The organism is Pseudomonas ogarae, from assembly GCF_014268695.2.
In the GTDB taxonomy this organism is placed as follows: Bacteria; Pseudomonadota; Gammaproteobacteria; order Pseudomonadales; family Pseudomonadaceae; genus Aquipseudomonas; species Aquipseudomonas kilonensis.
Genome location: NZ_CP077086.1, coordinates 6447998 through 6504595 on the forward strand (window position 1 = coordinate 6447998; position 56598 = coordinate 6504595).

The following is a 56598-nucleotide window of genomic DNA, read 5'->3' on the forward strand; positions in this document are numbered from 1 at the left end:
CCCGATTGACCGGCCCAAACTGCGATAGCAACCCGCGCAACACCTGCATTGAGGCATGGGCGGTGCGATCCACTAGCCACATGACCGAACGCTTGATTGGATAGCCGTCCATGGTGCCGCTGCCCAAGAGTGGCAACACTCCTAGGTGCGCATTGCTAGTGGAGGTGAATACCGTCACGCTGGCACCGGCATAGATGTCGCACAGCAGCCCCTCAAGTTGCCGTAGGTAAACCGGACTCATTGCACTCCGGCTAGCTGAAAGGTGGATGCCAAACCGCTCCAATGCCGTACGCGCAGCCTGAATCAACAGTGGATGACTTTCCAAACCTAAGTAGGAGCATGAAATAAATTCTGTGCACTTTGTGCCATCAGCCAATACGAGTGTCTTCCCCTTACGGGAAACCACTTCGAAACTGGTCAAGCCGCCATCCGATGCGCTGCTCAGAGCGTCACTAGTGCGCTGCTGACGAATAGTCATCCAGTTTGGGCCCGCGTCCATAGTGCTGTTCATACTTTTGTCCCTACGGTGATGACGGAAGGGCCCGTCGCATCGGAAAAGTGTTCATTAACAAAGGTGCAAATCGAGCGGAAACCATGGACCTCCAAGATCGATCCAACCTGTTGCTCCTGGGATTCACCGTGCTCGATTAATAAGGTCCCGCAAGGCTTGAGCAACGAGTTGGCCAGTCGTGCCGAAGCCTCGATCAGCGCGGTACCTTCGTCCGGCGCGAAGATGGCAGTAGCAGGATGATGAACGCCCCACTCAGGCAGCAACACCGTGTCTTGAGGGACATAAGGGGGGTTGGATACGATGACATCTGCACTGCCGCGCACCGACTCGAAGGCCTCGATTTGGGTAATATCCGCCTCGCACAGGGTTACCCCCTGACCATCGTTGTTCAGCCGTTGGATATTGCGTTTGAGGTAGATTTGAGCAATAGCATCGATTTCAACGCACACCACTTTGGCGCTAGTCCGGGACCAGATTGCCAAGCCGATTGCACCTACCCCCGCGCAGAGGTCGTACACAGTTGAACGGTCGTCAAGTGACAGGTTCTGCTCGATCCACTGCACGATGGCCATGCTCTGCACCCGCGGCACGAAGACTCCACTGCCGACAACGAAACGAAGGTCGGCAAAGTCGACGTAGCCCAGGATGTGCCCCAAGGGTGTGCGTGCACAACGGTCGGCCACATCCTGGCGAAAAGACGCCAACCGTTTTGAATCGGGCAACACTCCGCTGGAAAAATGCTTGCTCATGATGGCTTGTAGATCCTCTATAGGATCCCAGACACCCGCATCTATCAAAGCCGCTAATGCCTTCGCATAGTCATGCTCAAGTTGTGAATTAATCATGACCAAGCCTCGTAATAGCGCGCCAGGCGGTCATACATAGAACGATATAGGTACGAGAAAGCGACCAATTCGGGCGGAGGGGTGAATTGCGGGTGCAGCGACTCAATCAGTGCGGTGTAGTTTTCAGTCATACCTTTGTCGAGCAAAGGCATCCAATAAGGCTTGATATTCCAGCGGTACTCATAGCCCGTTGCGAACATCTGCTTCACGGTTTCGGCCACTGTGTTGCTGCGCGGCAACCCTTGCAGAGGTTTGCGCACCGGTGCAAAACAAGACAAATCCAAGCTGTTGGGTACACCTTGAATTTGATCCGCCATCCAGGCGGCCAACAACGGTGATTGATGTAAGCCATCACGATACGTGCCGGTGGCCAACCAGAGCCCGTCGTAGCCACATTGCCCAACCAGAGGAAAACCATCGGCGGGGATAGGCCGGTTGCCTACCTGAATACTCACAACCTCGGCATCGTGCAGGTCTAAGTTAAGCTGGTCGACTGCGCAATCAAGGAGAAACTGCACGTCAGAAATCAACGCATGCGAGCGGGGCTTTTCAGCGAGGATATTGGTGGCGCCTAGATACAGCAGTTCCGGCGAGCGCGGTACGCAATGCAGGCCGCAGGCAAAGGCCCGATTGGGAGTACGGATCACCGTTGATGGGGTTATCTGACCCGGCTTCAACTGGACGAGAATGGAAACCCCGTATCCGGCGAACATTGGCGGAATTCGATCCTTGATATCATCTAGGGTATCGAACATCGCCAACGACTGAACACCGGCGGCTACCACGACGTGACTCCCCGCGATCTCCTCGCCATTTTCCAGCATCACACCAGTCGCCACACGCCCTTCTGTCAACACGACATGGGCGTTTTTGTTAATGATTTCGCCTCCGCTCCCCAGCAATGCTGCATCCAGCTTTTCCAACAACAGGTGTGAGTCCACCGCATTCTCATCGGGAATCAGCAACGCCTGCAGTGGCCGCACGAGATCGTTGGCCTTGACCCACTCCACCCCGCCCGGGGAGACATTTGAGAAAGGCTCCTGATAATCGCGCAGAGTTTGTTCGATAGCCTCGTAGTTGATACTGTCAATTTCAGCCATGCCGGCAGAGTTTAGAATCACGTGGGTGCCACGCGCCGTCAGTAGCTCTTGTTGGTTGCCCGAGGCCTGTGCAAGCCGCTGCGCCCATTGCGGCCACATACCTTTGGCCTGGATATCCATAGCCAGTTTCAAACGTCCATGTCCACTAGCAAGCAGTCCGCTGGTGACTTCGCCGAAACAGCCATTCATCGCACCCGCTGCTTTGGATGCGGCATTAATCCTATCCGTCTCACCAACCCTACAAACTCTTAGTCCTCTAGTCGCTAATTCAAAAGCAATCGAACCGCCAATAGCACCGCTACCGACCACAATAACGTCATAGATCATTTTCAACTCCAAATTTCATACTAGAATATAAACATTCAAATTTACGAAACCGACAGAAGAAAAACCTAAGCTCAAGCGCAACTTCATTGAATACACAAGGTGCAATAGGTATATTTTTTTGCTACACACCTCCATAGGTTTTATAACTCGGATAACTCACCTAGGTTCCGCTCAGGCTACCGGTGTACTCGGCATCAGAGGAAACACTTGTTTTGCTCACTTCGCATGTCACAGCACGGAAGCCTTTTCGGAACCTCCTTAGAAAGCAATCCTTCTCAAGCCACTAATTTACCTAATAGAACCTCATCGTCGACCACCAAAGCTCCACTCTTCCAACGATAAAGAAACATCCTACGCTTGCAGAACAACAGTCCGCAGGAGCTTTCCCACGACCGATTACAGGCTCACTGAATAATTATTGCCTTGTACTGCCCACAATCAAAAAACCAAATCAAACCCCAGATAAGCAAAACAGAAACACCACTATCAGCAGGCCTGCTGCACGAGAACTTCTGATCGTAGCTAAAGATTCCTAAAGAGTAGATTTGTACAGGCCCGATTAACGGATAACGATGTTTTCAGTATTGAAAGCAAGCTCGACTCTGACAGAGGCAGTCATTCATATAAATCCAATCTTTATAGACCCCTTTTTATCGGGTTTGCTTGCATCCTCAGCTGTAAATTATTGATCCGATATCCGGACGAACGGATAGGATAGGCAGCATGAACACTCAAGCCTTGTTGGCCCATCTGCAAAACCATCTCCCTGGACTGCTGGCGGTTTACCTGTTCGGCAGCCATGCACAAGGCACCGCCGGGCCTGACAGTGATGTCGATCTGGCTGTGCTCTTGTCCGGCGAGGTCGATCCTGTGTCGTTATGGCAGCTTTCAGGTGATTTGGCGGATATCGCGGGCAGTCCGGTGGATCTGATCGATCTACGCGAGGCAACGACCGTGATGCAGTACCAGATCCTTACCCGAGGTCAGAGGCTCTGGGCCAGAGACGTACAGGCGGGGTTGTTCGAGTGTTTTATTCTCAGCGAAAAAACCGCTCTCGATGAGGCTCGGGCGGAATTGCTCAAGGATATTCAGGAAGAAGGCAGCGTGTATGGCCGATGACGTACTGATCAATAAAGCAGCGAGTATCGAGCGTTGCGTCGCCAGGGTGCGAGAAGAATACGAGAAAGATCCCGCTACGTTTGCTACCGATTTCACTCGCCAGGATTCGGCCGTCCTGAACATCCAGCGTGCGTGCGAAGCGGCACTGGATATGGGACAGCATTTGATTCGACGTGAGCGATTGGGGGGCCCGCAAAGTGCCCGCGATACATTCGAGTTGCTTTTTCAAGGGGCCTGGGTGGAAGAAGGCCTGGTGAAGAACCTGAAAAACATGGTGGGCTTCAGGAATATCGCCTTGCATAACTACCAAGCCCTGCAGTTGCCGATCATGGTCGCGATCATTACCGGACAACTGGATGATTTTCTTGCATTCAGCACATTCATCCTGCGTAAGGACGCGGCGGAGTCCGTACCATAGCGGCGGGAACGCTAAAAGAACCCTCTCGCGTCCCCAAAAACGCAAAAGCCCCGCCCGGCGTGCTGCCGGGCGGGGCTTTTTTACTTCGCTACGTCTTACAGGAAGTTGTAAGTGTAGTTGAAGATCAGGCGGGTCTGATCCCGGTCAGCACCGGAAAGACTACCGGTACCACGATAGGAACCGTGACGCAGCGTGGTGCCGAAACCTTTCAGAGCACCTTGCTGGACGACGTAATCCAAGCGCATGTCGCGTTCCCACTCGGACGAATCGCTTCCACCTGCGGTCGTGGACTTGATGTTTTCACCATGCAAGTAGGCGACAGCGGCTTTCAGGCCAGGAACGCCCAGACCGGTGAAGTCATAGGAGTATTGACCGAAGGTGGTGTTTTCACCGGCACGGACGAATCCGTTGATCATGCTATCGGTGAACAGGTAGAAGCTCGAACCACCGGCACCTTCATTTCGGCCGTTGCCGTCAAGCACGCTACCCTGGTTCAGGTAAACGAAACCACCGTCATCACCGACTTGCTGGTGACCCAACATGAAGGCACTGCCACCCAGGGAGTAGGTGAACATGGCGCTCCAGGTTTTGTTATCGACCACACCCTGTTCTTTGGCATAGCCACCGTTGTTATCGAAATCATAACCCGCATCGCCGTTGCGGCCATCCGAGCTGCTGTCGAAGTAACGCAGGTCTGTCTTGAACGACTGGCCTTCGCTGATCGGGAAAACATGTACAGCACCCAGGAAGTGCTGCTTGTAGTAATCCTGCAGGTTGGCGTAGTAGTACTGCAGGGTCAGGTCTTTGGTGACCTTCCAATCAGCACCGGCGTAGCGGAATTGATTGCTTTCCTCGGTACCACCAGAGACTGCCAAGCCGGTACGGTTGCTCGATGCACGACCAACAGCATGTTCCAGTTGGCCGGCGTTGAACGTTACGTTGTCCAGGTCCTTGGAGGTGATGGTGCCACCTTCGAAGGTTTGCGGCAGCAGACGACCGTCGCTGGCGACCAGGATCGGCAGGTTAGGCGCCAGGGCACCACCCAGGTGGGCTTCGGTCTTGGAGAACAGCGCCTTGACGTTGCCCGACAGACGGCTCCAGTTGTGCACGGCGGAGCCATCGGTGTCGCTTGGGACGAAGGTGTTGCTGTTGGGGTGTTGGCCTTTACCACCATCGAGATGGATCCCCACCAATGCCTGGGCATCAATACCAAAACCCACGACGCCTTGAGTGAAGCCGGACTTGTAGTCGAACTTCAGGCCAGTAGCGGTTTCACGCTGGTCGGCACCGCCTTCGCGGTTATCGTTATCAAAGTATAACGTACGAGAACTGACAGATGCCTTGCTGTCCTCGATAAAACCAGCGGCGCCTGCCTGCTGCGCCAGAACCCCAACGGCCACAGCCAGGGCCAAGGTGGACTTGTTCATGCTTCGCTCCTCTCGTTTTCTAATTCTTGTGTGTCTTTGGTTCCGGATCGAACGCCCGGAATCCGCGGATGCGCGATTAGCGCCAGACCGTGACTGACAAGTCAATCGTAAGCATTTATGACTACGACTATGGTCTAACCCCTCTACACCGGCCCGCAGGATAATGGATTCTTTATAATTCCAAAAAGAATTGTTTCAACAGTTTTCAGCTCGTTTCGGCATATGGCCACCATCACAGCACCATCAGGCCGTGACATGACTTATCGGCGACGCAGAGAATTACTGAACGATGATTTATCGGGGATTTACGAGGCCCGCGAATTCTTGGCGGCGAGATCTGTTTGCGCGCCTCCTGCGCCTTCGATTCCTGTTCAAGACCGCTCGCGCATGCCGCGATCTTGACGTGTTCCAGACTAGCTGCTCATTGTCTGAAATCAAGAAGATCGCGACAGCGCGAGTTTGTCGCAGGCCGTCTACAAGGATTTTTCGAAGATCTTCGAATTGCGCTGGTAGTTGTAGAGCGAAGCCCGCGCCGCCGGCAGGCGCTCGACGCTGCTGGGCTCGAAACCACGTTCGCGGAACCAGTGGGCAGTCCGGGTCGTCAGCACGAACAGTGTCTTGAGCCCTTGGGCCCGGGCCCGGGTTTCGATCCGTTCCAGCAGTTCATCGCCGCGGCCACCGTGGCGGTATTCCGGGTTCACCGCCAGGCAGGCCAGTTCCCCGGCATCCGAATCGGCGATCTGGTACAACGCCGCGCAGGCGATGATCATGCCTTCGCGCTCGACCACGCTGAACTGTTCGATTTCGCGCTCCAGCACTTCACGGGAGCGACGCACCAGGATCCCCTGTTCTTCCAGGGGGCTGATCAGGTCCAGCAGGCCGCCGACGTCTTCGATGGCCGCTTCGCGCACCACCTCGAATTGCTCCTGGGCCACCAGCGTACCGCTACCATCGCGGGTGAACAGTTCAGCCAGCAGCGCACCGTTCTCGGCATAGCTGACGATATGGCTGCGTGCGACGCCACCCCGACAGGCCTGGGCCGCCGCATCCAGCAATTCGGCCTGATAGTCGCTGCCCAGGCGTTGCATGTGGGCCGGGACCTGTTGCGGGCGCAACTCGCGCACCAACCGCCCGTCTTCACCAATAAGCCCCTGCTCGGCACCGAACAGCAGCAGTTTGTCGGCCGCCAGGTCGATGGCTGCGCGGGTGGCAACGTCTTCACAGGCCAGGTTGAAGATCTCGCCGGTGGGCGAATAACCCAACGGCGACAGCAGCACGATGGAGCGCTCGTCCAGCAGGCGATTGATGCCCTTGCGATCGACCCGGCGCACTTCACCGGTGTGGTGATAATCCACGCCTTCGAGCACGCCGATGGGACGCGCGGTGACCAGGTTGCCGCTGGCGACCCGCAGCCGCGAGCCCTGCATGGGCGAGGACGCCATGTCCATGGAAAGGCGTGCCTCAATGGCGATGCGCAACTGGCCGACCGCGTCGATCACGCACTCCAGCGTTGCCGCATCGGTGATGCGCATGCCGTGGTGATAATGCGGCGTGAGGCCCCGTGCAGCGAGGCGGGTCTCGATCTGCGGGCGCGAACCATGGACCAGCACCAGGCGCACGCCGAGGCTGTGCAGCAGCACCAGGTCATGGACGATGTTGCCGAAATTAGGGTGTTCCACTCCGTCGCCGGGCAGCATGACGATGAAGGTGCAATCGCGGTGGGCGTTGATGTAGGGCGAAGCGTGACGAAGCCAATTGACGTATTCGGGCATGAACCTGGACCTGTAATAAATAACAGCCAAAACAAAGACGAAACAGAACGCACAACGGGGCTGGTGGTTATCGTCGGAACAGGCTTGGCGACACGCGCGCTCTCCTCATGTGGTGAATACGGGCCCGCAAGGGCGCAATTTAACCGGCCGTAGCCGGCGTCAGGCAGTAATGGCCGATCAACTGCCGCAACAATTGTACGGTAGGTTGCAAACGTGACATTTCAAGGTACTCGCCCGGCTGGTGGGCGCAGGCGATATCGCCAGGGCCGAGCACCAGGGTTTCACAGCCAAGGCGCTGAAGATAAGGCGCTTCGGTGCCAAACGCCACTGCTTCGGCACGATGGCCGGTGAGTCGCTCGGCCACCCGTACCAGCTCGCAGTCTTCGGCCTGCTCGAAGGGTGGCACTTCGGGGAACAGCGGTGCGTAGTCGATCTTGACTTTATGGCGTTCGGCGATGGGGTCCAACTTCTGTTGGATCGCCGCCCGCAGCACCTGCGGGTCCATGCCCGGCAACGGGCGCAGGTCGAATTCCATGGAGCACTGGCCGCAGATGCGGTTGGGATTGTCGCCACCATGGATGCAACCGAAGTTCAGGGTCGGTTGTGGCACGCTGAACTGCGGATTACGGAACTCACGCTGCCATTGCAGGCGCAGGCCGCGCAATTCGCCCATGGCATCGTGCATGGCTTCCAGCGCGCTGTGGCCCAGGCTCGGATCGGAGGAGTGACCGCTGCGCCCGAGAATGTCGATGCGCTCCATCATCACGCCTTTGTGCAGGCGAATCGGCCGCAGGCCGGTCGGCTCGCCGATCACCGCCGCGCGCCCCAGTGGTCGGCCGGCATCGGCCAGGGCACGGGCGCCGGCCATGGAGCTTTCTTCGTCACAGGTCGCGAGGATCAGCAACGGTTGCTTGAACGATTGGTCCAGCAGCGGCTTGACCGCTTCGATGGCCAAGGCGAAAAAACCTTTCATGTCACAACTGCCCAGCCCCACCCAACGGCCATCGACCTCGGTGAGCCTCAGCGGATCGGTCTGCCACAACGCGCCGTCGAACGGCACCGTGTCACTGTGGCCAGCCAGCACCAGGCCGCCGGGACCGCTGCCAAAACTGGCCAGCAGGTTGAATTTGCCAGGGCTGACCTGCTGGATATCACAGCAGAACCCCAGCTCAGTGAGCCAGCCTGCCAGCAGCTCGATCACGGCACTGTTGGACTGGTCCAGCCCAGGCTGGGTGCAACTGACCGAAGGTGCGGCGATCAGGGCAGCGAACTGATCTTTCATGGACGGCAAAGGCATCGCTGACTCCGGGCTTACAGATTGACGTTCATCATAGAACCATCTGGACCCAGGAATAAACCTAGGGCGAGTGAGTCCTGTACACTGCACGGCCTTGGCAGCCACACCTTCCCCCGGCTGCACACCCGATCCCTGGATTTTCCGGCCATGCAGAAAGAAACCGAAATCAAACTCCGCGTCAGCCGCGAGACCCTGGCAGCCTTGCGCGAGCATCCGCTGCTGAAAAAACGCAACAAGAGTGGCTGGGAACGCCACGAACTGATGAACCAGTATTTCGACACGCCGGAGCGTGACCTGGCCCAGGCCAAGGTCGCCCTGCGTCTGCGTCGCGACGGCGAAGAGGTGATCCAGACCCTCAAGACCCGCGGCCAGAGCGTCGCCGGCCTGTCCGAGCGCAACGAGTACGACTGGCACCTGCCCAAGGCCAAGCTCGACCTGAAGAAGCTCGACGGCGAGTGCTGGCCCGAGGCCTTGGCCGAACTGGACAAGAAAACCCTCAAGGCCATCTTCACCACCGATTTCGTTCGCGAGCGCGCTGAAATCGCCTGGGGCCGTGGCAAAAGCAAGGTGGTCATCGAGGCCGCCCTGGACCTGGGCCACGTGGTGGTCGGCAAGCAGAAGGAAGAAATCTGCGAGCTGGAGCTGGAGCTGCGCGAAGGCGAGCCCGCCGCCCTGCTGGAACTGGCCGCCGAGCTGGCCGCGACCCTGCCCTTGATGCCCTGCGACATCAGCAAGGCCGAGCGTGGCTATCGCCTGTATGACGCGGGCAGCTACGCCCTGAGCCTGCCGGCCCCGCAACTGACCGCCGAAACGCCGCTGGATGACGCCTTCGCCGCGCTGAGCTGGCATCTGCTCGGCAGCAGCCAACGCTTGGCCGAGCAATACCGTTTCAACGGCCACTGGCGCCTGCTGCAGGACTGGGTGGAAAACCTCGCCGAACTGCGTGCCCTGCTCAGCAGCCTCGGCCAGGCCGCGCCGCGCCAATCGACCCACGACTTGCGCCTGGCCCTGGACGCGCTGCTGGAAGACTGGCGCCCACTGGTCCAGGCCGGCCTTGATGACGAAGACGTGCGCAAGGCCGCGCCGGAACAGTTCCTTGAAGAGCTGCAAGACCCGCGCTGGGGCTTGTTTTCCCTCAACACTTCACGCTGGCTGCTGGCTCGCAGCTGGGCCGCCGAACGCAACACCCGTGGCAATCGCCAGGGCGCGGCGCAATTGGGCAGTTGGCTGCCGCGCCTGCTGGGCGAAGAATCCTCGTCCCTGCAACTGCAACGCTATCAGCAGCAGCCGGAAGACCTGGCCGAACAACTGCCGCGCATCGAACGTATCCAGGCCTGGCTGCATCACGCCCGCCATGTTCTGGATATCCCGGAAATGGATCGCCTCTATGGTGAACTGAACAAACTGGCGCAACTGGCCAACCAACCGATCACCGACGAAACGCTGGATGCGCGTAAGCAACAGGCGATTGCGGTTTACCAGAATCGGGCCTGGAAGACGTTGCTGCGCCTGTAACCGAAATATCTTCGGCGTCGGGAATACTGCTTTCGCGAGCAAGCCCGCTCCCACACTGGATCTTCAGCGAACACAAAATGTGTGTACGGTAGAGGCCCATTGTGGGAGCGGGCTTGCTCGCGAAGGGGCCGGCCATTCACCTCAGATTCAACTACCGCACCACCGGCAAGCTCGTCGTCGACTTGATCTCCGACAGCGCCACGATCGAGTTCACTTCCTGGATCCCCGGCACCATCGACAGCTTTTCGAAAAAGAATCGCTCATACGCCTCGATATCCGCCGTGACGATGCGCAACAGAAAATCCACTGACCCCATCAGCACGTAACACTCCAGCACTTCGGGGAAGCCGCGGATCGCCTCGGTGAATTCGGTGAAGTTGGAACGGCCGTGGGCATTGAGCTTGATTTCGGCGAAGATCTGCGTGTTGAGGCCGATTTTCTTGCGATCCAGCAACGTCACCTGGCCGCGAATGATGCCCTCCTCCTTCATCCGCTGGATCCGTCGCCAGCATGGCGATTGAGACAAGCCGACCTGTTCGGCGATCTGCGCACTGGACAGCGAGGCATCCTCCTGCAGCAGCGCCAGTATCCTGCGGTCGTAGCTATCCAGTTCGCTGTGCATGATCAAACCCGAAATGATTGATTTAGAGAATCAAGCGATTCAAAACATCGCCAGAATCACTCATCTTAGATAAGAAATACCCCGGCTCGCATGTAAATATTTCTCCCGCCACCAAGGAGACCGAACATGCCCCCACTCGAAGCCGTTGCCATAGCCCCGACCCGCGCCGATGTCTGGCATGTCGCCAATACTCATTGCCGGGTGCGATACCAGATGTTGGCCGAAGCCGAGCCGGATTTACTGTGCCGGGCGTTGAACCTGTTCGCCTTGCAGGGCCTGACGCCGCAGCAGGTTCATGTCGAGCGCCTCGACGATGCGCTGTCGCTGGACATCGTCATGGATGGGCTGAGCTGGCACCGTGCCCAGGTCATCGCTGAAAAATTACGTAACCTGATCAGCGTCTGTTCGGTGGACCTGCAAGACGCTGATATTGCGCACGTTGGGCCGGCCCACGCAGCGGGATGAGCTTCCACGGGCAAGATTTCGCAACGCATTGGTCGGGTAGTGGCCCAACGGTCTACAGCGTCGGGACTATTCTTTTGCAGACCGAGCGAGGACGCCGAGGCGTCTGTATCGCGGCTTTGCTGCAATTGTCCAATAGGAACCCGCATGTCCACCAAACACGCCACTCAGGACCGCTGGCTGGACCTCAACGATCTGCTGCGCCAACTGGTCACCCAGGGCCTCATCAGCCAGGATTCAGCCGAAACCGCGCTGAACGCCCGCCGACGCCACAGCGCCAATAGCCAGTTGCATCCGCTGGAGTTCATCGCCAACCAGCACCTGGACGACCTCAGCCGCCCCGGCAAGCGCCTGGACCTGGAGAACCTGACCCTGTGGTTGTCCCAGCAGGCCGGCCAGCCCTACATGCGCATCGACCCGTTGAAAATCAACGTCGCGGCCGTGACGCCCTTGATGTCCTATGCCTTTGCCCAGCGCCACAAGATCCTTGCGGTGGCGGTCGATCGTGACGCCGTCACCGTCGCCAGCGCACAGCCCTACGTCAACAGCTGGGAAGCCGACCTGACCCACGTGCTCAAGCTGCCGATCAAGCGGGTGGTCGCCAACCCGGTGGATATCCAGCGCCTGAGCGTGGAGTTCTATCGCCTGGCCAAATCGGTCAGCGGCGCCACCACAGTCGATCAGCAGCCGAGCAACCTGAGCAATTTCGAACAGTTGCTCAACCTCGGCGCCAGCGACCAGGAGCCGGACGCCAACGACGCCCACATCGTCAATATTGTCGACTGGCTGTTCCAGTACGCCTTCCAGCAGCGCGCCAGTGACATCCACATCGAACCGCGCCGCGAACAGGGCACCGTGCGGTTTCGCATCGACGGCGTGCTGCACACCGTCTATCAGTTCCCGCCGCAGGTCACGATGGCAATCGTCAGCCGTCTCAAGAGCCTGGGGCGGATGAACGTCGCGGAAAAACGCAAACCCCAGGACGGCCGGGTCAAGACCAAGACCCCGGACGGCGGCGAAGTGGAATTGCGCCTGTCGACCTTGCCCACGGCGTTCGGCGAAAAAATGGTCATGCGGATCTTCGACCCGGAAGTGCTGCTCAAGGACTTCGACCAACTCGGCTTCTCCGCCGACGACCTGCGCCGCTGGCAGGACATGACCCGCCAGCCCAACGGCATCATCCTGGTGACCGGGCCCACCGGTTCCGGCAAGACCACCACGCTCTACACCACTCTCAAGAAACTGGCGACGCCGGAAGTGAACCTCTGCACCATCGAGGACCCGATTGAAATGGTCGAGGCGTCCTTCAACCAGATGCAAGTCCAGCACAACATCGACCTGTCCTTCGCCGCCGGGGTGCGGGCGCTGATGCGACAAGACCCGGACATCATCATGATCGGTGAGATCCGCGACCTGGAGACCGCCGAGATGGCGATCCAGGCGGCGCTCACCGGGCACCTTGTCCTGTCGACGCTGCACACCAACGACGCGCCGAGCGCCATCAGCCGCCTGCTGGAGCTGGGTGTGCCCCATTACCTGATCAAGGCCACCGTGCTCGGAGTCATGGCCCAGCGATTGGTGCGCACCTTGTGCCCGCAATGCAAGGCCCCCCTGGCCCTGGATGAAGATGACTGGCAAACCCTGACGCGGCCCTGGCAGGCGCCGCTGCCGAGTAACGCCCAACAGGCCGTCGGTTGCCTGGAATGCCGTGACACCGGTTACCGCGGCCGCGCCGGCGTCTACGAAATCATGCAACTGACCGACAGCGTCAAGGCCTTGATCCACCCCGACACCGACCTGCTGGCCGTGCGCCGCCAGGCATTCAAGGAAGGCATGCGCAGCCTGCGCCTGTCGGGGGCGCAAAAGGTGGCGGCGGGCTTGACCACGGTCGAGGAAGTACTGCGGGTTACGCCACAGAGCGAGCAGAAGTAGTTGTGACAGCACCTGTGGCGAGAGGCTGTGGGAGCAAGGCTTGCCCGCGATGAAAATGACGCGGTCTCCCAGGAAAGCAAGGCGCCTGCATCGCGAGCAAGCTTTGCTCCCACAGAGTGATGATAATGGCAGCGTGCCCTACACTGGGCTCGCAGGTCCATATCAATTCGCACAGGGAACCGTCATGCAGATCGGCAGTGTACTTTTACTTTTCATCGGCCTCGTGGTCGCCATCCTCTTCATGGGTTTCAAGGTCGTGCCCCAGGGCTACCAATGGACCGTCGAGCGGTTCGGCCGCTACACCAACACGCTCAAGCCCGGCCTGAACATCATCATCCCGGTGATGGATCGCATCGGGCGCAAGATCAATGTCATGGAAAGCGTGCTGGACATCCCGCCCCAGGAAGTCATCACTGCCGACAACGCCACGGTACAGATCGACGCCGTGTGTTTCTTCCAGGTGGTCAATACAGCCCAGGCGGCCTACGAGGTCAACAACCTCGAACACGCCATCCGCAACCTGCTGCAAACCAATATCCGCACCGTGCTGGGGTCCATGGAGCTGGACGCGATGTTGAGCCAGCGCGACGGTATCAACGAAAAACTGCTGCGCACCGTCGATGAAGCCACAGCGCCGTGGGGGATCAAGATCACCCGGATCGAGATCAAGGACATCAGCCCGCCGGCCGACCTGATGGCCGCCATGTCGGGGCAAATGAAAGCCGAACGTATCAAGCGCGCCCAGATCCTCGAAGCCGAGGGCCTGCGCGCGTCGGCGATTCTCACCGCCGAAGGCAAGAAGCAGGCGCAAATCCTCGAGGCCGAAGGCAGCCGCCAGGCCGCGTTCCTGGAATCCGAGGCCCGCGAGCGCCAGGCACAAGCCGAAGCGCTGGCCACCCAGGTGGTGTCCCAGGCGATTGCCGACGGCAACGTCCAGGCCGTGAACTACTTTGTCGCGCAGAAATACATCGATGCGCTGGGCAAATTGGCTTCGGCCAACAACAGCAAGGTGATCCTGATGCCGCTGGAAGCCAGCCAGGTCATCGGTGCGGTCGGCGGCATCGGCGAGATCGTCAGGGCCACCTTCGACAGCAAGAAAGCCTGAGGCGCGCATATGTGGGTGTTCCTGCAAAACATGTCGTACTGGGACTGGCTGGCGCTGGGCGTCATCCTGCTGATCCTTGAAGTGTTCGGCGCCGGCGGCTACTTGCTGTGGATCGGCATGGCCGCCGCAGCGGTCGGCGTGCTCACCTTCATCCTGCCGCAGATGCCGTGGGAGCTGCAGTTCCTGTTGTTCGGCCTGTTCGCCATCGCAACAGCGCTGTACTGGTGGCGACGCCAGCGCAGCGCGGTGCGCGAAAGCGATCAGCCGCACCTGAACCTGCGCGGGCAGGAGCTGATCGGCAAGGTCTTCCAGGTTCATGAAGCGATTGTCGATGGCCGCGGCAAGATCAAGGTGGCCGACAGCGTCTGGCTGGCCAAGGGGCCCGAGTCGTCCGTGGGCACGCGGGTCAGGGTGGTGGCGCAGGATGGCGCGGTGCTGCAGGTGGAACGGGCTGACTGAGAAGTCATGGAACTGAACAGAGGCGCAGGTAATCCAACGTCATAGTTAACCCAGTGGAGTCACCTATCATGCGTCTCAAACTTGCTGTCGCTACCCTAGCCTTGTTGTCTCTTCCTGTTGGCTCGGCAATGGCCGACACGTTTTGGCGTAACGTCATCTCATCCGGTGCGACCACCGGTTCCACCTACCTGACCTTCAAGGATAACAAGCTGATCGTCGCGGCCCAGGACGACGCCGGCAGCTTCGTCGCCAGTGACGGCGGTATTCGTGGCCCCTACCTGGAAGCGGCAATGCAGAAAGTGCGTGCCGACAACCCAGGCCTGCAAGCCACCGACATGGAACTGGCCAACGCGATCCTGGCGAAAAACGCCGTCGCCCAGGACTGATTCCCGGCCAATAAAAAATGCCGCTCGATGGGAGCGGCATTTTTTTGCCCGAAAATATTATCAGGCTGTACGCAGTACCCTGTGTGGGAGCGGGCTTGCTCGCGAAAGCGGTGTATCAGTCAACAACACTGAAACTGACACACCGCTTTCGCGAGCAAGCCCGCTCCCACATTGGATCCGGGTTATTCGCCGATAGCGGACTTGTAGCCTGCTGCATCAAGCAACTTGCCCACCTCAGCCTTGTCACTTGGCTTGAGCTTGAAGATCCAGGCGCCGTATGGATCAGAGTTCAGCAGTTCCGGCGAACCGCCCAACTCTTCGTTGACCGCAATCACTTCACCGGCAATCGGCGAGTAGATGTCGGAAGCGGCCTTGACCGACTCGACCACACCGGCCTGGTCACCTGCGGCAAAAGTCTTACCGACTTCAGTCAGCTCGACGAATACCACATCGCCCAAGGCTTCCTGCGCATGATCGCTGATGCCCACGGTGACGGTACCGTCAGCTTCCAGGCGTGCCCACTCATGGCTTTCGGCAAAACGCAGTTCGGCAGGGATATCACTCATATTCTGTGTCCTCAAGAGAAGTGTCAGCGGCCAGCGGCCCGCCGCAAAAGGTTAGATCAGGGTTTTGCCATGGCGGACGAAGGTCGGTTTGACCACCCGTACCGGGTACCACTTGCCGCGAATTTCTACCTCGGCACGATCGGCGGTAGCCATCGGAACCCGTGCCAAGGCGATCGACTTGCTAAGCGTAGGAGAAAAACTACCACTGGTGATCTCCCCTTCGCCAACATTGGCGATGCGAACCACCTGATGGGCGCGCAAAACACCCCGCTCTTCCAGCACAAGCCCGACCAGTTTGTGCTGCACACCGCTGGCAAGCTCGGCTTCCAGCGCACTGCGCCCGATGAACTGACGGCTGGCCGGTTCCCAGGCGATACTCCAGGTCATGTTCGAAGCCAGCGGCGAAACGTCTTGGTGAATGTCCTGGCCGTAGAGGTTCATGCCGGCCTCCAGGCGCAGGGTATCGCGGGCGCCGAGGCCGATGGGCGAAATGCCGGCGCCTACCAGGTCGTTGAAGAAACTTGGGGCTTCCTGGGCGGGCAGGACGATTTCCAGGCCATCTTCGCCGGTGTAGCCGGTCCGGGCGATGAACCATTCGCCGTCGGCGCGACCCTCGAAAGGCTTGAGTTGCTGGATAATTTGCCCGCGCGGTTGCGTCACCAGTTCGGCAATCTTCTGCCGGGCCTGGGGCCCCTGGATCGCCAGCATCGCCAGTTCGGGGCGCTCGTGCAGTTGCACGTCATAGCCACCGAGCTGTGCCTGCATCCAGGCCAGGTCCTGATCGCGGGTCGAGGCGTTGAAGACCAGCCGATAGCCGTCCTCGACCCGGTAGATGATCATGTCGTCGACGATGCCGCCGCGCTCATTGAGCATCGCGCTGTACAAGGCACTGCCTGTGTCTTGCAAACGATCGACGTCATTGGCCAGCAAACGCTGAAGCCAGACCTTGGCCTGGATGCCTGCGACATCGATCACGGTCATGTGGGAGACATCGAACACACCGCAGTCGCGACGCACCTGATGGTGTTCCTCGACTTGCGAGCCGTAGTGCAAAGGCATATCCCAACCGCCAAAATCGACCATCTTCGCGCCGAGGGCGAGATGAAGGTCATACAGAGGCGTACGCTGTCCCATGGGTTTCTCCTTCCGGGCTTGGCGAAGGTGCGGACGGGCACTGCGTAGCGCGAACGCCTGAAAAAGGAGTTTTCTGACGTTCTCAGTTGCCCGGTCCGACAGACGGACCGCACCGAATGCCGCGCATTGTAGCCGCATGAGGTAGGACTGACACCTAGCTGTTTCGATGGGCCGAACGTCGTATCAATCCGATGACCGGCAACAACCCCACCAATACCAACGTCAGCGCCGGCAACGCGGCCCGGGCCCACTCCCCTTCGCTGGTCATCTCGAAGATCCGCACCGCCAGCGTGTCCCAGCCGAACGGGCGCATCAGCAGGGTCGCGGGCATTTCCTTGAGCACGTCGACGAACACCAGCAACCCCGCGCTCAAGGTACCGGGCAACAGCAACGGCAGATACACTTTGAAAAACAGTCGTGGCCCACTGACCCCAAGGCTGCGTGCTGCCTCGGGCAACGATGGACGAATTCGCGCCAGGCTGCTCTCCAGCGGACCGTAGGCCACGGCCAGGAAGCGCACCAGGTACGCCAGCAGCAGCGCCGACAGGCTGCCCAGCAACAAAGGCTTGCCTGCCCCACCGAGCCAGGTCGACAGCGGGATGACCAGCTCACGGTCCAGGTAGCTGAATGCAAGCATGATCGACACCGCCAGCACCGAACCGGGCAAGGCATAGCCCAGGTTCGCCAGGCCGACGCCGGCACGAATCGGGCGGGTTGGCGCCAGCCGCCGGGCGAACGCCAGCAGCAAGGCCACGCAAACGGTGATCAACGCGGCCAGGCCGCCCAGGTAGAGGGTGTGGACGATCAGCCCGGCATAACGCTCGTCCAGGTCGAAACGACCGCGCTGCCAGAACCACACCAGCAACTGCAGCACCGGAATGACAAACGCGCAGACAAACACCAGGAAGCACCAACTGCTGGCTGCCACGGCCTTGAGGCCGCGCAACGTGTACAAGGCCTTGACCCGGGGTCGCTCGTTACTGGCTCGGTGGGCACCACGGGCCCGACGTTCGCCGTAGAGCACCAGCATCACCGCCAGTAACAGCAGGCTGGCCAGTTGGGCAGCGCTGGAGAGGCTGAAGAAGCCATACCAGGTCTTGTAGATCGCGGTGGTAAAGGTGTCGAAGTTGAACACCGACACCGCGCCGAAATCCGCCAGGGTCTCCATCAGCGCCAGCGCCACGCCTGCACCGATGGCCGGCCGGGCCATCGGCAGCGCCACACGCCAGAACGCCTGCCACGGCGACTGCCCCAGTACCCGGGCGGCTTCCATCAAGCCCTTGCCCTGGGCCAGGAAGGCACTGCGCGCCAGCAGATAGACGTAAGGGTAGAAGACCAGCACCAGCACCAGGATCACCCCGCCGGTGGAGCGGACCCGGGGCAGGCGCAAGCCGCTGCCGAACCATTCACGCATCAGCGTCTGCACGGGGCCGGCAAAATCCAGCAGGCCAACGAAGACAAACGCCAACACATAGGCCGGAATCGCAAACGGCAGCATCAACGCCCAGTCGAGCCAACGTCGTCCGGGGAACTCACACAGACTGGTGAGCCAGGCAAGACTGACGCCCAGCAACGTCACCCCGATACCCACACCAAGGATCAACGTGAGGGTGTTGCCCAACAAGCGTGGCATTTGCGTATCCCACAAGTGGGACCATATCTGCTGATCAACGCTCTGCCAGGACAGCAGCAAGACGCTCAAGGGCAACAGGACCAGCGCGGCAATGGCAAAGACCAGGGGGTACCAACGGCGTTGGGCGGGGTGGGCCAAGGGGTGCTCTCGTTTAAAAATAATGATGCCCGCGCATTCGCGCGGGCACCTATCTTACAACCGCCACAGGGAGCCGTGTCTGACTTGGATTAATTCCAGCCAGCGCGATCCATCATGCGAATGGCTTCGGCCTGGCGTTTACCCGCGACTTCCACCGGCAGGGTGTCGGCCTTGAACTTGCCCCAGGCTGCCACTTCCTTGGACGGCTCGACTTTCGGGTTGGCCGGGAATTCCTGGTTCACGTCAGCGAAGATGTTTTGCGCTTCCGGCGTGGTCATCCACTCCACCAGTTTCTTCGCGGCTTCCGGATGCGGTGCATGCTTGGTCAGGCCAATGCCCGAGAGGTTGATGTGCACGCCGCGGTCGGCCTGGTTCGGCCAGAACAGCTTCACCTTCAGGTCCGGCTTCTGCTGGTGCAGGCGGCCATAGTAGTAGGTGTTGACGATGCCGACATCGCACTGGCCAGCGTTGATTGCTTCAAGCAACGCGGTGTCGTCGGAGAAGACGTCGGTGGACAGGTTCTTGACCCAGCCCTTGAGGATTTCCTCGGTTTTTTCCGCGCCGTGGGTTTCGATCAGCGTGGCGGTCAGGGACTGGTTGTAGACCTTCTTCGAGGTCCGCAGGCACAGGCGGCCTTCCCACTCTTTGCCAGCCAGCGCTTCATAGGTGGTCAATTCGCTGGGTTTAACCCGCTCGGTGGAGTAGACAATGGTCCGCGCCCGCAGGCTCAAGCCGGTCCAGGCGTGGGAAGAGGCGCGATATTGGGACGGGATGTTGGCGTCGATCACCGGCGACGTGAACGGCTGGAGAATGCCCATCTGCTCGGCTTGCCAAAGGTTGCCGGCATCGACGGTAAGCAGCAGGTCGGCAGTGGCGTTCTCGCCTTCAGCCTTGATCCGCTGCATCAGCGGCGCTTCCTTGTCGGTGATGAACTTCACCGACACGCCGGTTTTCTTGGTGTAGGCATCGAAGACCGGCTTGATCAGTTCGTCGATACGCGAGGAGTAGACCACCACCTCATCGGCGGCCTGGGCGGCAGTGGTGCCGATCAGGGTCAAGGCGAGGGCGGACAGCAGGCGCTTGGTTGCCAACATGGTAGCGGTCTCTGGATTATGAACGAAGCGCAAATGATAAGGACTCACATTTAGCACCACAATCGAACAATGGCTGGACACATTTCCAAATGTTGCAGCTTTGAGATGTGCCGTGTTTTTGCGTCCGCCATCGCGGGCAAGCCTTGCTCCCACAGGTGTGCAATGTGGGACAAGCTTTTGTGGGAGCAAGGCTTGCCCGCGATAGGGCCATAAGCCCCAACCCACCTCTCAGGCCTTGGCCAGATCCGGCAAATCCCCAATCAACCCCAGCGCCTCGCGCACGAACAGCGCCTTGGCCTCAGGCATGCGGTCCACCAGCTTCAGCCCGGTATTACGCAACCAGCGCACTGGCAGTGGATCGGCCTGGAACAAGCGCTCGAACCCCTCCATCGCCGCCATCAGCGCCAGGTTATGAGGCATGCGTCGCCGCTCGTAGCGGCTCAGCACCTTCACGTCTGCCAGTCGTTCGCCACGCCCGGCCGCCTGCAACAGCACTTCGGCCAGCACGGCGGCGTCGAGGAAGCCCAGGTTCACGCCCTGCCCGGCCAACGGATGAATGGTATGGGCCGCGTCGCCGATCAACGCCAGCCCTTCGGCCACATAGCGCTTGGCATGTCGCTGGCGCAGCGGCACGCACAGGCGCGGGTCGGCACTCAGTACCGTACCGAGCTGCCCTTCGAAGGCCCGTTCCAGTTCGCTGCAGAATTCAGTTTCATCGAGCGCCATCAAGCGCTGCGCTTCGCCGGGGGTGGTGGACCAGACGATCGAGCACCAATCGTGCTGACCGTCACGCTCAAGTGGCAGGAACGCCAGCGGACCGTTGTCGGTAAACCGTTGCCAGGCCGTCATTCGATGCGGCCGGGCGCTGCGCACGCTGGTGACGATGGCGTGGTGCAGGTAATCCCATTCGCGCGTGGCGACGCCGGTCAGGCGGCGCACAGCGGAATTCGCGCCATCGGCAGCGATGACCAGGGGCGCGCGCAACGTGCGGCCATCGGCCAGGGTCAGCAGCCAGTCGTCACCGGAACGACGCATCTGTTCCAGCCGGGCATTGGCCAGCAGGCCCAGGTCGCAGTCATGCAGTCGATCCAGCAAGGCGTCCTGCACAACACGGTTTTCAACGATGTGCCCAAGCGCCTCGGCATGCAGGCTGGCGGCCGAGAAATGGATCTGCCCGGTGCCGCTGCCGTCCCAGACGTGCATGTCGGTATAGGGGCTGGCGCGTCGGGCGGTGATGCCGTCCCAGACGCCCAGGCGATCGAGGATCCGCTGGCTGGCCGTCGACAAGGCACTGACCCGGGGCTCGAACGCGGCCTGGGAATCGAAGGGTTTGACGCTCATCGGGCTGCCGTCGAGCAACAGCACTTGCAGGCCACTGCCCTGCAACGCCAGCGCCAGGGCGCTGCCGACCATACCGGCGCCGACAATCAGCAGATCTGCACGCAATTCCATGCTCTAAGCCTGTTTTGCTGGCGACATCAGCCGCCCATGAAAAGAAATGACAGCCCCGGCCTCAAGCATCGGGACGCGTCCCCAGGCCCATGGCCTGACGGGCGAACCAGCGCTTGGCCGGCGGCAGCAAGTCGAGGCCCAACAGGCCGAGGTTACGGCCCAGGGACACCAACGGCAGGTTGCTGGCGAACAGCCGCGTGACCTGGTCGGAGAAGCCCACGGTCAGGGCCTGATCCATTCGCTGACGCTCGCGATAGGCTTGCAACACGGCAAAATCCCCAGGCTCGCTCTCGCTGTCGAGCAAAGCATCGGCCAGGGCCTGGGCATCGCGCAGGGACAAGTTGAACCCCTGCCCGGCAATCGGGTGCAGGCTGTGGGCGGCGTTGCCCAGGATCGCCAGGTGCGGACGGACCTGCTCTTCGGCCTCCACCAGCGCCAGGGGGTACAGATGTCGCACGCCCACCTGTTTCAGGGTGCCCAGGCGATAACCGAACACGCCCTGCAATTCGCTGAGGAAACTGCGCTCGTCGAGGGCCGCCAGCCGTTGTGCGTCCATGCCCTGGCGGGTCCAGACCAGTGCGCAACGATTCTCCGGCAGTGGCAACAAGGCCATCGGGCCGTCATCGGTAAAACGTTCGAAAGCCATGCCGTTGTGGGCTTCGCTGGGGGTGATGTTGGCGATCAAGGCGCTCTGGTCGTAGGGTCGACTGCGCACGCCGATACCCAACTGCTCGCGCAGGCCGGAGCGGCCGCCGTCGGCCAGTACGGCAAGGTCGCATTCCAGGGTGGTTTCGTCGTCGAGGGTCAGGCGATAACCGCCGACCAGCGGTTCCATCCGGGTGACCTGCGCCGGGCAGCGCCAACTGACCACCTCCGGGTCCAGGCCTTGCCACAGGCACTGGCCGAGCCAGGCGTTTTCCACCACGTAGCCCAGCGCCGGTACGCCCTCTTCCATGGCCGACAACCGCGCCGTGGAAAACCGCCCGCGGTCGGACACATGGATCTGCTTGATCGGCTCGGCGCGGCGGGAAATCTCCTGCCAGACACCCAGGCGTTGATAAATTTGCCGGGCGCCATAGGACAATGCCGAGGATCGGGCATCGTAGCTTGGCTGCCAAGCGTCGCCGGGGGCGAAGGGCTCGATCAGCATGATCTTCCAGCCCCGGGCCTTGGCACCGGCCTGCAGGGCCAGCGCCAGGCTCGCGCCGACCAGGCCGCCGCCGACGATCGCCAGATTGACCCGGCTCATGCCGCCTGCGTCCGGGCAGCGGCCATCAGGGCCTCGATGTCGGCGACCGTCTTCGGTACGCCGTGGCTCAGGATTTCACAACCGGTTTTGGTCACTACCACGTCATCCTCGATGCGCACGCCAATGCCGCGCCATTTTTTCGCTACGCTGCGGTTGTTCGGGCCGATGTAGATGCCTGGCTCCACCGTCAGCGTCATGCCGACCTCAAGTACCCGCCACTCGCCGCCAACCCGGTATTCACCCACGTCGTGCACGTCCATGCCCAGCCAGTGGCCAGCGCGGTGCATGTAGAACGCCCGGTAGGCCTCGCTGGCGATCAACGCGTCCACCTCACCCTCCAGCAGCCCAAGGCGCACCAACCCCTCGGTAATCACCCGGACCGTCGCTTCGTGGGCCTGGTTCCAGTGTTTGTCCGGCGCGATCTGGGCAAACGCGGCTTCCTGGGCAGCCAGCACCACTTCGTAGATCGCCTTCTGCTCGGGTGAAAACTTGCCACTGACCGGCCAGGTACGGGTGATGTCGCTGGCGTAGCAGTCGATTTCACAGCCGGCGTCGATCAGCACCAGATCGCCGTCCTTGAGCAGCGCGTCGTTCTGCTGGTAGTGCAGGATGCAGCTGTTGCGCCCCGCCGCGACGATCGAACCATAGGCCGGCATCTTCGCCCCGCCCTTGCGGAACTCATAGTCCAGCTCGGCTTCCAGACTGAACTCATGCAGCCCCGGGCGCGCCGCTTGCATCGCTCGGATGTGCGCCTGGGCGGAAATCCGCGCCGCTTCGCGCATCACTTTCACTTCTGCCGCCGATTTATACAGGCGCATGTCATGCAGCAGATGATCCAGGGCAACGAATTCGTTCGGCGGCTGGGCGCCGAGGTGGGCCTTGGAGCGAATCACGTTGATCCATTCCATCAGGTGCCGGTCGAATTCCGGGTTGCTGCCCATGGCCGAATACACCCGGTCGCGGCCTTCGATCAGGCCCGGCAGGATGTCGTCGATGTCGGTGATGGGAAACGCGTCGTCGGCGCCGTAGTCACGGATCGCCCCTTCCTGGCCGGCGCGCAGGCCGTCCCACAACTCACGTTCGGCGTTGCGCTCGCGACAAAAGAGGATGTATTCGCCATGGGCGCGGCCGGGCATCAGCACCAGCACCGCTTGCGGCTCGGGAAAGCCGCTGAGGTACTGGAAGTCACTGTCCTGGCGGTAGACATGCTCGACGTCGCGGTTGCGGATCGCAACGGCGGCGGCGGGCAGGATTGCGATGCTGTTGGGTTCCATCTGCGCCATCAGGGCCTTGCGGCGACGGCTGTATTCCGATTTCGGGATATGAATCATGGGCAGACGGGGTTCCCTCTAAAAATTAATGCAAGGATGGCTTGGGGGCCGCTGCATCGGTTTTCTTGGTCTCGGTGAACAGTAGCAATGGTGCGACCCGCAGGTACTCCATCACTTCCATGTAGTCGCTTTCGCCGTCATCGGACTCTTCCAGGGCATCCTGGACCTGGGAGATAGCGGCCAGGTCCTGCAACACTTCCTTGGCCTCTTCGCTCAAGGCGTATTCGCGGCGGGTCAGGCCGAAGCCGGCGAGGAAGCCCTGGCACCACTGGCCCAGCGCCGCGGCGCGTTCGGCCAAGGGGGCGTCGTCAGTGGGCAGCAGCAGGACGACGGTCATGTCGTCGCTGGTCAGCTCGCCCTTGACCATTTCCTGCAGGCCGATAAGCGCATTGCGGACGTTGTCCGCTGGCTCGCCTTCCAACAGTTCGGCGGCGTCGGCCAACCAGCCGGCGGCATCGAAACCGGCGCCGGCGCAGCTGCGGCCGAGCAACAGGCCATGCAGTTCGGCGGGCGAGACAGGATGACCGCTGGTGCTCAGCAGGGTGGCGAATGCTTGATACGGGGAATTCTGAATGGGCATGGGCAGCTAGGCGCCAGACGGCGCTATGTCTAGAATGGAGGCCTTGTATCCTACATCGACAGACTCGCCAAGACTATCAGAGGCTGTGCGACCCATACCCTCCATCAGACACAATCTTCAGTGGACACAATGGAAGACACCGACCTGCAAGCGCTGATGGCCAGACTCGAACTGCTAATTGACCGGGTCGAGCAACTTAAGAGCCAAAACGGACTCCTATTAGCTCAGGAAAAAACCTGGCGCGAGGAACGCGCGCACCTCATTGAAAAAAACGAAATCGCCCGGCGTAAGGTCGAATCGATGATTTCGCGCCTCAAGGCCCTGGAGCAAGACTCATGAGTTCAAGCAATAGCGTTACCGTGCAGATCCTCGACAAAGAATATTCGATCATCTGCCCCCAGGAAGAGCGTAGCAACCTGGTGAGCGCCGCCCGTTACCTGGACGGCAAGATGCGCGAGATCCGCAGCAGCGGCAAAGTCATCGGTGCCGACCGCATCGCCGTGATGGCCGCCTTGAACATCACCCACGACCTGTTGCATCGCCAGGATACGCCTGACCTGCAGGTCAGCGGCTCGACCCGTGAACAGGTGCGCGACCTGCTCGATCGGGTGGATCTGGTGCTCGCCACCGATCCAGACGTCAGCAAAGGCTGATTCGCGAGGCTGCCTGGGGTATACTCGCTTCACTCCCTGGGGTGCTTGCCAGTTGGTGATGTCCCTGAGCCGATACGCACAACCACGGGGGTTGCACGTTGGGGCCGGTGTGCATGTCCGCTTGACGGAAAGCCTTAACGCCCCCTGCAACTTCCACCTTGAACTTTCGGGTTCAAGGGCTAAGCCGACAGCGGTTCATCCGGGGAGCCTGATTCCAGACAATGCCAGCCCATGTGGACTGGCATTGTCGTTTCCGGCGCCGGCATTTCTGAGCAGCCTGTTTTGCGGTTACGCTGTGGCATCGCCACTGCGTGAAGCACTGATATGACCGAACCTGCGCTGCTGCCCCGCCCACAACTTCGACGCCTGCTGCGCCAGGCCCGTCGTGCCCTGACGCCCGCCCAGCAACGACAAGCCGCCCACGGACTGTACAAACAACTGGCCCAGCATCCGCTGTTTCGCCGTGCACAACACATCGCCCTATACCTGCCCAACGACGGCGAGATCGATCCGCGCCTGCTGCTGCGCGCGGCCCAACGCCGGGGCAAGGCCACTTACCTGCCAGTGCTCAGCCCGTGGCCGCAGACCAAGATGGTGTTCCAGCGCATCCACCCCGGCGAAAAAATGCAGCCCAACCGGTTTCGTATTCCCGAGCCGCGCAAGAACATCGCCCGGCAACGCAAGGTCTGGACGCTGGACCTGGTGTTGTTGCCACTGGTGGGGTTTGATGATGCGGGGGGTCGGCTGGGCATGGGCGGCGGCTTTTATGACCGCAGCCTGGCGTATCTGGCGCGACGCAAGCAGTGGCGCAAGCCGACGCTATTGGGGTTGGCCCATGAATGCCAGAAAGTCGAACGATTGGCGCAGGCAAGCTGGGACGTGCCGCTGCAGGGAACGGTCAGCGACAGGCATTGGTATATCGCAGGATAGACGCCGCGGTAGTCAGCGGCGCCAGGAAAGCGGGTTCAGCGCTTGAGCGATGACGCGGGTTGGGTGATTTCCACCGGCGCGTCGGTCTTGTTGGCCCACAGGCTTTGGGCGTAACCCGTGGTCACGACACCCAGACCGAACAGAATGACCAAGATCCACAACAAATCCGGTTTGCGTTTCATCGATTGCCCCCCTCAAGGCACATCACACACGATGACAGCAGCGGTTTTCTTATTGGCCGTGCAGCAGCGTCAAGCTTGGAAGGCCGGCATTTTGCGGCAACCGGCCCCGACACGCAAACTCTGGCGTCAACCGACTGTCGGTTTGTCATAAAATCGCTGAACTATTTTCTTCAACACCGTCCAGGAGTAGCAATCATGGCCTATTGGCTGATGAAGTCCGAGCCCGACGAATTATCCATCCAGGGCTTGGAAAGGCTCGGCCAGGCGCGCTGGGACGGGGTTCGAAACTACCAGGCGCGCAATTTCCTGCGGGCCATGGCGGAGGGCGACACGTTCTTTTTCTACCACTCCAGTTGCCCCGAGCCAGGCATTGCCGGGATCGGCCGGATCGTCCGCGCAGCCTACCCCGACCCGACAGCGCTGGAACCCGATAGCCATTACTTCGACCCCAAGGCCGGCCCGGACAAAAACCCCTGGACCGCGATCGACGTGGCCCACGTCGAAACGTTTCCTCACGTGCTGAAGCTCGACTACCTCAAGCAACAAACCGCCCTGGCTGAAATGCCACTGGTGCAGAAAGGCTCGCGACTGTCAGTGATGCCTGTCACGGCCGAACAATGGGCCGCGGTGATTGCCCTGCGCTGATCGCCGATGAGTTGATGGATATCAAGCTGGATCGGTCATTGATCCCGCAGACTTCGATGCTATAGCCGCAGGATGCCGGACATGTCGACGAACCATCGTACCTCGCGTTTTTTTGCCTTTGCCTTGATGGCTGTGTTGTTGGCTGCCGGCGGTTTCGGCTATTGGAAATCACGCCACGATCGCCTGCCGGAAGGCTTGAGCATGGGCAACGGCCGCCTTGAGGCCACCGAGGTCCAGATCGCCAGCAAGACGCCCGGGCGCCTGGCCGAAGTTCATGTCGACGAAGGCGACAACGTCATCAAGGGCCAAGTGCTGGCGCGCATGGACACCCGCACCCTGGAGGCCCAGCGCAACCAGGCCGAGGCCGAAGTCGTGCGTGCCCGACAGAACCTCGCGGCCACCGAAGCCAACGTGCAGTTGCGCCAGAGCGAACAATTGCTCGCCCATCAGGAACTCAAGCGGACCCAGGAACTGTTCAAGCGCGGTTACGCCAGCGGCCAGGTCATCGACCAGCAACAAGCCCGTGTCGACACCGCCAACGCTGCGGTCAACGCCGCCCGGGCCCAGGTATCGGCAGCGAATGCGGCCATCGGCGCGACCCTGGCCCAAGTGGCCCAGCTCACCAGTGAAATAGATGACAGCACGTTGCGGGCGCCACTCGACGGCGTGATCCAGTTGCGCCTGGCCGAGCCGGGTGAAGTACTGGGCGCCGGCGGCCGAGTGCTGCTGATGATCGATCCGAACGACCAATACATGAATCTCTACCTGCCGGCCTCGGTGGCCGGGAAACTGGCGGTGGGCGATGAAGCGCGACTGCTGCTCGATGCCCTGCCCGAGCGAGCGCTGCCGGCCAAGGTCAGCTTCGTCGCGGCCAAATCCCAGTTCACCCCGAAAGAAGTCGAGACCCGTGATGAGCGCCAGAAACTGGTGTTCCGCGTCAAGGTACACCTGACCCGACCCGGCGAAGTGCCCCAGGCCAAACCCGGCATGCCCGGCGCCGGCTATGTGCGCACCGCCCCCATCGATTGGCCGGCCAACCTGCAATGAGCACCGCCCTCGGCGAGGCATTGCACGCTTCGGGCATCGAGCATCGCTACGGCCAGCAGGTGGCGTTGAGCGATATCGCCTTCAGCCTGCCCGTCGGCACTCGCTGCGGCCTGATCGGCCCGGACGGCGCCGGCAAGTCGAGCCTGTTGGGGCTGATTGCCGGGGTGAAGAAACTCCAGCACGGCCAACTGGACGTGCTCGGCGCCTCGATCGACGACCGACGCCATCGCAACACCCTCTACCGACGCATTGCCTTCATGCCCCAGGGGCTGGGGGGCAACCTTTACCCGGACCTGTCGATACGCGAGAACATTCGCTTCTTCGGCACGCTGTTCGGGTTATCGCGGACAGACTGCGAACAACGCATGGGCACTTTGCTGCTGGCCACAGACCTGCAGCGTTTTGCCGATCGCCCGGCGGGCAAACTGTCCGGCGGCATGAAACAGAAGCTCGGCCTGTGTTGCGCGCTGATCCACGAGCCGGACCTGCTGATTCTCGACGAACCCACCACCGGCGTGGACCCGCTGTCCCGGCGACGCTTCTGGGAACTGATAGAAGACGTGCGACGACAACGCCCGCAACTGACCCTGCTGGTCGCCACCGCGTACATGGAGGAGGCCGAACAATTCGAGCATTGCCTGATGCTCGACAACGGTCGCCTGATCGCCAAGGGTTTGAGTGTGGAGCTGGCCAAGGTCACCCCGGACGGCAAGCTCGACTCGGCCTTCACCCATTTCCAGGGCGACAGTGGCCACGACAGCGAACCGCTGGCGATTCCCCCCAGGAACGCCGGCACTGCCGACATCGCCATCGAAGCCCACGACCTCACCTTGCGCTTCGGCGATTTCACCGCCGTCGACAACGTCAGTTTCGCGATTGGTCGCGGTGAGATCTTTGGCTTCCTGGGTTCCAACGGCTGCGGCAAGACCACCACCATGAAGGTGCTGACCGGGCTGATCCCCGCCAGCGAAGGCAGTGCCCGGCTGCTGGGCAACCCGGTCAACGCCAAGGACCTCGCCACCCGCAAGCGGGTGGGTTTCATGTCCCAGAGTTTCTCGCTGTACGGCGAACTGAGCGTGCGCCAGAACCTGGAACTTCACGCCAAGCTCTTCGACCTGCCCACGACGGACAGTCGCCAGCGCATCGACGAACTGATCCAGCGCTTCAGTCTCCAGGCGTTGGCGGATCAGCCTTCCGGCGCGCTGCCACTGGGCCTGCGCCAGCGTTTGTCCCTGGCGGTGGCGGTGTTGCATCGTCCGGAAGTGCTGATCCTCGATGAACCGACCTCGGGTGTCGACCCGGCTGCGCGGGATGATTTCTGGCGGCTGCTGATCGAGTTGTCTCGCGAACAGGGCGTGACGATTTTCCTTTCCACGCATTTCATGAACGAGGCCCAGCGCTGCGATCGCATTTCGCTGATGCACGCCGGCAAGGTCCTGGCTTGTGACACGCCGGCAGCCTTGCAGGCGCAGTTCAACGGCCAGACGCTGGAAGCCGCGTTCGTCACCTGCCTGGAAAAAGCCCAGGGCGAGACGCAGCAAGACGCCGCCCCCGTGACCCTCGACAGTGCCGACGCCCCCCGGGACCGGCGCGGCCTGAGCCTCGGTCGCCTGTGGGCCGTCGCCAGCCGTGAGGGCAAGGAGCTGCTGCGCGACAAAGTGCGGATGGCGTTCGCCTTGCTGGGCGCCTTGTTCATGATGGTGGTCTTCGGCTTCGGTATTTCCCTCGATGTGGAGAAACTGGCCTTCGCCGTGTATGACCAGGATCAGAGCCCGCAAAGCCGTGCCTACCTGGAAGCGTTCCGCAGCTCACGCTACTTCGAAGAGCAGCCGATCATCCGCGACGCAAAGGAGCTGCACCGACGCTTGCAGCGCTCGGAGATCAAGCTGGCCCTGGAAATCCCCCCCGGCTTCGGTCGTGACCTTTACGCCGGCCGCCAGCCGACGGTGGGCGCCTGGCTGGACGGCGGCATACCGTTTCGAGCCGAGACCAGTCGCAACTACGTCCAGGCCGTGCACCAGGCCAACCTTGAGCAACTGGCTGAATTCAGCAGTCGCGCGCCGACCCGGCAACCGGGCGCGACGCTGGAGACGCGTTTTCGCTATAACCAGGACGTGGTCAGCGTCAACGCCATTGGCCCCGGGGTCATGGCGCTGATCCTGGCGTTCATCCCGGCCATGTTGACGGCGCTGGGCATCGTGCGGGAGAAGGAACTGGGCTCGATCACCAATTTCTACGCCACGCCGCTGACCCGCCTGGAATTTCTGCTGGGCAAACAAGTGCCCTACCTGGCGGTCAGCCTGATCAACCTGGCCCTGCTGACAGCGATGAACCGCTGGCTGTTCGGTGTGCCGTTCAAGGGCAGCGGCCTGACGCTGGCGGTGGGCGGCCTGCTTTATGTACTGGCGACCACCAGCATGGGAATGCTGATCTCCGCGTTCACCCGCACCCAGATCGCGGCGATCCTCGGCACCATGATCATCACCAGCCTGCCGACCATCCAGTTCTCGGGGCTGATCGTGCCGCGTTCGTCCCTGGACGGCGCCGCTTCGGTGATGGGTCAGTTGTTTCCCGCCGGTTACTTCCTCGATATCGCCGTCGGCACCTTCACCAAGGCCCTGGATCTACGCCAGCTATGGCCGCAATGCCTGGCGCTGGGCGGATTTTTCCTGGCCTTCACCGGGCTCAGCCTGATCATGCTGAAAAAGCAGGAGGCCTGATGCACACGTTTTCACATATCTGGCGTCTGGGGCTCAAGGAACTGACCAGCCTGAGGTACGACTCCGTTCTGCTACTGTTTTTGGGCTACGCCTTCACGGTGGCGATCTACATGCCGGCCGCCGGTTCGGTAATCGGCGTCCACAACGCCAGTGTCGCAATAGTGGACGAAGACCAGAGCCATCTCTCGCGCCAATTGGCCCAGGTCCTGCAACCGCCGGAGTTCCAGAACCCGGTGGCCTTGCCCTATGCCGAACTGGACAAGGTCATGGACAGTGGCCGCTACACCTTTGTCATTAACGTGCCCGCCAACTTCCAGGCCGACCTGCTCGCAGGACGCGAACCGACGCTGCAACTCAACGTCGATGCCACGGCCATGAGCCAGGCGTTCATGGGCGCCGGCTACATCGGACGGATTTTCCAACAGGAACTGACGACCTACGCCGGCCAGGCACAAACGAGCGAAGCAACACCCGTGAGGCTGACCACGCGCTCGCTGTTCAATACCAACCTGGAAGGTGGCTGGTTCCTGGCGGTGATCCAGATCGTCAACAACATCACGATCCTGGCGATCATCCTGACGGGCACCGCGCTGCTGCGCGAGCGCGAGCACGGCACCCTCGACCACTTGCTGGTGCTGCCGCTGACGGCATTGGAAATCATGCTGGCGAAAATCTGGAGCAACCTGCTGGTGGTGGTGCTGTGCACCTGGGCATCGCTGGAAATCATCGTCAAGTTCGCCCTGGGGGTTCCTCTCGCCGGCTCCATGGTGCTCTTCCTGCTGGTGACCGCACTCTACCTGTTCGCCAGCACGTCACTGGGCATCTTCCTCGCCACCCTCGCCCGTTCGACGCCGCAATTCGGTTTGCTGGCGATCCCGGTCATCATCCCGATGCTGCTGTTGTCGGGCGGCAGCACACCGCTGGACAGCATGCCGCAATGGTTGCAATGGGTGATGCAGGGCTCGCCCTCGACGCATTTCGTCAGCCTCAGCGCGGCGATCCTGTTCCGCGATGCCGGCCCTGGCGTGATCTGGCCGGACCTGCTGGCGCTGGCGGCCATCGGGCTATTGTTCTTTGCAATCGCCCTGGCCCGGTTTCGGAAAAGCCTGGCGTCTTGACGAAAAAAAGCAGCCTTGGGCAGCGCCAGGAGATCCGGACGCTGCCCAAGGCTGCGATCGAGCCGGTTTATTGAATGATCAGGTTGTTGAACAACAGGTCATCGACCATCGGCTTGCCGGTTTCGTCGTTCATCACCTGCTGGGTCTGCTTCAACGCTTCCTGGCGCAGCTTTTCCTTGGCTTCCAGGTTATTCATGGCCTCGGTGGTCTGCTGGGCGAACAGCGCCACCAACTGGTTGCGAATCAGCGGCTCGTTGGCCTTGACCGCCGCAGCGGCGGCGTCACCGGTCACGCGCAGGGCCACGTCGGCCTTGTAGACCCTCAGTTTCGCCGTACCGTCGAGCCCATAGTTGCCGACAAAGGGTGGGCTGAGGGTGATGTAACTGACCTTCGGCGCCTCGCCTTCCTTCGCTTCCTTGCCCTCTTCGGCCATCGCTGCCACAGGCAACGACAGGGCCAGCATCAACATGATCCACGCTTTCACAATTGATTCCTCATCCGGTTTGCGGCCCAGCATACCGCCCCGCCGTTCAAGCACAAGCTTATAGCCGGCTATCAGGGCAGGGCATGCTCGTTGACCCGTTGTTTCTCACACCTACACTTATCGGCCATCACTCCCAAAGGAATAGCCCTGATGAAAGCCGTGCTGTGCAAAGAATTCGGCCCCGCCGATTCGCTGGTGCTGGAAGACGTCGCCAGCCCCGTCGCCAAGAAGAACGAAGTGCTGCTGGACGTGCATGCCGCCGGGGTGAACTTCCCTGACACGCTGATCATCGAGGGCAAATACCAATTCAAGCCACCCTTCCCGTTCTCCCCCGGCGGCGAAGCCGCGGGCGTGGTCAGCGCGGTGGGCGAGAAAGTCAGCCACTTGAAGGTCGGCGATCGGGTGATGGCGTTGACCGGCTGGGGTAGCTTTGCCGAACAGGTGGCGGTACCTGGCTATAACGTGTTGCCGATCCCCGCGTCCATGGACTTCAACACCGCCGCCGCCTTCAGCATGACGTACGGCACCTCGATGCACGCCCTCAAGCAACGGGCCAACCTGCAACCCGGCGAAACCCTGCTGGTGCTCGGCGCATCCGGTGGTGTCGGCCTGGCGGCAGTGGAAATCGGCAAGGCCATGGGCGCCCGGGTGATCGCCGCTGCCAGCAGCGCAGAGAAACTCGCCGTGGCCAAGGCCGCTGGCGCCGACGAATTGATCAACTACACCGAAACCAGCCTGAAGGATGAAATCAAGCGCCTCACCGACGGCCAGGGTGCCGATGTGATCTACGACCCGGTGGGGGGCGACCTGTTCGACCAGGCCGTCCGCGCCATCGCCTGGAACGGCCGGTTGCTGGTGGTCGGCTTCGCCAGCGGACGCATCCCCGAACTGCCGGTGAACCTGGCCCTGCTCAAGGGCGCCGCCATGGTGGGCGTGTTCTGGGGCTCCTTCGCCCAGCGCCAGCCCCAGGACAACGCCGCCAACTTCCAGCAATTGTTCGGCTGGTTCGCCGAGGGCAAGCTCAAGCCGCTGGTGTCGCAGGTGTACCCGCTGAGCAATGCTGCCCAGGCGATCAATGACCTGGGGCAGCGCAAGGCGGTGGGGAAGGTGGTTGTGCAGGTGCGCTGACTGCTTGCCTAAGCGGTGTTACCTATACCGGGTCGAAACCCTACGACCCGGCTCCGCCATTCCCATACCGTCCTTCATTTATATCTGAGCGACATGTTCATAAAAGAACATGCGATATCCAATATTTCCGCTGTTTGGCTCATGCGAACCGATGCTATTTTCGGTAACGAAACTGTAACATTCGCATCCGCAGTCAAAACAAGAAATTTGGAGCTCTTGAATGTTTGCTTTCTTTCGACCTGCCGCACACCAGGCAGTCCTGCCTGAAGAAAAAATAGACAGCACCTACCGACGCCTTCGCTGGCAGATCTTCGCCGGGATCTTCATTGGCTACGCCGGCTATTACCTGCTGCGCAAGAACTTCTCCCTGGCCATGCCATACCTGATCGACGAGGGTTACACCCGTGGTCAGTTGGGCCTGGCCATGTCGGCCATCGCCATCGCCTATGGGCTGTCGAAGTTCCTGATGGGCCTGGTGTCCGACCGTTCCAACCCGCGCTATTTCCTGCCCTTTGGCTTGCTGGTCTCGGCGGGGGTGATGTTTGTGTTCGGTTTCGCGCCCTGGGCAACCTCCAGCGTGACCATGATGTTCATCCTGCTGTTCATCAATGGCTGGGCCCAGGGCATGGGCTGGCCGCCCAGCGGACGGACCATGGTGCATTGGTGGTCGCAGAAAGAACGCGGCGGCGTGGTGTCGGTGTGGAACGTGGCGCACAACGTCGGCGGCGGCCTGATCGGCCCGTTGTTCCTATTGGGGATGGGCTGGTTCAATGATTGGCACGCGGCATTCTATGTGCCCGCTGCTGTAGCACTCGTCGTTGCGGTGTTTGCCTTCGTGACCATGCGCGATACCCCACAGTCGGTGGGCCTGCCGCCGATCGAGAAATACAAGAACGACTACCCGGAAGGCTACGACGACAGTCACGAGAACGAATTCAGCGCCAAGGAAATCTTCGTCAAATACGTGCTGCGCAACAAAATGCTCTGGTACATCGCCATGGCCAACGTGTTTGTCTACCTGCTGCGCTACGGCGTGCTGGACTGGGCGCCGACCTATCTCAAGGAAGCCAAGGGCTTCACGGTGGACAAGAGTTCCTGGGCCTATTTCTTCTACGAGTGGGCGGGCATTCCCGGCACGCTGCTGTGTGGCTGGATGTCGGACAAGATCTTCCGCGGCAACCGTGGCCTGACCGGCATGGTGTTCATGGCCCTGGTGACCGTGGCGACACTTGTGTACTGGCTGAACCCGGCCGGCAACCCCGCCGTCGACATGATCGCCCTGGTTTCCATCGGTTTCCTGATCTACGGCCCGGTGATGCTGATCGGTTTGCAGGCACTGGAACTGGCGCCGAAGAAGGCCGCTGGTACCGCCGCAGGCTTCACCGGTTTGTTCGGTTACCTGGGTGGCTCGGTCGCGGCCAGTGCCGCCATGGGCTACACCGTGGACCATTTTGGCTGGGACGGTGGTTTTGTGCTGTTGATCGGTGCCTGCCTGCTGGCGATGGCCTTCCTCGCGCCAACCCTGTGGCACAAGCAAATCGCCAGTCAGAGCCGCGAAGCGATCGCCTGATCCAGCGCTGATTTGCAGCGCTTGAGCCGCGCCTCCAGATTCCGGTCTGGCATGGCGTGGCTGCGCAGGGCGTGGATGGTCTGCTCGACGTAATCGCGAGTGGTGCCGTAACGCCCACAGGCGCTTTCGAACACCTGGCTCAGCACATGGTCCGGCAGGTTGCCGGCATAGCTGGGCAGGTGTCGCTCCAGGACAAACCCCAAGGCTTGCACCCGACTGCCATCCTCGAGACGGCAACTGAGCCAGTGCGGGCGATAGGACGGGACCGGCATCTCGCGCTGCCACAGGGCAAACAGCGAGTCCTCGAGATTCTCCTCTGGCAACCGGTAGGCGAAACCGCTGCACGAACCGCCGCGATCCAGCCCGAACACCAGCCCCGGCAACTCCGGCGTACCGCGGTGTTCGTGGGACCACAGATACAAACCGCGATGATAACCATGGACCCGGCCGCGCATCCGCTCCACCGCCGTGCACTCCGGCCGCCAGATCAATGAACCGTACGCAAACAGCCAGACCGGACCGCCCTGGTGAAGGCTCATGGTCAATTGCATCGAGGCGAGCAATTGCTCACGGGTCAACTGCGGCCCCAGCTCGAGTCGTGGTGGGTACAAGGCACAGGCAACGGCGGATTCGATAGCGGTCATGGCCGGTAGCGGTTGGCTCCTCGCGGTTCGGAAAGTGAATGGGGGCCGTCATGGGGTTGACGTTCACGGGGATCCAGGCAAGTTAAATGCCATCCACGCTCTATATACGTTATCGGTATCTAGCCTAAAGACTAAATATCGAAACGAAATATATGAGGTTATATCGACGGGCGGACATGCGCGCTGTTGTGGCGAGGGAGCTTGCTCCCTCGCCACAACAGCGCACGATCCAGATCACAACATCGCATGAATCAACTTAGGCTCAATCGCTATCAAGCCCGCGGCGCATACGCAAACACGTCGGCGCGCATTTGATGGGCGTCCATTCCGGCTTCCACCAGCGCATCGAGCGTGGCGTAGATCATGGCCGGCGAGCCGCTGGCGTAGACGTGCACGCCGGAAAGATCGCTGATGTCCTCGCACACGGCTTCGTGGAGCATGCCGCAGCGCCCTTCCCAGCTGCACAAGTCGCTGACGACTTTGTGCAGGAACAGGTTCGGCAGCTTTTTCCATTCTTCCCAATGCTCGATTTCATAGAAATCTTCCGGCCGCCGCACGCCCCAATACAGATGCACCGGATGCTTGAACCCCGCCGCCCGGCAATGCTCGATCAGGCTGTGCATCTGCGCCATGCCGGTTCCGGCGGCGATCAGTACCAACGGGCCATCGGGCAGTTCGGACAAATGCGTGTCGCCAAAAGGCATCTCGATACGCACGTTGGGGTTGCGCCGTAGTTGCTCCAGCAGCGCCTGTGCACTGCTTTCGCGCACCAATACGTGCAATTGCAGCTCGCGCCCGGAATGCGGTGCCGAGGCCAGGGAGAAGGCCGATTTTTCGCCGTTTTCCCGTTCGATCATCAGGTACTGCCCGGCGTGATAGCGTGGCGGCTTGCCGGCCGGCGCACGCAGGCGCACTCGCCAGACATCGCCCCCCACGTCAGCGCACTCGACCACCTGGCACGCCAGGTTACGTACCGGCAGCTCACCCGGTGACAGCACGCCATCCCATAACACCACGCAGTCCTCCAGCGGCTCGGCGATGCAGGTGAAGATCTCACCGTGATCGCGCACCTCGCCCGCCTGCTCCACGCGGCCTTCCACCAACAACGCGCCACAGACGTGGCAGTTGCCGTTGCGGCAGCTTTGCGGGCATTCATAGCCCAGGCGCCGCGCGCCATCGAGAATCCGCTCGGCGGGCCGGATCTCCAGCACCGCCCCGGAAGGCTGCAAGGTTACACGCATCAATCTATTCCTAACTGATTCCAGATGGCATCGATCCGTTGGGTAACGGCTTCATCCTTGACGATAACCCGGCCCCACTCACGGGTGGTTTCACCGGGCCATTTATGCGTGGCATCGAGCCCCATCTTCGACCCCAGGCCAGACACCGGCGAGGCGAAGTCGAGGTAATCGATCGGTGTATTCTCGATCATCACCGTGTCACGCTTGGGGTCCATGCGCGTGGTGATGGCCCAGATCACATCGTTCCAGTCCCGTGCGTTGATATCGTCGTCGGTGACGATAACGAACTTGGTGTACATGAACTGTCGCAAAAACGACCAGACACCGAGCATCACCCGCTTGGCATGCCCCGGATACGACTTCTTCATGGTCACCACGGCCATGCGATACGAACAGCCTTCCGGCGGCAAATAGAAATCGGTGATTTCCGGGAACTGCTTTTGCAGGATAGGCACGAACACTTCGTTCAGCGCCACGCCGAGAATGGCCGGCTCATCGGGCGGACGGCCGGTATAGGTGCTGTGGTAAATCGGCTTGATCCGATGGGTGATACGCTCGACGGTGAACACCGGGAAGCTGTCGACTTCGTTGTAGTAGCCGGTGTGGTCGCCATACGGGCCTTCATCGGCCATTTCGCCAGGATGGATCACCCCTTCAAGGATGATCTCGGCGGTGGCCGGCACTTGCAGGTCGTTGCCGCGGCATTTCACCAGCTCGGTGCGGTTGCCCCGCAACAGGCCGGCGAACGCATATTCGGAGAGGCTGTCCGGCACAGGCGTGACGGCACCGAGGATGGTCGCCGGGTCCGCGCCCAGGGCCACCGACACCGGGAATGGCTGGCCGGGGTGTTTTTCACACCACTCACGGTAGTCCAGGGCACCGCCGCGATGGCTCAGCCAGCGCATGATGACTTTGTTGCGGCCAATCACCTGCTGACGGTAGATACCCAGGTTCTGGCGGTCCTTGTTCGGGCCCTTGGTGACGGTCAGCCCCCAGGTGATCAGCGGCCCCACATCGCCCGGCCAGCAGGTCTGTACCGGGAGCATGGCCAGGTCGACATCGTCGCCTTCGATCACTACTTCCTGGCAGATCGCGTCCTTGACGACTTTCGGCGCCATGGCAATGATCTTGCGGAAAATCGGCAGCTTGGACCAAGCATCCTTCAGGCCTTTCGGCGGCTCGGGTTCCTTGAGGAACGCCAGCAGCTTGCCGATTTCGCGCAGTTCGCTGACGGCTTCGGCGCCCATGCCCAGGGCCACGCGCTCCGGCGTGCCGAACAGGTTGCCCAGCACCGGAATGTCATAACCCGTCGGGTTTTCGAACAACAGCGCCGGGCCTTTTGCGCGCAGGGTGCGGTCGCAGACCTCGGTCATTTCCAGGACGGGGGACACCGGCACCTGGATGCGCTTGAGTTCGCCGCGCTGTTCCAGCCCGCTGATAAAGTCGCGCAAGTCGCGATACTGCATGCAAAAGCCTCATGGTGGCCGTGGCGTTCGGGGGCCCGAGTTTAACGCCGCCCGTCCAGAATAGTGAATGCACAGATAGCAAAAAGCCGGGTTTCCCCGGCTCTTGCTGGCCTGTCTTGGCGATTTACTTGCGTTTCATCGACAGGAAGAACTCATCGTTGGTCTTGGTCGCCTTCAGCTTGTCGACCAGGAACTCGATGGCAGCGACTTCATCCATCGGATGCAGCAACTTGCGCAGGATCCACATGCGCTGCAACTCGTCGTCGGCGGTCAGCAACTCTTCGCGGCGTGTGCCGGAGCGGTTGATGTTGATGGCCGGGAAGACACGCTTCTCGGCGATACGACGATCCAGAGGCAGCTCCATGTTGCCGGTGCCCTTGAATTCCTCGTAGATCACTTCGTCCATCTTCGAACCGGTTTCAACCAGCGCGGTGGCGATGATGGTCAGCGAACCGCCTTCCTCGATGTTCCGTGCGGCGCCGAAGAAACGCTTCGGTTTTTCCAGCGCGTGGGCATCGACACCACCGGTCAGCACCTTGCCGGAGCTCGGGATCACGGTGTTGTAGGCACGGGCCAGACGGGTGATGGAGTCCAGCAGGATCACCACGTCCTTCTTGTGCTCGACCAGGCGCTTGGCCTTCTCGATCACCATTTCGGCAACCTGCACGTGGCGGGTCGGCGGCTCGTCGAACGTCGAGGCGACCACTTCGCCGCGCACGGTGCGCTGCATCTCGGTCACTTCTTCCGGACGCTCGTCGATCAGCAACACGATCAGGTGAACTTCAGGGTTGTTACGGGCGATGTTGGCCGCGATGTTCTGCAGCATGATCGTCTTGCCCGCTTTCGGCGGTGCTACGATCAGGCCACGCTGGCCTTTGCCGATGGGTGCGCACAGGTCGATGACACGACCGGTGAGGTCTTCGGTGGAACCGTTGCCGGCTTCCATCTTCATGCGCACGGTCGGGAACAGCGGCGTCAGGTTCTCGAAGAGAATCTTGTTCTTCGCGTTTTCCGGACGATCGAAGTTGATCGTGTCGACCTTGAGCAGCGCGAAGTAACGCTCGCCTTCCTTCGGAGGGCGGATCTTGCCAACGATGGTGTCACCGGTGCGCAAGTTGAAGCGACGGATCTGGCTCGGCGAGACGTAGATATCGTCTGGGCCGGCGAGATAGGAAGCGTCTGCGGAGCGAAGGAAGCCGAAGCCGTCCTGGAGAATCTCCAGCACGCCATCACCGGAGATTTCCTCGCCGCTTTTCGCGTGCTTCTTGAGCAGGGAGAAAATCACGTCCTGCTTGCGCGAACGGGCCATATTTTCTATGCCCATCTGTTCGGCCAATTCGAGCAGTTCGGTAATCGGCTTTTGCTTGAGTTCAGTCAGATTCATATAGGAATGACGTAATCATTTATGGAGGGGGGAAATTAAGCTTTTGGCTTAATGAGGCCGCGCCGCAGAGAAGGCGACAGGATCGCGTACTTATTCGAAAGGAGAGCGTCGGCGACGGCTTGCAGGGGGCACTGGAGAAACCAGTGCGGGGCCGAATGTACCACTTGGGTTTGCAAGCGTCTAGCCCCGAATAACGAAAAAGCCCCGCGATTTGCGGGGCTTTTCCAGTGGCATTCGGCGCTTAGATGTTAGCGTCGAGGAAAGCAGCCAGTTGCGACTTCGACAGCGCACCCACCTTGGTGGCTTCGACGTTGCCGTTCTTGAACAGCATCAGGGTCGGGATACCACGTACGCCGTGCTTGGCCGGAGTCTCCTGGTTTTCGTCGATGTTCAGCTTGGCAACGGTCAGCTTGCCCTTGTAGGTCTCGGCAATCTCGTCCAGGACCGGGGCAATCATTTTGCAGGGACCGCACCACTCAGCCCAATAGTCGACCAGTACCGCGCCTTCGGCCTTGAGTACGTCAGCCTCGAAGCTAGCGTCGCTAACGTGTTTGATCAGATCGCTGCTCATGGAAATCTCCGGGGTTGTCAGCAAAAAAACGTGGCCCATCATAGCGGCCCTTCCCGGGTTCAGGAAGCCGCAGTTGATTGAGTCTCGCTATGGCGGTCGATGGCTTTGAGTATGGCCGACGTCACGAAGCTGCGGGGGCGACAAAGGAAATCCCGGTGCGCAGCGCAGCGTTACGTACATGTTCCTGCATGGCTTTTTGCGCAGCGCCTGAAGCCCGACGGGCCAGGGCGCGAAGAATCTTGCGATGCTCCTGCCAGGTTTCCATCGCCCGCTCCGCCCTGATGAACGGTAGTTTCTGGCTTTCCAGGAAGATGTCGGCGCTGGCGGTGAGGATGCTCAGCATCGCCTGGTTACCGCTGGCCAGCAGGATTCGTCGATGGAATTCGAAATCCAGCCGCGCGGCGGCGTCGAAATCCCCGATCTTCAACTCCCGGCGCATGGCTTCGACATTGTCTTGCAGCATGTCCAGCTCATCGGCGCTGAGCGTCACCGCCGCCAACCCCGCCGCGAAGCCCTCCAGGGCGTAGCGCAACTGGAAAATATCCACTGGCGAGGCCTGGGCCGCGAACGGCCAGCCCGGCGCCGATTCGCTGCGTGGAGCCTCTACCGGAGCCTGCACGAACACCCCCTTGCCCGGCTGCACGCTGATCATGCCCAAGGCACTCAGGGATGACAGCGCTTCGCGCAGCGACGCCCGACTCACCCCCAATTGCAGCGCCAGGTCCCGTTGCGACGGCAGCGCATCGCCCGGGCCGAAGCCTTCATCGACGATCAGTTTGCGGATGGCTTGCAGGGCCACTTCAGGAACGGCGCGAGCGATGGAATTCATGATTTTTTAAGACGAACCGGGCCAGTGAGCGGCTAGTTGTAAAGCTATTCATCGCGCCCGGCAAGTCGTGCCCCAGCAGGGTTCGGCGACAAATACCGACGCCCGATAACGGTGCGAAAAACGCCGCGACTGTTCAGACCAGTAAGACCGCTCGCCACCAGCAAAACCGCGGCTTGGGCCGATTAAAAGCCGCCTTGGCATGGCCTGTGCTCTGTCCGAACGCAGAATTCACATCACCGACTGCGGAGATTCGCCATGATTCAGCGTTGCAGCGCCCTGCTCACAGCCCTGTTTGCCAGCCTGATGCTCTGTCAGCTACCCGCCCACGCCGATGGCCTGGAAGACGTGGTCAAGCGTGGCACCCTCAAGGTCGCCGTGCCCCAGGACTTCCCGCCATTCGGTTCGGTAGGCCCGGACATGAAACCCCGCGGCCTGGACATCGACACCGCAAAACTGCTGGCCGACCAGCTCAAGGTCAAGCTTGAGCTGACGCCGGTCAACAGCACCAACCGCATCCCCTTCCTGACCACCGGCAAGGTCGACCTGGTGATTTCCAGCCTGGGCAAGAACCCGGAGCGGGAAAAGGTCATCGACTTCTCCAGCGCCTACGCGCCGTTCTACCTGGCCGTGTTCGGCCCGCCTGACGCCGCCATCAACAACCTGGACGACCTCAAGGGCAAGACCATCAGCGTCACCCGTGGCGCCATCGAAGACATCGAGCTGACCAAGGTCGCCCCAGAAGGCACCACCATCAAGCGCTTCGAAGACAACAACTCGACCATCGCCGCCTACCTGGCCGGCCAGGTGGACCTGATCGCCAGCGGCAACGTGGTAATGGTCGCCATCAGCGAACGCAACCCCAAGCGTGTTCCGGCGCTGAAGGTAAAACTCAAGGACTCGCCGGTTTACGTGGGCGTGAACAAGAACGAGCCGGCGCTGTTGGACAAGGTCAACCAGATCCTCGCCACCGCCAAGACCGATGGCAGCCTGGAGAAAAACTCCCAGACCTGGCTCAAGCAGCCGCTGCCGGCCGATCTCTGACCGTCGCTTGAGAGGCTGAGCATGGCTTATCAGTTCGATTTTCTACCGGTGGTGCAAAACACCGAGCTGCTGTTGCGCGGTGCGCTGTTCACCCTGGAACTGACGGCCATCGGCACGTTGCTCGGGGTCAGCCTGGGCATCGTCGGGGCCGTGGTGCGGGCGTGGAACATTCGCCCGTTCGCGGCGATCTTCGGCGTGTACGTGGAGTTGATCCGCAACACGCCGTTCCTGGTGCAGCTGTTTTTCATCTTCTTCGGTTTGCCGTCCCTGGGCCTGCAGATTTCCGAATGGCAGGCGGCGGTGCTGGCGATGGTGATCAATCTCGGCGCCTACTCCACCGAGATCATTCGCGCCGGTATCCAGGCAATTCCGCGGGGGCAACTGGAAGCCGCCGCGGCCCTGGCGATGAGCCGTTTCGAGGCCTTCCGCCATGTGGTGCTGCTGCCGGCGCTGGGCAAGGTCTGGCCGGCCCTGAGCAGCCAGATCATCATCGTGATGCTCGGCTCGGCGGTCTGCTCGCAGATCGCCACCGAAGAGTTGAGCTTTGCCGCCAACTTCATCCAGTCACGTAACTTCCGCGCGTTCGAAACCTATGCGCTGACCACACTCATCTACTTGTGCATGGCGCTGTTGATCCGCCAGTTCCTCAACTGGGTGGGCCGCCGCTGCCTGTACAAGAGCGGCAACGGGAGCGGCCGATGAGCGATTTCACTTTCTGGGACGTGGTGCGCAACCTGCTCACCGGCCTGCAATGGACCCTGGCGCTGTCGCTGGTGGCGTTTATCGGTGGCGGCGTGATCGGTTTGCTGATCATGGTGCTGCGCATCTCCAAGAGCGCCCTGCCCCGCAACATCGCCCGTACCTACATTGAGCTGTTCCAAGGCACACCGCTGTTGATGCAACTGTTCCTGGTGTTCTTCGGCGTGGCCCTGGCCGGGGTGGAGATTTCCCCCTGGATGGCGGCGGCAATTGCCTTGACGCTGTTTACCAGCGCCTACCTGGCGGAGATCTGGCGCGGTTGTGTCGACTCGATTTCCCACGGCCAGTGGGAAGCCTCGGCGAGCCTGGCCCTCAACCCGCTGGAGCAGTTGCGCTACGTGATCCTGCCCCAGGCCCTGCGCATCGCCGTGGCGCCGACCGTGGGCTTTTCGGTGCAAGTGGTCAAGGGCACGGCGGTGACCTCGATCATTGGCTTTACCGAACTGACCAAGACCGGCGGCATGCTCGCCAACGCCACGTTCGAGCCGTTCATGGTCTATGGCCTGGTCGCCCTCGGTTATTTCCTGCTCTGCTACCCCTTGTCCCTCAGTGCGCGCTACCTGGAAAGGAGACTGCATGCCTCTGCTTAGAATTACCGCCCTGCATAAATACTACGGCGATCATCACGTGCTCAAAGGCATCGACCTGAGTGTCGAGGAAGGCCAGGTGGTGGCGATCATCGGCCGCAGCGGCTCAGGCAAATCCACCTTGCTGCGCACCCTCAATGGCCTGGAATCGATCAACGATGGCGTGATCGAAGTCGACGGCGAATACCTCGATGCCGCCCGCGCCGACCTGCGCAGCCTGCGGCAGAAAGTCGGGATGGTGTTCCAGCAGTTCAACCTGTTCCCGCACCTGACGGTGGGCGAGAACGTCATGCTCGCGCCGCAAGTTGTGCAAAAAGTGCCCAAGGCCAAGGCGGCCGTGCTGGCGCGGCAGATGCTGGAACGGGTCGGGCTTGGGGAGAAATTCGATGCGTTCCCGGACCGCTTGTCCGGCGGCCAGCAACAACGGGTTGCGATTGCCCGGGCGCTGGCGATGTCGCCGAAAGTGCTGCTGTGCGACGAAATCACCTCGGCCCTGGACCCGGAGCTGGTCAACGAAGTGCTCAGCGTGGTGCGGCAGTTGGCCAAGGAAGGCATGACGCTGATCATGGTCACCCATGAAATGCGTTTTGCCCGGGAAGTCGGCGACAAACTGGTGTTCATGCACCAGGGCAAGGTGCATGAGGTGGGAGATCCCAAGGTGTTGTTCGCCGATCCGCAGACGGCCGAACTGGCGAACTTCATCGGCACCGTGGAACCGGCGGCTTGACGTTCAGTTGCCAGGGACCAGCTCGAAGCGCCCGCGACCGTCGATCAAGGTTTCGTCGCGCACCCGGGTCGCACTGACTGGCAAGTAGGTCTCGATCTCCACTTGCGCCGTAAACATCCGCCCCTGGATGGGAGCACCTCCCTGCCGGGCAACCAGGGTCTGGCCAGGCAACAAACGACTGCTCTGCTCCAGGGAGCGCGCTCGCCCCTGGAACAGTTCGACAGCCTGCCCATCCAGCCGGGGCCGCTTGAGGCTTAGCGTGAAACTGCCTTGCAATCCCAGGCTGAAGGCTTCGGGGCCGGCGCCAGGGCTGTCGAAACGCAAAGCCATGGCGGTGGGCTGGGGGCAGACCACGTTCAGGTTCAGGGTTCGCATGCCAAGCGCCAGCTCAGCCTTGCCCGGCTGCTCGACCAGCAGCTCGCCCCGGTGCAGGCGGCCATAATCGACCCGATCCTGGCTCAGCGACACATTGCATTGCTCAGCTTTCGCTGGGCTCGTCAGCATCAGCATCAAGCAGCTCAGGTAACCCAGGCTCCTCGGCAGAGGCCATTTGCTCAGTCTCGGATGAGGAAAAATCACGGCATACCGCCGAAGCGGTCTCATAGGGGAGATCTTCATCATTGTTTTCCATAAGTTCGAATTGCAACTGACAGGTCCGGGAACCGGGCAACGACACTTTCAGGGCCTGCTGCCCAGCGATATCGCCGAGGAAAATCATGCCTTCGCCGGCCACGCTGGTGAGGAAGTCGTCATTGTCGGCCAGCACCGAGACACCGTGTGGAAGTGCCTGGCCGCCTTCGTCACGGGCATGCAGTAACAGCCTGCGTACGTTGACCACCGAGAAATCGACGGCATTGAACGAGCCACGCCCGGCGCTCAGCACCTTGGTGCCATTCTGGATATCCACACGCTTGGGCAGTGAGCGTGTGTCCACTTCAAGACGACTGCTGCTGTAGGCCGGCAAACTGGCGATGACGGCTCGTCCCTTGGAGTCTGTCCACACGGGACCTTGCGGCGTGCTTATCCGAGCCCCAGGGACGCCTTCCAGGGAAACGACACCAAACGTTTCCTGGACTCTGTAAGGAGAGAACGTCACACCTTGCCCATGGGCCACGACACCGCCCTTGAGGTAACCACTGTAGTTGGTGCTGAAGCGGTCCTGGCTGGCCGTCAGCCCGACCTGGGTAAAGAGCGGCGTAGCGTTGACGTTGCCTCGCGTCAGGGATTGCGGGTGGTTCAGCCCCTGTTCGGTGCCCACCTCATAGTTGAGGTACTCATTGACGCGCTCACTGTAGGCAGCCGCCATCGTAGAGCGGCTTCCCTGGTGCCTTATCGAGGAACGAGCTCGCTGGTCCTTGCCCAGCGGCACGCTGACCTGCAGGCGTACCGACACGCCCTCGTCGTAAGCACTCGATGTGCCCACTGCCGAATCCACATACGCACTCACACTGGCGTGTCTGAACGCTTTGCTCCAGGAGCCATGCAAACGCGCGTACGTCTGGTCATCGAATTGCGACGATTGCGAGTAACCCACCGAGAAACCACCCAGCGCCGGCTCGAACCAACTGAGTGCGGCGGTGTACTGGTCTTTGAAGCGCGACACGAGAAAATCATCCCGGTCAGTATTTTTGTCGACGTAGCGGATCTGCGAGACCTCGCGGTAACCCGGCGTTTGCCGGGTGGCGCTGAGTGTCAGATCAAGGTTGTCGGCCAATGAAGTACCCAGCGAAAGACTGCTGCGCGCGCCGGACTCACCGCTGGCCTTGTCGCGCGAGACATTGCTGCGCGCGCCCACCGTCAGATTTTCCATTGGTCGAGTATCGAGCCCCAGGCCCACGGCCTGATAAGTCTGCGCACCCACCAGGCCGGTACTGAACGCCGAGCTCCGTCCGACGCCCCAGCTTGCGCTCCCCATCGCCAGCAACGGCTGCTTCCCCTCGCCCTCTCCGGCCCCACGTACCTGGCCGAGGGAAACGTAATAACCCGACTGAGCGGGTGCCGCGCCCCGGAAAGACGCCGCCGGCACGACAAAGCGCTGCTCTGCGCCATTGTCTTCGATCACGCTCACGTCAAGATCGCTGGTGCCGTTGAGCAGCGGCAAGTTGCTCAGTGTGAAGGGGCCTTCCGGAACCAGCGTTGTATAAATCAATGCACCGGACTGGCGGACCTCCACACGGGACTGGCTCAGGGCCAGCCCTTCCACCACAGCGCCACTCGCGCCACCGCCGCGCTTTACGCCGTCGGGGAAGAACTGGAGACCGGCGAACTGGACACCACCAAACACCGGACTGTTGCTGGAAAGCTGCCCAGCCTGAAAAGTGGACTGCCATGGCAACACGTCGCGCTGCGCATAGGCGTACAGATGCTCGCTACGTTGCTGTCCATTGATTGAGGTGTTTAGCTGGCGACTGCGCACGATCCAGTCCCCCAGATTGACACCGGCTTCCGTGGCCAGGGAAAAGTAACGGCTTGTGCCGCCTGAACGCGATTGGCTTTCCAGGCCCAGCACGTCGTAATTGAGCAGGCCCGCCAGACCACCGCCGGAAAACCTCCCCTCGTCCAGCCCCGGCTCTCGCAACGCCTCAGCCGAGACCACTAACGCGACCTCTTCGCGATTGGGGCGCAGGCTCACAACGGTGGTGGGGTATTGGCCGAGGAAATCATGGCATGCCTGGTCGCTCCCTTCCCCTTGCTCAGTGATTGCCGCCGGTACGCGCAAACCGGCCCTTTCCAGGAAGTCCCGGGTAAAACACAACTCACCCTCGCGATCAAATCGTGCCTCGGTCAATCCAAGTTGATTGCCATTGACCCGCAGATTCACCACCTGCGCGCCCTCGTGAAAACGCGGCGCGTTACGAAAGTAGTCCGAAACCCCCGGGTCGATCCCCCGTGACGAGAGTATCGATGCATCGAATTGCGCAAGCGTCTCGCCGGCCTTGCCCTGTTCCTGCGCAAGCACATAGCCACCCGCGCCACACCAGATCGCTGCGCACAAGATCAACTTGCGCGAACAGAGATTCCCGGCAGCCCATCCGCAAACGAATCGACGCCCGCCGTCGCGCACGTCAAGGCATGGCACGGCCTGCATGACCGTCATCATTGAGTCACGACCGGCGCATCGAAGTTACCAATCGCAAAACCGTACAGGGTCGCAGGTTGGATCGTGACCGACGTCACGGCTGACGTGACCTCCTTCAAGGGGGCTGTCAGGGTTTCGCCTGGCAAGATATAAGTGCGGGGCAGGGAAACCGGGGTGTCCAGCGGATTCAGTTGTACACGCTCGGACAAGCGCACCACATAGGGACTGTCGTTCTGAACCGCGAGGTTTTCCCCGTCGACTTTCCACTTCAACAGTTCCCAGGGCGACGGATGCCGCCGCAGACCCTTGGGATGAATGATCAGCGGCAGGTTATGCCGGATGTTGATGCCCACCGTGGCACCGCCAGCGGATTTCTTCTGCGGGATACCTTCGAAGGTGACCCGCTTGAGTCGCTGGGTCTTGAGCGGCTCCTTGAATGCCCCGATCAAACGGATCAACTGCGTTTCGCCCGCATCGACCCGCATGATCGGCGGCGTCACGATCACCGACAACTCGGTGTCTTCCGGTATGTGTTCAACTTTCGAATGAAGCAGCGTCGGGCCGGCATCGGTATTTTTAAGATTGATACTGGCTTCGCCATTTTCTTCGTAAAAAATGACCACCGTGGTTTCCGGCTGCATGCCGGCAGCCAACGTCAAGCCGCAGAAAAGACAACTGAGGCACAGTGATGCACTCAGAGAAAATCCACGTTTCAATAAAAAGTTCAAGACACACTCTCCCGCCACGAATAATAATTCATGAAGCGACATATATAATTTGAACAACAAGACTCAAAAACGACCGCTGGCTGATGCATGACGTTTATTCGTCATCAGCTTCAACCAGCGGTACAGAGCTACTATGCCAAGTAAAAGAGCCAGTGCCGGGATCGGGACTGGCATTGACGTCAGATGTAGCTCAACTCGAGTGTTGCACTGCCATCTATCTGGAGATCATCCCGTACAACAAGTTCGGTAGTATTGTTGATCGCGGCTTGGATTTCCAACTCACCAGAGACGGTAGTCAAAAGATGCGGACTATTTTGCCCGCTAGGAGACCACGAGAGGATGTATTGGGGTTGGCTACGCAAAAAATCGCCCGCTCCAAACCAATGGCTTCCGCCGGTCAGGATTGTTCTGAAGTCTGTGCCTCCGTCTACGGAGTAGTTACGAACATGTACGCTGTAGGCACCGATCTTTCCGCCATCAGCGTTTGCACCCAATCCAAAGCTATTGACTGGAGCAGCAAGACTAGGATCAATCACCTCCATGGCTTCATGCTTTTTACTGCCTGCCCGATTATCGCTGGCGGTCAAGCCAACAAGCGTCGGCCCATCGCAGGTAATGTTGAACGCCGTATTCAATTTTTGCAGCGCGGTGTAATCAACGGGGCTTAAATCACCAATGGTAACTCGCCCATAATCGACCGCCAAAGTAGGAATATTCAACGAGCAACTGCCAGGAACGATACTGCCCGTCACCTGCAAATCAGCAGCTTGAACATTGGCACAGGCCAAAGCGAGGAGACTGACCGCTGCCAACCCAGATATTTTTTTCATTTCTTTGTTTCCTTAACTAGCATCAATGGGATGCCGCTCATGCAACGCTCGGGAATTCCTTATCCCAGCAGTCCAACTTGGCAGACAATATCCTCCCTGAACCTGAAGCAGTCGCAACAACTAACAGCACGGCGGAATTGCCGAACGGAAGTCTCGGTTAAGTTTCCCCAAAAATAAGCCGGAAATATCAACTGGCATTGTAGGAAATGACTACGAACTAATTAGCAATAGATGTTTTCTTACAAACACCTCCCACTTAGACGCTTGTTCTGTCTCCCCAACCAAATAGCTCGTCAGAGGCCGAACCTCGGCGGCATCCGTTGGCGGCGGCGGTCGATCGTGGCAGGATGGCTGGGTTATCGACCGAGATCCTTCAACCATGCCGCATTCCCAAGCCAAGAATCTTTCCCTGATCGCCGCTATCGACTTGGGCTCGAACAGCTTCCATATGGTCGTGGCCAAGGCCCAGAACGGTGAAATCCGGATCCTGGAGCGACTTGGCGAGAAGGTTCAACTGGCCGCGGGTATCGATGAAGAGCGCAAGCTCAGCGAAGAATCGATGCAGCGCGGGCTTGATTGCCTGAAACGTTTCGCCCAACTGATCAACGGCATGCCCCTCGGAGCTGTGCGGATCGTGGGCACCAACGCCCTGCGCGAGGCGCGCAACCGTGGCGAGTTCATCCGCCGTGCCGAAGAAATCCTCGGGCATCCGGTGGAAGTCATTTCCGGCCGTGAAGAAGCGCGCCTGATCTATCTGGGCGTCTCCCACACCTTGGCCGACACGCCGGGCAAGCGCCTGGTAGCGGACATCGGCGGCGGCAGTACCGAATTCATCATTGGCCAGCGCTTCGAACCGCTGCTGCGCGAAAGCTTGCAAATGGGCTGCGTCAGCTACACCCAGCGTTATTTCCGCGACGGCAAGATCACCCCGGCCCGCTATGCCCAGGCCTACACGGCGGCGCGCCTGGAAATCATGAGCATCGAACACGCCCTGCACCGCCTGACCTGGGACGAAGCCATCGGCTCCTCGGGGACCATTCGTGCCATCGGCCTGGCCCTCAAGGCCGGCGGTCACGGCACTGGCGAGGTCAACGCCGAGGGCCTGGCCTGGCTCAAGCGCAGGGTGTTCAAGCTCGGCGAAGCGGACAAGATCGATTTCGAAGGCATCAAGCCCGACCGCCGGGCGATTTTCCCCGCGGGCCTGGCCATCCTCGAGGCGATTTTCGACGCCCTCGAACTGCAACGCATGGACCACTGTGAAGGCGCCCTGCGCGAAGGCGTGCTGTATGACCTGCTGGGGCGTCATCATCACGAAGACGTGCGCGAACGCACCCTGGGCTCGCTCATGGAGCGTTATCACGTCGACCTGGAACAAGCCGTACGGGTCGAGCGCAAGGCGCTACATGCCTTCGACCAGGTCGCCGATGACTGGGACTTGAACGACGGGGTGTGGCGCGAGTTGCTGGGCTGGGCCGCCAAGGTCCATGAAGTGGGCCTGGACATTGCCCACTATCACTACCACAAGCACGGCGCCTACCTGATCGAGCATTCGGACCTGGCGGGTTTCTCCCGGGAAGACCAGCAAATGCTCGCGCTGTTGGTACGCGGCCATCGACGCAACATTCCCAAGGATAAATTTGCCGAGTTCGGCGATGACGGCATCAAGCTGATTCGCCTGTGCGTGCTGCTGCGCTTTGCGATCCTGTTCCACCACATCCGTGGCACCCAGGAAATGCCCCAGGTGGCCTTGCACGCCGACGGCGATCAACTGGACGTGATGTTCCCCGAAGGCTGGCTGGAAGAGAACCAATTGACCCAGGCCGATTTCGCCCAGGAAGCCGACTGGCTGACCCGGGTCGGGATTGTGTTGAACATCCACTGATTGCTTGCTGGAGTCCCTAGTGGCTCAACTGCAATCCATTGTGGCGAGGGAGCTTGCTCCCGCTGGGCTGCGCAGCAGCCCCACATCTTGGGGAGGGCTTCGCCCTCCAGCGGGAGCAAGCTCCCTCGCCACAAAAGCCAAGCTCGCTTCCGAGCGTTTAACGAACCGCCAACACCGGGCTGCTCAAGCGCTCGAGCAACGTCGCCTGGGCGCTGCGCGGGTTCTGGTTGCCGGTCGGCGTGTTGCGGATGTAACGGCCATCCGACTGCAAGCTCCAGCTGTGGGTGTTGTCGGTAAGGTAGCTTTCCAGCTCTTTCTTGACCCGCAGGATCAGCTTCTTGCCTTCCACCGGGAAGCAGGTCTCGACCCGCTTGTCGAGGTTGCGCTCCATCCAGTCGGCGCTGGACAGGAACATCTGCTCCTCACCGCCGTTGAGGAAGTAGAACACCCGCGTATGTTCCAGGAAGCGCCCGATGATCGAGCGTACATGGATGTTGTGGGAAACCCCCGGGATACCCGGTCGCAGGCAGCACATGCCCCGCACCACCAGGTCGATGCGCACGCCCGACTGGCTGGCCTTGTACAACGCACGAATGATCTTCGGGTCGGTCAGCGAGTTGAACTTGGCAATGATGTGGGCCGGCTTGCCGTCCAGGGCGAACTGCGTCTCCCGGGCGATCATGTCGAGCATGCCCTTTTTCAGGGTGAACGGCGCATGCAGCAGTTTCTTCATGCGCAGGGTCTTGCCCATGCCGATCAACTGGCTGAACAGCTTGCCGACGTCTTCGCACAAGGCATCGTCAGAGGTCAGCAAACTGTAGTCGGTGTACAGGCGGGCGTTGGCGGCGTGGTAGTTGCCGGTGCCCAAGTGGGCGTAACGCACGATCTCACCGGCTTCACGGCGCAGGATGAGCATCATCTTGGCGTGGGTCTTGAAGCCGACCACGCCGTAGATCACCACCGCGCCGGCCGCTTGCAGGCGGCTGGCCAGTTGCAGGTTGGATTCCTCGTCGAAGCGCGCGCGCAATTCGATCACGGCCGTGACTTCCTTGCCGTTTCGCGCTGCGTCCACCAGGGCATCGACGATTTCCGAGTTGGCGCCACTGCGGTACAGGGTCTGGCGTACCGCCAGGACGTGCGGGTCCTTGGCGGCCTGGCGCAGCAGGTCGACCACCGGTGTGAACGACTCGAACGGGTGCAGCAGCAGGATGTCCTGCTTGCTGATCACGCTGAAAATGTTCTCGCTGTTTTGCAACAGTTTCGGGATCTGCGGTGTGAACGGCAGGTATTGCAGTTCCGGATGGCTGTCCAGGCCGGTGATGCTGAACAGTCGGGTCAGGTTGACCGGGCCGTTGACCTGATACAGCTCGGTCTCATGCAGGTTGAACTGCTTGAGCAGGTAGTCGGACAGGTGTTTGGGGCAGGTATCGGCCACCTCCAGGCGCACCGCATCACCGTAGCGACGGGAGAACAGCTCGCCGCGCAGGGCGCGGGCCAGGTCTTCGACGTCCTCGGTGTCCACCGACAGGTCGGCGTTACGCGTCAGGCGGAACTGGTAGCAACCCTTCACCTTCATGCCCTGGAACAGGTCATCGGCGTGGGCGTGGATCATCGACGACAGGAACACATAATTGTCGCCAGGGCCGCCGACGTCTTCCGGCACGCGGATGATGCGCGGCAGCAGGCGTGGCGCCGGAATGATCGCCAGGCCGGAATCGCGACCGAAGGCGTCGATGCCTTCCAGTTCGACGATGAAGTTCAGGCTCTTGTTGACCAGCAGCGGGAACGGGTGCGTCGGATCAAGCCCGATCGGCGTGATGATCGGCGCGATCTCGTCGCGGAAATAGCGGCGCACCCAGGTCTTGATCTTGGTGTTCCAGTTGCGGCGACGGATGAAGCGCACCTGGTGCTTTTCCAGCTCCGGCAACAGGATGTCGTTGAGGATCGCGTACTGCCGGTCCACATGACCGTGGACCAGTTCGCTGATGCGCGCCAGGGCCTGGTGCGGTTGCAGGCCATCGGCGCCGGCCTGTTCACGGGCGAAGGTGATCTGCTTCTTCAGGCCGGCGACGCGGATCTCGAAAAACTCATCCAGGTTGCTGGAAAAGATCAGCAGGAATTTCAGCCGTTCCAGCAGCGGATAGGACTCGTCCAGCGCCTGCTCCAGCACGCGGATGTTGAACTGCAGTTGCGACAGCTCGCGATGGATGTACAGGCTGCTGTCATCCAGGTTGGGAATCACAATCGCCGGGGCCGGTGCGGGCTCGACAACAGCCGGGGCAGCAGGCTCCAGCGTCGGCGGTGTCTCGGCAACCTGCTCGACCACGGGTTGAGCGTCTTTTACGGCAACTTCGGAGAGTCCTTCGGTATTCATCGCAAGTTCCTGGGAGGCTATTTCTGCTCTCGTAACAATTGGGCGGCGCGCACAGCAAAGTAAGTCAGGATGCCATCAGCACCTGCGCGCTTGAAAGCGGTCAAGGACTCCAGGATCACCCCTTCGCCCAACCAGCCGTTCTGGATCGCGGCCATATGCATCGCGTACTCGCCGCTGACCTGATAAACAAAGGTCGGCACTTTGAATTCGTCTTTGACCCGGCAAAGAATGTCGAGGTAAGGCATGCCAGGCTTGACCATGACCATGTCTGCCCCTTCTGACAAGTCAGCCGCCACTTCGTGCAAGGCTTCCTGACTGTTGGCCGGGTCCATCTGATAAGAGGCCTTGTTGGCCTTGCCCAGGTTCAGGGCCGAGCCGACCGCGTCGCGGAACGGGCCGTAATAGGCGCTGGCGTACTTGGCCGAGTAGGCCATGATCCGCACGTTGACGTGACCGGCCACCTCGAGGGCTTCGCGGATCGCCTGGATGCGCCCGTCCATCATGTCCGACGGCGCCACTACCTGGGCACCGGCCTCGGCGTGGGACAAGGCCTGCCTGACCAGTGCATCGACGGTAACGTCGTTCTGCACGTAGCCTTCTTCATCGAGGATACCGTCCTGCCCGTGGGTGGTGAACGGGTCCAGCGCCACGTCGGTGATCACCCCCAGCTCTGGAAAGCGCGCGCGCAGGGCACGGGTCGCGCGTTGGGCGATGCCTTCCGGGTTCCAGGCTTCGGCGGCGTCCAGGGACTTGAGTCCCGCAGGCGTAACCGGGAACAAAGCCAGCGCCGGAATGCCCAGCTCGACCCACTGGGCGGCTTCTTCGAGCAGCAGGTCGATGGTCAGGCGTTCCACCCCGGGCATCGACGCCACCGCTTCGCGACGGTTCTCACCGTCCAGCACGAATACCGGCAGGATCAGGTCATTGGTGGTCAGCACGTTTTCACGCACCAGCCGACGAGAGAACTCATCACGGCGGTTGCGACGCAGGCGGGTTGCAGGGAACAGACGATTGGCGGGGGTAAAGCTCACGGCAGACTCCTGAGCCCGTGCTGACGGGCGAGCGTGACAGTTATAAGCGCCCATTATGACGAAGACATTACAGTTATGTGCACCTGCGTCCTGTCGTCGCAGTTATTGTCATTGTAGGAATTGTTCACGTCGAGACACATTTCGATACTTTCCTGAATGTGCCCGAAGGGTTAGGCTGCGCGTTCATTTCGCCAGCACCCAGACAATGCTCCAACAATTTCTGCATGACTTCGGCTACTTGGCCTTGTTTATCGGCACGTTCTTCGAAGGCGAAACCATCCTCGTGCTCGCAGGTTTCCTGGCGTTCCGTGGCTACATGGACATCAACCTGGTGGTGGTCGTAGCGTTCTGCGGCAGCTATGCCGGCGATCAGCTGTGGTATTTCCTGGGGCGCAAGCACGGCCGCAAGCTCTTGGCGCGCAAGCCGCGCTGGCAGTTGATGGGGGATCGAGCACTGGAGCACATTCGCCGGCATCCGGACATCTGGGTCCTGAGCTTCCGTTTCGTCTATGGCCTGCGCACGGTGATGCCGGTGGCGATCGGCCTGTCAGGTTACCCGCCGGGTCGCTACCTGTTGCTCAATGGTATCGGTGCAGCGATCTGGGCCACGGCATTGGCCGCTGCCGCGTACCACTTTGGCGCGGTGCTCGAGGGCATGCTGGGCAGCATCAAGAAGTATGAGTTGTGGGTACTCGGCGCACTGCTGGTGCTGGGCCTGGTCCTGTGGCTGCGCCGACGCATCAAGAATGCCCGGCTGGCCAGGAAAATCCTCGAAGCCGAGCGCCTGGAACAGGCCAGGACCGGCGAACCTACGACGCCAACCGAGTAAACCGGGCGCGGCAGCAATACAGCCCGATGCCGCTGAGCAGGCTGTAGCTGAGCAACCCGGCCCAGGCCAAGGGACTTGCCGGCCACAACCCGGCCAGTGGCGCCAGCCATACCAGCGGCAGGTTCGAGGCCAGTCGCAACAGCTCCAGCCGCAACGCCCACGGACGATTCTCCAGGGCCACGCCCAACACGAACAGACCGAACGCCACCGCCCCCCAACCCAGCACCAGGGCGGCGACTGGCAGGCTGCCTTCAAGGTTCATCAGATAACTGCCCAGGGCAATGTAGGTGCAGAACTGCAGCGCCACGTACCACTGCTGGCGCAAGTCCAACGGCACTTCGAACTTGCGGAACTGGCTCAGGTCCGGCTTGTTCAGCGGGTACTTGGCCGCGACGTCCGTCGGACGCCAACCGGTGGGCATGAACCAGATCCGCAACTTGTCCCACCAGTGCTCGGCCCGCCGCGCATCGGCCCACAGCTGCGCATAGAACTGCAGGTTGGCCCACACCGGATTCCAGCTCGCCAGCGGCGTGGTCACGCCAAAAATCACCGGCTCGTTGGCGTCTTCTTCCTGAAAGGTACCAAACAGACGGTCCCAAATAATGAACACCCCGCCGTAGTTGCGATCCATGTAGAGAGGGTTCTGTGCATGGTGGGCACGATGATTGGACGGCGTCACGAAGCACCACTCCAGCCAGCCGAGCTTGGGAATGTGCTGGGTGTGAACCCAGAACTGGTACAGCAGATTCAACGCCGCGACGCTGACGAAGACCATCAACGGCACGCCCAGCACGGCGAGCGGGACGTAGAAGATCCAGCTCAGCAGGAACCCGGTGCTGGTCTGGCGCAACGCGGTGGAGAGGTTGTAGTCCTCGCTCTGGTGGTGCACCGAATGGGCCGCCCAGAGGATGTTGCGCTCATGGCCCATGCGGTGCAGCCAGTAGTAACAGAAGTCGTAGACCACGAAAGCGAACACCCAGGTCCAGGCCTGGTCGGCGGGCAATTCAATCACCGCCAAGTGTTCGACTGCGAAGGCGTAGGTGACAAGTCCCACGCCCTTGGTCAGCAAACCGGTGGTGGTCGACAGCACGCCGGTGCTCAAGCTGTTGATCGCGTCTGCCACGCGGTAGTGGCTCACGCCGCGCCAGCGATCGGCCAGCAACTCGACGGCGATCAGCACGAAGAAGAACGGCACGGCATACAGGATGAAATTCATGACGCAACCCGGGCATACAAGGCAGGGAGATAGTCGGCAGATTAGGTGTAGCTGCCCGATCCCCCTATGGCAACGAGTGACAAATTAGTAGACATTTAACGCCATGAATCTGGAGAAAAGCCCATGAGCAAAAAAATTGCAGTGATCCTTTCCGGCTGTGGCGTGTATGACGGCGCCGAGATCCACGAAAGCGTGATCACCTTGCTGCGCCTCGATCAGCGGGGAGCACAGGTCCAGTGCTTCGCCCCCAACATTGCCCAGCTGCATGTGATCAATCACCTGACCGGCGAGGAAATGCCCGAGAGCCGCAACGTGCTGGTGGAATCGGCACGGATCGCCCGCGGCAACGTGAAGGACTTGCGTGAAGCCAGCGCTGAGGATTTCGACGCCCTGATCGTACCCGGTGGTTTTGGCGCGGCGAAAAACCTC

54 protein-coding genes and 1 other RNA gene (2 of these 55 only partly in view) are annotated in these 56598 nt (G+C 60.8%); 25 read left to right on the forward strand and 30 right to left on the reverse strand.

Annotation, left to right across the window (positions count from 1 at the left end; translation table 11 throughout):
• The 3 genes in view from HU749_RS28630 to HU749_RS28640 are tightly spaced (each overlapping or abutting the next) and all read right to left on the reverse strand, a layout consistent with a single transcriptional unit that may run on beyond the window.
• Positions 1 to 511: the 5' portion of an aminotransferase class I/II-fold pyridoxal phosphate-dependent enzyme gene (locus HU749_RS28630; protein WP_014340757.1), read on the reverse strand. It extends 737 nt beyond the left edge of the window; the window shows 511 of its 1248 coding nt (coding positions 1–511); its start codon is at positions 509 to 511; the stop codon falls past the left edge of the window.
• Complete coding sequence (locus HU749_RS28635) at positions 508 to 1356, reverse strand: N5-glutamine methyltransferase family protein (RefSeq protein ID WP_225919120.1); 849 nt, start codon at positions 1354 to 1356, stop codon at positions 508 to 510. The genes HU749_RS28630 and HU749_RS28635 overlap by 4 nt, the downstream gene beginning before the upstream one ends.
• The gene (locus HU749_RS28640; protein WP_186649309.1) at positions 1353 to 2783 is read right to left on the reverse strand and encodes an NAD(P)/FAD-dependent oxidoreductase; all 1431 of its coding nucleotides are present in this window, start codon (positions 2781 to 2783) and stop codon (positions 1353 to 1355) included. Before HU749_RS28640 ends, HU749_RS28635 begins: the two co-directional genes overlap by 4 nt.
• Before the next feature lie 723 nt (positions 2784 to 3506).
• Here HU749_RS28640 and mntA point away from each other — a divergent pair.
• Both mntA and hepT read left to right on the forward strand, forming a co-directional pair.
• Positions 3507 to 3902, forward strand: a complete 396-nt coding sequence (gene mntA, locus HU749_RS28645) for a type VII toxin-antitoxin system MntA family adenylyltransferase antitoxin (RefSeq protein ID WP_186649312.1) — start codon at positions 3507 to 3509, stop codon at positions 3900 to 3902.
• Positions 3892 to 4320 carry a type VII toxin-antitoxin system HepT family RNase toxin gene (gene hepT / locus HU749_RS28650; RefSeq protein ID WP_186649315.1) on the forward strand — a complete coding sequence of 143 codons (429 nt, stop codon included), beginning with the start codon at positions 3892 to 3894 and terminating at the stop codon, positions 4318 to 4320. The genes mntA and hepT overlap by 11 nt, the downstream gene beginning before the upstream one ends.
• A 95-nt stretch (positions 4321 to 4415) precedes the next feature.
• Here the strand turns inward: hepT and HU749_RS28655 are convergent, their stop codons facing one another.
• The 3 genes from HU749_RS28655 to argE all read right to left on the reverse strand — a co-directional run bounded on the left by HU749_RS28655 (position 4416) and on the right by argE (position 8816).
• The gene (locus tag HU749_RS28655; protein WP_079303013.1) at positions 4416 to 5747 is read right to left on the reverse strand and encodes an OprD family porin; all 1332 of its coding nucleotides are present in this window, start codon (positions 5745 to 5747) and stop codon (positions 4416 to 4418) included.
• 473 nt (positions 5748 to 6220) lie between these two features.
• The gene (gene argA, locus HU749_RS28660; protein WP_045157255.1) at positions 6221 to 7519 is read right to left on the reverse strand and encodes an amino-acid N-acetyltransferase; all 1299 of its coding nucleotides are present in this window, start codon (positions 7517 to 7519) and stop codon (positions 6221 to 6223) included.
• Positions 7520 to 7658: 139 nt separating this feature from the next.
• A complete protein-coding gene (gene argE / locus HU749_RS28665; protein WP_186649318.1) occupies positions 7659 to 8816 on the reverse strand; it encodes an acetylornithine deacetylase in 1158 nt (385 codons plus the stop codon).
• Positions 8817 to 8963: 147 nt separating this feature from the next.
• On the opposite strand from argE, the gene HU749_RS28670 reads away from it, so the two are divergent.
• Positions 8964 to 10331, forward strand: coding sequence for a CYTH domain-containing protein (locus tag HU749_RS28670; RefSeq protein WP_186649320.1), 1368 nt, complete (start codon positions 8964 to 8966; stop codon positions 10329 to 10331).
• Between the two features lie 151 nt (positions 10332 to 10482).
• Here HU749_RS28670 and HU749_RS28675 read toward each other — a convergent pair whose 3' ends face one another.
• A complete protein-coding gene (locus HU749_RS28675) occupies positions 10483 to 10953 on the reverse strand; it encodes an Lrp/AsnC family transcriptional regulator (protein WP_003206662.1) in 471 nt (156 codons plus the stop codon).
• A gap of 126 nt (positions 10954 to 11079) precedes the next feature.
• On the opposite strand from HU749_RS28675, the gene HU749_RS28680 reads away from it, so the two are divergent.
• The 5 genes from HU749_RS28680 (at position 11080) to HU749_RS28700 (ending at position 15297) form a co-directional block, all read left to right on the forward strand.
• Positions 11080 to 11418, forward strand: coding sequence for an ACT-like domain-containing protein (locus tag HU749_RS28680; RefSeq protein WP_046063203.1), 339 nt, complete (start codon positions 11080 to 11082; stop codon positions 11416 to 11418).
• Between the two features lie 144 nt (positions 11419 to 11562).
• Positions 11563 to 13347: a type IV pilus assembly ATPase TfpB gene (gene tfpB, locus HU749_RS28685; protein WP_079303016.1), complete on the forward strand. Its 1785-nt coding sequence runs from the start codon at positions 11563 to 11565 to the stop codon at positions 13345 to 13347.
• Positions 13348 to 13531: 184 nt separating this feature from the next.
• Positions 13532 to 14452: an SPFH domain-containing protein gene (locus tag HU749_RS28690; protein WP_014340768.1), complete on the forward strand. Its 921-nt coding sequence runs from the start codon at positions 13532 to 13534 to the stop codon at positions 14450 to 14452.
• A gap of 9 nt (positions 14453 to 14461) precedes the next feature.
• Complete coding sequence (locus tag HU749_RS28695; RefSeq protein ID WP_077507237.1) at positions 14462 to 14911, forward strand: NfeD family protein; 450 nt, start codon at positions 14462 to 14464, stop codon at positions 14909 to 14911.
• Positions 14912 to 14976: 65 nt separating this feature from the next.
• Positions 14977 to 15297 carry a DUF2388 domain-containing protein gene (locus tag HU749_RS28700; RefSeq protein ID WP_172436019.1) on the forward strand — a complete coding sequence of 107 codons (321 nt, stop codon included), beginning with the start codon at positions 14977 to 14979 and terminating at the stop codon, positions 15295 to 15297.
• A gap of 182 nt (positions 15298 to 15479) precedes the next feature.
• Here the strand turns inward: HU749_RS28700 and gcvH are convergent, their stop codons facing one another.
• From gcvH to HU749_RS28740, 8 genes are all read right to left on the reverse strand, one after another.
• Positions 15480 to 15863, reverse strand: coding sequence for a glycine cleavage system protein GcvH (gene gcvH, locus HU749_RS28705; protein ID WP_079303018.1), 384 nt, complete (start codon positions 15861 to 15863; stop codon positions 15480 to 15482).
• 51 nt (positions 15864 to 15914) lie between these two features.
• Positions 15915 to 16997 (reverse strand): glycine cleavage system aminomethyltransferase GcvT, encoded by a 1083-nt coding sequence (gene gcvT, locus HU749_RS28710; RefSeq protein ID WP_186649322.1) that lies wholly within the window; start codon positions 16995 to 16997, stop codon positions 15915 to 15917.
• A gap of 154 nt (positions 16998 to 17151) precedes the next feature.
• On the reverse strand, positions 17152 to 18768 hold the full coding sequence (locus HU749_RS28715; protein ID WP_186649324.1) for an ABC transporter permease: 1617 nt from the start codon (positions 18766 to 18768) through the stop codon (positions 17152 to 17154).
• 89 nt (positions 18769 to 18857) lie between these two features.
• A complete protein-coding gene (locus tag HU749_RS28720; RefSeq protein ID WP_095961906.1) occupies positions 18858 to 19862 on the reverse strand; it encodes an extracellular solute-binding protein in 1005 nt (334 codons plus the stop codon).
• Positions 19863 to 20090: 228 nt separating this feature from the next.
• Positions 20091 to 21308: a 2-octaprenyl-3-methyl-6-methoxy-1,4-benzoquinol hydroxylase gene (locus HU749_RS28725; protein WP_186649587.1), complete on the reverse strand. Its 1218-nt coding sequence runs from the start codon at positions 21306 to 21308 to the stop codon at positions 20091 to 20093.
• A 67-nt stretch (positions 21309 to 21375) separates the two neighbouring features.
• Positions 21376 to 22563: a 2-octaprenyl-6-methoxyphenyl hydroxylase gene (gene ubiH / locus HU749_RS28730; RefSeq protein WP_053182906.1), complete on the reverse strand. Its 1188-nt coding sequence runs from the start codon at positions 22561 to 22563 to the stop codon at positions 21376 to 21378.
• On the reverse strand, positions 22560 to 23894 hold the full coding sequence (gene pepP, locus HU749_RS28735; RefSeq protein WP_014340777.1) for a Xaa-Pro aminopeptidase: 1335 nt from the start codon (positions 23892 to 23894) through the stop codon (positions 22560 to 22562). The genes ubiH and pepP overlap by 4 nt, the downstream gene beginning before the upstream one ends.
• A gap of 25 nt (positions 23895 to 23919) precedes the next feature.
• Positions 23920 to 24474: a YecA/YgfB family protein gene (locus HU749_RS28740; protein WP_186649326.1), complete on the reverse strand. Its 555-nt coding sequence runs from the start codon at positions 24472 to 24474 to the stop codon at positions 23920 to 23922.
• Between the two features lie 129 nt (positions 24475 to 24603).
• On the opposite strand from HU749_RS28740, the gene HU749_RS28745 reads away from it, so the two are divergent.
• From HU749_RS28745 to HU749_RS28760, 4 genes are all read left to right on the forward strand, one after another.
• Positions 24604 to 24813 carry a TIGR02449 family protein gene (locus HU749_RS28745; protein WP_003177365.1) on the forward strand — a complete coding sequence of 70 codons (210 nt, stop codon included), beginning with the start codon at positions 24604 to 24606 and terminating at the stop codon, positions 24811 to 24813.
• Entirely contained in the window at positions 24810 to 25127 is a 318-nt protein-coding gene (locus HU749_RS28750; RefSeq protein WP_003177364.1) for a cell division protein ZapA, read from the forward strand. The genes HU749_RS28745 and HU749_RS28750 overlap by 4 nt, the downstream gene beginning before the upstream one ends.
• 30 nt (positions 25128 to 25157) lie before the next feature.
• Positions 25158 to 25337: non-coding RNA, 6S RNA (gene ssrS / locus HU749_RS28755), on the forward strand.
• A gap of 114 nt (positions 25338 to 25451) precedes the next feature.
• Positions 25452 to 26057, forward strand: coding sequence for a 5-formyltetrahydrofolate cyclo-ligase (locus HU749_RS28760; protein ID WP_186649328.1), 606 nt, complete (start codon positions 25452 to 25454; stop codon positions 26055 to 26057).
• A gap of 35 nt (positions 26058 to 26092) precedes the next feature.
• On the opposite strand, the gene HU749_RS28765 is transcribed toward HU749_RS28760, so the two are convergent.
• Complete coding sequence (locus HU749_RS28765; protein ID WP_014340780.1) at positions 26093 to 26239, reverse strand: hypothetical protein; 147 nt, start codon at positions 26237 to 26239, stop codon at positions 26093 to 26095.
• Between the two features lie 195 nt (positions 26240 to 26434).
• On the opposite strand from HU749_RS28765, the gene HU749_RS28770 reads away from it, so the two are divergent.
• The 4 genes from HU749_RS28770 (at position 26435) to HU749_RS28785 (ending at position 31769) form a co-directional block, all read left to right on the forward strand.
• Positions 26435 to 26884, forward strand: coding sequence for an EVE domain-containing protein (locus HU749_RS28770; protein WP_046063192.1), 450 nt, complete (start codon positions 26435 to 26437; stop codon positions 26882 to 26884).
• An 81-nt stretch (positions 26885 to 26965) separates the two neighbouring features.
• Entirely contained in the window at positions 26966 to 27931 is a 966-nt protein-coding gene (locus tag HU749_RS28775; RefSeq protein ID WP_186649330.1) for an HlyD family secretion protein, read from the forward strand.
• Positions 27928 to 30651, forward strand: coding sequence for a ribosome-associated ATPase/putative transporter RbbA (gene rbbA, locus HU749_RS28780; RefSeq protein WP_046063190.1), 2724 nt, complete (start codon positions 27928 to 27930; stop codon positions 30649 to 30651). The genes HU749_RS28775 and rbbA overlap by 4 nt, the downstream gene beginning before the upstream one ends.
• The gene (locus HU749_RS28785) at positions 30651 to 31769 is read left to right on the forward strand and encodes an ABC transporter permease (protein ID WP_046063189.1); all 1119 of its coding nucleotides are present in this window, start codon (positions 30651 to 30653) and stop codon (positions 31767 to 31769) included. The genes rbbA and HU749_RS28785 overlap by 1 nt, the downstream gene beginning before the upstream one ends.
• A gap of 67 nt (positions 31770 to 31836) precedes the next feature.
• Here HU749_RS28785 and HU749_RS28790 read toward each other — a convergent pair whose 3' ends face one another.
• Positions 31837 to 32253, reverse strand: a complete 417-nt coding sequence (locus HU749_RS28790) for a flagellar basal body-associated protein FliL (protein ID WP_079303453.1) — start codon at positions 32251 to 32253, stop codon at positions 31837 to 31839.
• A 150-nt stretch (positions 32254 to 32403) separates the two neighbouring features.
• Between HU749_RS28790 and HU749_RS28795 the strand changes: the two genes are divergently transcribed.
• Positions 32404 to 33381: an NADPH:quinone oxidoreductase family protein gene (locus HU749_RS28795; protein ID WP_186649332.1), complete on the forward strand. Its 978-nt coding sequence runs from the start codon at positions 32404 to 32406 to the stop codon at positions 33379 to 33381.
• A gap of 220 nt (positions 33382 to 33601) precedes the next feature.
• The gene (gene glpT, locus HU749_RS28800) at positions 33602 to 34951 is read left to right on the forward strand and encodes a glycerol-3-phosphate transporter (RefSeq protein ID WP_079303026.1); all 1350 of its coding nucleotides are present in this window, start codon (positions 33602 to 33604) and stop codon (positions 34949 to 34951) included.
• Here glpT and HU749_RS28805 read toward each other — a convergent pair.
• The 6 genes from HU749_RS28805 to HU749_RS28830 all read right to left on the reverse strand — a co-directional run bounded on the left by HU749_RS28805 (position 34927) and on the right by HU749_RS28830 (position 41086).
• Complete coding sequence (locus HU749_RS28805; protein ID WP_079303027.1) at positions 34927 to 35595, reverse strand: gamma-glutamylcyclotransferase; 669 nt, start codon at positions 35593 to 35595, stop codon at positions 34927 to 34929. The genes glpT and HU749_RS28805 overlap by 25 nt on opposite strands.
• Before the next feature lie 272 nt (positions 35596 to 35867).
• Entirely contained in the window at positions 35868 to 36836 is a 969-nt protein-coding gene (locus tag HU749_RS28810) for a CDP-6-deoxy-delta-3,4-glucoseen reductase (protein ID WP_186649335.1), read from the reverse strand.
• Positions 36836 to 38302 (reverse strand): 4-hydroxy-3-polyprenylbenzoate decarboxylase, encoded by a 1467-nt coding sequence (ubiD, locus tag HU749_RS28815; protein WP_014340789.1) that lies wholly within the window; start codon positions 38300 to 38302, stop codon positions 36836 to 36838. Before ubiD ends, HU749_RS28810 begins: the two co-directional genes overlap by 1 nt.
• Before the next feature lie 124 nt (positions 38303 to 38426).
• Entirely contained in the window at positions 38427 to 39686 is a 1260-nt protein-coding gene (rho, locus tag HU749_RS28820; protein ID WP_003177350.1) for a transcription termination factor Rho, read from the reverse strand.
• 241 nt (positions 39687 to 39927) lie between these two features.
• A complete protein-coding gene (trxA, locus tag HU749_RS28825) occupies positions 39928 to 40257 on the reverse strand; it encodes a thioredoxin TrxA (RefSeq protein WP_003206727.1) in 330 nt (109 codons plus the stop codon).
• Positions 40258 to 40378: 121 nt separating this feature from the next.
• The gene (locus HU749_RS28830) at positions 40379 to 41086 is read right to left on the reverse strand and encodes a FadR/GntR family transcriptional regulator (protein WP_046065741.1); all 708 of its coding nucleotides are present in this window, start codon (positions 41084 to 41086) and stop codon (positions 40379 to 40381) included.
• 255 nt (positions 41087 to 41341) lie between these two features.
• Here HU749_RS28830 and HU749_RS28835 point away from each other — a divergent pair, with 255 nt between their 5' ends.
• From HU749_RS28835 to HU749_RS28850, 4 genes are read left to right on the forward strand one after another with little or no spacing between them, the layout of a single operon-like run.
• Positions 41342 to 42127, forward strand: coding sequence for a transporter substrate-binding domain-containing protein (locus tag HU749_RS28835; RefSeq protein WP_014340791.1), 786 nt, complete (start codon positions 41342 to 41344; stop codon positions 42125 to 42127).
• A 21-nt stretch (positions 42128 to 42148) separates the two neighbouring features.
• Positions 42149 to 42829 carry an amino acid ABC transporter permease gene (locus HU749_RS28840; RefSeq protein WP_014340792.1) on the forward strand — a complete coding sequence of 227 codons (681 nt, stop codon included), beginning with the start codon at positions 42149 to 42151 and terminating at the stop codon, positions 42827 to 42829.
• Positions 42826 to 43476 (forward strand): amino acid ABC transporter permease, encoded by a 651-nt coding sequence (locus HU749_RS28845; RefSeq protein WP_003206735.1) that lies wholly within the window; start codon positions 42826 to 42828, stop codon positions 43474 to 43476. The genes HU749_RS28840 and HU749_RS28845 overlap by 4 nt, the downstream gene beginning before the upstream one ends.
• Positions 43463 to 44200, forward strand: a complete 738-nt coding sequence (locus tag HU749_RS28850; protein WP_024619803.1) for an amino acid ABC transporter ATP-binding protein — start codon at positions 43463 to 43465, stop codon at positions 44198 to 44200. Before HU749_RS28845 ends, HU749_RS28850 begins: the two co-directional genes overlap by 14 nt.
• Positions 44201 to 44203: 3 nt before the next feature.
• Here the strand turns inward: HU749_RS28850 and HU749_RS28855 are convergent, their stop codons facing one another.
• The 4 genes from HU749_RS28855 to HU749_RS28870 all read right to left on the reverse strand — a co-directional run bounded on the left by HU749_RS28855 (position 44204) and on the right by HU749_RS28870 (position 48837).
• On the reverse strand, positions 44204 to 44710 hold the full coding sequence (locus HU749_RS28855; RefSeq protein WP_050586223.1) for a DUF1120 domain-containing protein: 507 nt from the start codon (positions 44708 to 44710) through the stop codon (positions 44204 to 44206).
• Entirely contained in the window at positions 44679 to 47288 is a 2610-nt protein-coding gene (locus HU749_RS28860; protein WP_189664536.1) for a fimbria/pilus outer membrane usher protein, read from the reverse strand. The genes HU749_RS28855 and HU749_RS28860 overlap by 32 nt, the downstream gene beginning before the upstream one ends.
• A gap of 8 nt (positions 47289 to 47296) precedes the next feature.
• Positions 47297 to 47995 carry a fimbria/pilus chaperone family protein gene (locus HU749_RS28865; protein ID WP_413037919.1) on the reverse strand — a complete coding sequence of 233 codons (699 nt, stop codon included), beginning with the start codon at positions 47993 to 47995 and terminating at the stop codon, positions 47297 to 47299.
• Positions 47996 to 48186: 191 nt separating this feature from the next.
• Complete coding sequence (locus tag HU749_RS28870) at positions 48187 to 48837, reverse strand: DUF1120 domain-containing protein (RefSeq protein ID WP_186649338.1); 651 nt, start codon at positions 48835 to 48837, stop codon at positions 48187 to 48189.
• Positions 48838 to 49216: 379 nt separating this feature from the next.
• Here HU749_RS28870 and ppx point away from each other — a divergent pair, with 379 nt between their 5' ends.
• Positions 49217 to 50719, forward strand: a complete 1503-nt coding sequence (ppx, locus tag HU749_RS28875) for an exopolyphosphatase (RefSeq protein ID WP_079303030.1) — start codon at positions 49217 to 49219, stop codon at positions 50717 to 50719.
• 157 nt (positions 50720 to 50876) lie between these two features.
• Here ppx and ppk1 read toward each other — a convergent pair whose 3' ends face one another.
• Both ppk1 and hemB read right to left on the reverse strand, forming a co-directional pair.
• Positions 50877 to 53093, reverse strand: coding sequence for a polyphosphate kinase 1 (gene ppk1 / locus HU749_RS28880; RefSeq protein ID WP_046065744.1), 2217 nt, complete (start codon positions 53091 to 53093; stop codon positions 50877 to 50879).
• Between the two features lie 17 nt (positions 53094 to 53110).
• On the reverse strand, positions 53111 to 54124 hold the full coding sequence (hemB, locus tag HU749_RS28885; RefSeq protein ID WP_046065745.1) for a porphobilinogen synthase: 1014 nt from the start codon (positions 54122 to 54124) through the stop codon (positions 53111 to 53113).
• A 205-nt stretch (positions 54125 to 54329) separates the two neighbouring features.
• Here hemB and HU749_RS28890 point away from each other — a divergent pair, with 205 nt between their 5' ends.
• Positions 54330 to 54953 (forward strand): DedA family protein, encoded by a 624-nt coding sequence (locus tag HU749_RS28890; protein WP_041476197.1) that lies wholly within the window; start codon positions 54330 to 54332, stop codon positions 54951 to 54953.
• On the opposite strand, the gene HU749_RS28895 is transcribed toward HU749_RS28890, so the two are convergent.
• A complete protein-coding gene (locus HU749_RS28895; RefSeq protein ID WP_079303031.1) occupies positions 54934 to 56169 on the reverse strand; it encodes a sterol desaturase family protein in 1236 nt (411 codons plus the stop codon). The genes HU749_RS28890 and HU749_RS28895 overlap by 20 nt on opposite strands.
• Positions 56170 to 56292: 123 nt before the next feature.
• On the opposite strand from HU749_RS28895, the gene elbB reads away from it, so the two are divergent.
• A protein-coding gene (gene elbB / locus HU749_RS28900) for an isoprenoid biosynthesis glyoxalase ElbB (protein WP_014340799.1) crosses the window boundary here: on the forward strand, positions 56293 to 56598 show its start. Its footprint extends 363 nt past the window's final position; 306 of the gene's 669 nt are visible here — the first part of the coding sequence; its start codon is at positions 56293 to 56295; its stop codon lies off the right edge, out of view.

Bases quoted from the DNA above. Each gene is read 5' to 3' on its own strand.
- HU749_RS28860 (WP_189664536.1), bottom strand. From the start codon at position 47,288: ATGCAGGCCGTGCCATGCCTTGACGTGCGCGACGGCGGGCGTCGATTC.
- argA (WP_045157255.1), bottom strand. From the start codon at position 7,519: ATGCCCGAATACGTCAATTGGCTTCGTCACGCTTCGCCCTACATCAAC.
- HU749_RS28785 (WP_046063189.1), top strand. From the start codon at position 30,651: ATGCACACGTTTTCACATATCTGGCGTCTGGGGCTCAAGGAACTGACC.
- HU749_RS28765 (WP_014340780.1), bottom strand. From the start codon at position 26,239: ATGAAACGCAAACCGGATTTGTTGTGGATCTTGGTCATTCTGTTCGGT.
- trxA (WP_003206727.1), bottom strand. From the start codon at position 40,257: ATGAGCAGCGATCTGATCAAACACGTTAGCGACGCTAGCTTCGAGGCT.
- HU749_RS28640 (WP_186649309.1), bottom strand. From the start codon at position 2,783: ATGATCTATGACGTTATTGTGGTCGGTAGCGGTGCTATTGGCGGTTCG.
- HU749_RS28740 (WP_186649326.1), bottom strand. From the start codon at position 24,474: ATGCCCATTCAGAATTCCCCGTATCAAGCATTCGCCACCCTGCTGAGC.
- HU749_RS28655 (WP_079303013.1), bottom strand. From the start codon at position 5,747: ATGAACAAGTCCACCTTGGCCCTGGCTGTGGCCGTTGGGGTTCTGGCG.
- HU749_RS28775 (WP_186649330.1), top strand. From the start codon at position 26,966: ATGTCGACGAACCATCGTACCTCGCGTTTTTTTGCCTTTGCCTTGATG.
- HU749_RS28795 (WP_186649332.1), top strand. From the start codon at position 32,404: ATGAAAGCCGTGCTGTGCAAAGAATTCGGCCCCGCCGATTCGCTGGTG.
- HU749_RS28895 (WP_079303031.1), bottom strand. From the start codon at position 56,169: ATGAATTTCATCCTGTATGCCGTGCCGTTCTTCTTCGTGCTGATCGCC.
- HU749_RS28830 (WP_046065741.1), bottom strand. From the start codon at position 41,086: ATGAATTCCATCGCTCGCGCCGTTCCTGAAGTGGCCCTGCAAGCCATC.
- pepP (WP_014340777.1), bottom strand. From the start codon at position 23,894: ATGATTCATATCCCGAAATCGGAATACAGCCGTCGCCGCAAGGCCCTG.
- HU749_RS28805 (WP_079303027.1), bottom strand. From the start codon at position 35,595: ATGACCGCTATCGAATCCGCCGTTGCCTGTGCCTTGTACCCACCACGA.
- ppk1 (WP_046065744.1), bottom strand. From the start codon at position 53,093: ATGAATACCGAAGGACTCTCCGAAGTTGCCGTAAAAGACGCTCAACCC.
- gcvH (WP_079303018.1), bottom strand. From the start codon at position 15,863: ATGAGTGATATCCCTGCCGAACTGCGTTTTGCCGAAAGCCATGAGTGG.
- HU749_RS28760 (WP_186649328.1), top strand. From the start codon at position 25,452: ATGACCGAACCTGCGCTGCTGCCCCGCCCACAACTTCGACGCCTGCTG.
- HU749_RS28850 (WP_024619803.1), top strand. From the start codon at position 43,463: ATGCCTCTGCTTAGAATTACCGCCCTGCATAAATACTACGGCGATCAT.
- HU749_RS28680 (WP_046063203.1), top strand. From the start codon at position 11,080: ATGCCCCCACTCGAAGCCGTTGCCATAGCCCCGACCCGCGCCGATGTC.
- argE (WP_186649318.1), bottom strand. From the start codon at position 8,816: ATGCCTTTGCCGTCCATGAAAGATCAGTTCGCTGCCCTGATCGCCGCA.
- glpT (WP_079303026.1), top strand. From the start codon at position 33,602: ATGTTTGCTTTCTTTCGACCTGCCGCACACCAGGCAGTCCTGCCTGAA.
- HU749_RS28845 (WP_003206735.1), top strand. From the start codon at position 42,826: ATGAGCGATTTCACTTTCTGGGACGTGGTGCGCAACCTGCTCACCGGC.
- HU749_RS28745 (WP_003177365.1), top strand. From the start codon at position 24,604: ATGGAAGACACCGACCTGCAAGCGCTGATGGCCAGACTCGAACTGCTA.
- HU749_RS28750 (WP_003177364.1), top strand. From the start codon at position 24,810: ATGAGTTCAAGCAATAGCGTTACCGTGCAGATCCTCGACAAAGAATAT.
- rbbA (WP_046063190.1), top strand. From the start codon at position 27,928: ATGAGCACCGCCCTCGGCGAGGCATTGCACGCTTCGGGCATCGAGCAT.
- HU749_RS28890 (WP_041476197.1), top strand. From the start codon at position 54,330: ATGCTCCAACAATTTCTGCATGACTTCGGCTACTTGGCCTTGTTTATC.
- HU749_RS28855 (WP_050586223.1), bottom strand. From the start codon at position 44,710: ATGCTGATGCTGACGAGCCCAGCGAAAGCTGAGCAATGCAATGTGTCG.
- HU749_RS28695 (WP_077507237.1), top strand. From the start codon at position 14,462: ATGTGGGTGTTCCTGCAAAACATGTCGTACTGGGACTGGCTGGCGCTG.
- ppx (WP_079303030.1), top strand. From the start codon at position 49,217: ATGCCGCATTCCCAAGCCAAGAATCTTTCCCTGATCGCCGCTATCGAC.
- mntA (WP_186649312.1), top strand. From the start codon at position 3,507: ATGAACACTCAAGCCTTGTTGGCCCATCTGCAAAACCATCTCCCTGGA.
- HU749_RS28690 (WP_014340768.1), top strand. From the start codon at position 13,532: ATGCAGATCGGCAGTGTACTTTTACTTTTCATCGGCCTCGTGGTCGCC.
- HU749_RS28835 (WP_014340791.1), top strand. From the start codon at position 41,342: ATGATTCAGCGTTGCAGCGCCCTGCTCACAGCCCTGTTTGCCAGCCTG.
- HU749_RS28720 (WP_095961906.1), bottom strand. From the start codon at position 19,862: ATGTTGGCAACCAAGCGCCTGCTGTCCGCCCTCGCCTTGACCCTGATC.
- HU749_RS28675 (WP_003206662.1), bottom strand. From the start codon at position 10,953: ATGCACAGCGAACTGGATAGCTACGACCGCAGGATACTGGCGCTGCTG.
- tfpB (WP_079303016.1), top strand. From the start codon at position 11,563: ATGTCCACCAAACACGCCACTCAGGACCGCTGGCTGGACCTCAACGAT.
- HU749_RS28670 (WP_186649320.1), top strand. From the start codon at position 8,964: ATGCAGAAAGAAACCGAAATCAAACTCCGCGTCAGCCGCGAGACCCTG.
- HU749_RS28840 (WP_014340792.1), top strand. From the start codon at position 42,149: ATGGCTTATCAGTTCGATTTTCTACCGGTGGTGCAAAACACCGAGCTG.
- rho (WP_003177350.1), bottom strand. From the start codon at position 39,686: ATGAATCTGACTGAACTCAAGCAAAAGCCGATTACCGAACTGCTCGAA.
- hepT (WP_186649315.1), top strand. From the start codon at position 3,892: ATGGCCGATGACGTACTGATCAATAAAGCAGCGAGTATCGAGCGTTGC.
- ubiD (WP_014340789.1), bottom strand. From the start codon at position 38,302: ATGCAGTATCGCGACTTGCGCGACTTTATCAGCGGGCTGGAACAGCGC.
- HU749_RS28810 (WP_186649335.1), bottom strand. From the start codon at position 36,836: ATGCGTGTAACCTTGCAGCCTTCCGGGGCGGTGCTGGAGATCCGGCCC.
- HU749_RS28870 (WP_186649338.1), bottom strand. From the start codon at position 48,837: ATGAAAAAAATATCTGGGTTGGCAGCGGTCAGTCTCCTCGCTTTGGCC.
- HU749_RS28770 (WP_046063192.1), top strand. From the start codon at position 26,435: ATGGCCTATTGGCTGATGAAGTCCGAGCCCGACGAATTATCCATCCAG.
- HU749_RS28635 (WP_225919120.1), bottom strand. From the start codon at position 1,356: ATGATTAATTCACAACTTGAGCATGACTATGCGAAGGCATTAGCGGCT.
- gcvT (WP_186649322.1), bottom strand. From the start codon at position 16,997: ATGGGACAGCGTACGCCTCTGTATGACCTTCATCTCGCCCTCGGCGCG.
- ubiH (WP_053182906.1), bottom strand. From the start codon at position 22,563: ATGAGCCGGGTCAATCTGGCGATCGTCGGCGGCGGCCTGGTCGGCGCG.